Source organism: Streptomyces acidicola, assembly GCF_009377235.1.
Classification (GTDB): domain Bacteria; phylum Actinomycetota; class Actinomycetes; order Streptomycetales; family Streptomycetaceae; genus Streptomyces; species Streptomyces acidicola.
The window spans coordinates 57,672-115,342 of the sequence record NZ_VMNX01000003.1 but is presented as its reverse complement, the minus strand read 5'-3'; the positions used below and the strand labels follow the sequence as shown (position 1 = coordinate 115,342).

Genomic DNA, 57,671 nt, shown 5'->3' with positions numbered 1-57,671 from the left:
CGGGGGCACTACCCCACCGCCGACCGGCAACCGTGACGCGTACAGCGCCATCCAGGCCGAGTCGTACGACGGCCAGACCGGCGTGAGCACCGAGTCCACCTCCGACTCGGGCGGCGGCCAGAACATCGGCGGCCTCGCGAACGGCGACTGGGCCCTCTACCGGGGCGTGAACTTCGGCTCCACGGCGGCCACCCAGTTCAACGCCCGCGTCGCCAGCGGCGCCCCCTCGGGCGTCAGCGGCCTCGTCGAGGTCCGCCTGGACAGCCGTACGAACCCGCCCCTCGGCAGCTTCGCCATCGGCAACACGGGCGGCTGGCAGTCCTGGCGCACGGTCCCGGCGAACATCAGCGGTGTCACCGGGACCCATGACGTCTACCTCACGTTCACAAGCGGTCAGTCCCAGGAGTTCGTGAACGTGAACTGGTTCAACTTCGGCCGCTGAGCGAGAAGTCGGCTGTAGGCGGGGGCGCGCCCCGCGCGGACCCGGCCGGGGTGACTCCCGGCCGGGTCCGTACTTACGTCACCCGGGTCAGCGTCACCGCGGCCTTGAGGTCGGCCCAGAACTCCGGCCGGGCGTCGACCCGATGACCGAGACGGTAGACCGTCCTGGGTGTGGACGTGCAGGTGCGTGAAAGGTTCGGGCACCGTCTGCTCCTGGGTCGGTTCTGGAATCAGATGTGCACGTGCCGTTCGCGCGCAGCGACACGTCGTCGGGATTCGTCGTGGAGATTTCGACGTCGGGATTCGTCGTCGGGATCGTCATCCAAGCCCGGCGCCCGCAGCGGTTTCAAACAACGGGAGCAGACCGCCGTACAACCCATCGTTGTCGAGTGCTAGCGTCCCCCGGGTGAATCTGGAGTCCGTGCGCGCCTTCGTCGCCGTGGCGGAAGAAGGACAGTTCCGGCATGCTGCCGCTCGTCTCGGAGTGACCCAGCAGGCGGTGTCCAAACGCATCGCGGCGCTTGAGTCGTACCTCGGTGTCGCCCTGTTCAGGCGTGTGCCCACGGGTGCCGTCCTCACCGGGCACGGGGAGTCCTTCCTCCCGCACGCGCGTGCCGTCCTGATGGCGGTGCGGCAGGCCGTCGCGTCGGTACGGACCGCCGGGGAACCCCTCAGGGTCGACGTGCTGCGCAGTCATCTCGCGTCGGCCGAGATACTGCGGGACTTCCATCGCACACACCCGGACATCCCGCTGGAGACGGTGACCCTCGCCAAGGCCGACGCGGCTGTCCGCGCGCTCCTGGACGGCGAGATCGACGTGGCGTTCGCGTATCTGCGGAGCCCTGTCGAGGAACGTGACCCGCTGCTGAAGAGCGCTTTCGTGCACTTCGAGGGGCTGGACGTCGTCGTCGGTGCGCGGCACCCGCTCGCTGGGGCCGAACAGCTCGGTCCCGGAGATCTGGGTCCCTTCACCGCCTGGATGCCCGGCATCGTCGGCGGCAGTGAGTGGGGCGAGTTCTACCGCGAGTTCGGCGAGGCGTTCTCCCTGGTCATCGACTCAAGTGGCCCGAACTTCGGCCCGGAGTCACTCCTGGAGACGATCGGCGCATCGAGCTCGCTGATCACCTTCGTAGGACGGAAGACCCGCCTCACCTGGCCGGAGGACGAGACCCTGCGCCGGATCCCCCTCACGTCCCCCACTCCGACGTATCCCTGGTCCCTGGTCTGGCACTCGCACAACCGGCACCCCGGGCTGCGGGACCTGGTGTCGTACATGCGGGCGGGCTTCCGGCCGCCCGGCAGGGCCTCAAAGGTCTGGCTTCCGGAAGGGACGGACTTTCCGGCCCCGCAGGTGTTCTGATCCTCCAGCCCCTCCTGCGCTTGGGCCAAACGGGGTCCCCTCACCGCAGCTCCGCCCGGAACCCCACCGGAGTCACCCCCGCGTGCAGATGGAAGAACTTGGAGAAGTTGGCCGCGTCGGGGAACCCGACCGCGGCGCCGACGCGGCCGATCGGCATGTCCGTGTGGGCCAGCAGACGCTTGGCCTCCAGGACGACCCGCTTGTCGATGAAGCCCTTGGGCGTCTCCCCCGTGGCAGCGCGGACGGCGCGCACCAGCGTGCGGCGGGAGTAGCCGAGCGCGTCGGCGTACGCGCTGACGCTGTGGTTGGCCGCGAAGCCCTTCTCGACGGCGTCCCGGAACCGGGTGAAGGTGGTGTCGGCCCGTCGGCGCTCGGCTTCCGCCGTACCGGCCGCGAGGTGGGCCAGGCGGAGCAGGAACGCGGTGAGGGAGTGCCGCAGCACGGCGGAGTGCAGGCTGAGTGGGAGGGTCTCGGTGTCGGTGTACTCGCGTTCCAGCTGGTCGAGGGAGTGCCGTAGAGCGGCGAGCTGGGCCGCGTCCGGGCGCAGCAGCGGGGGCAGGTCGTAGCGGTAGAGGCCGGTCGCCTCGACGGTGGCACGCGGGAGGAAGCCGGGCTGCATGGTCAGGACCGTCCCGCGGTACCCGGCCGTACGGGAGAAGCGGTGAACCTGGCCGGGACGGATCCACAGCACGTCGCCTTCGGAGACCTCGTACTCGGCGAAGTCGATCATGTGGGTCACGGGGCCGCCGCCGAACAGCATGACCACATGGAAGTCGATGCGGTGCACACGCTCCAGCGGCACGTCCGGGTGCCAGGTGCGGTCCGGGTCCATGCGGCCGACCTGCATGCCGACGCCGGAGAGGCTGCGGTCGACGGGAAAGGGGAACGTCTTGATCCCATCACCGTCACGAGAGGTTCCCTCCGGGGCTCGGGAGGTTCCCTCTGAGGTTCGGGAGGTTCCTTCAGCGTCTCGGGGGGTCGGGGTTCTGTCTGCCATGTCCCTCTCGCGGCGGTTCGGCCCTGCGGTCCGCCCGGCAGTCTGCCCTGCGGTCGTTGTCCCACTTTCACCGAAGGCTGACACAGGCACACCTTCCCCGGTAAAAGTCAGACTTTTAGATTTGAAGGCGAACCGTCAATGGCTTCCCGTTCCGTGAGGACTTCTTGAAGATGAGTGCCCAGACATCCGATCGCTTCGAGTGGACCGACCTCGACCGGCGTGCCGTCGACACCGCCCGTATCCTCGCGGCCGACGCGGTGCAGAAGGTCGGCAACGGCCATCCTGGTACGGCGATGAGTCTCGCCCCGGCCGCGTACACCCTCTTTCAGAAGGTGATGCGACACGACCCCGCCGACCCCGAGTGGACCGGCCGTGACCGCTTCGTCCTCTCCCCCGGTCACACCTCGCTGACCCTCTACACGCAGCTCTTCCTCGCGGGCTACGAACTGGAGTTGGACGACCTGAAGGCGTTCCGCACGCACGGGTCGAGGACACCCGGCCACCCCGAGTACGGGCACACGGCGGGCGTCGAGACCACGACCGGCCCGCTCGGCCAGGGCGTCGCGAACGCGGTGGGCATGGCGATGGCCGCCCGCTACGAGCGTGGCCTGTTCGACCCGGACGCCCCCGAGGGCGAGTCGCCCTTCGACCACACCGTCTGGGCGATCGTGTCCGACGGCGACCTGGAGGAGGGCATCTCCGCCGAGGCCTCGTCGCTCGCCGGCCATCAGAAGCTCGGCAATCTGGTGTTCCTCTACGACGACAACCACATCTCCATCGAGGGCGACACCGCCACCGCGTTCTCCGAGGACGTACTGAAGCGGTACGAGGCGTACGGCTGGCACGTGCAGCGGATCGAGCCCGCCTTCAACGGCGACGTCGACGTCCCGGCGCTGTACGACGCGCTCAGGGCGGCGCAGGCCGAGACCGCGCGCCCCTCGATCATCGCGATGCGCACGATCATCGCCTGGCCCGCCCCGAACGCGCAGAACACCGAGGCCGCGCACGGCTCGGCGCTGGGCGAGGAGGAGGTCGCCGCCACCAAGCGGGTCCTCGGCTTCAACCCGGACGAGACGTTCCAGGTCGCCGACGCGGTGCTGGCCCACACGCGGGAGGCCCTGGACCGGGGCGCCGAGACGCACGCCGCCTGGAGCAAGCAGCTCGACGAGTGGCGCGGCACCAACCCGGAACGCGCCCAGCTGTTCGACCGGGTCGTCGCGGGCCGGCTGCCCGAGGGCTGGGAGCAGGCGCTGCCGGTCTTCGAGGAGGGCGCGTCCGTCGCCACGCGTGCCGCGTCCGGCAAGGTCCTCCGGACGCTCGGCACGGTGATCCCCGAGCTGTGGGGCGGCTCCGCCGACCTCGCGGGCTCCAACAACACCACCATCGACAAGACGAGTTCGTTCCTCCCCGCGGGCAACCCGCTGCCGGAGGCGGACCCTTACGGCCGCACCATCCACTTCGGTATCCGTGAACACTCCATGGCCGCGGAGATGAACGGCATCGCGCTGCACGGCAACACCCGCATCTACGGCGGCACCTTCCTCGTCTTCTCCGACTACATGCGCAACGCCGTACGCCTGTCGGCGCTGATGCAGCTCCCTGTGACGTACGTGTGGACGCACGACTCCATCGGTCTCGGCGAGGACGGCCCCACCCACCAGCCCGTCGAACACCTCGCCTCCCTGCGTGCCATCCCGGGCCTGAACATCGTCCGCCCGGCCGATGCCAACGAGACCGCCATCGCGTGGGCCGAGATCCTCAAGCGGCACGCCACCCGTCCGGCCCCGCACGGTCTCGCGCTGACCCGTCAGGGCGTGCCCACGTATGCCCCCAACCCCGAGGCGGCGAAGGGTGGTTACGTCCTCCTGGAGTCCTCGACCGGGATGCCGGACGTGATCCTCATCGCCACCGGTTCCGAGGTGCAGCTCGCCGTCGCCGCTCGCGAGCGGCTGGAGGCGGAGGGAGTCGGTACGCGGGTGGTGTCGATGCCGTCCGTGGAGTGGTTCGAGGAGCAGCCGCGCGCCTATCGCGCGAGCGTGCTGCCGCCGGAGGTGAAGGCCCGTGTCGCGGTCGAGGCGGGTATCGGGCTGACCTGGTACCGGTACGTCGGTGACGCCGGACGGATCGTGTCGCTGGAGCACTTCGGTGCCTCCGCGGACGCCCGGACCCTGTTCGCCGAGTACGGCTTCACCTCCGAGAACGTCGTCAACGCGGCCCGGGCTGTGCTCAGTTCGACCACTGACCCGGCCGCAGCCCGCAGTTGATGGGAGCGCCTGAAGAAAGATGATCACTGTGACCACCGAAGCGAGTTCTGCGAGGAAGGGAGTTGACGGGGAATGAGTGAGCAGGTTCTCACCCGTAGTGAGGACTTCAGGGACGTTGTCGAGGTCCGTGGGGCCAATCCCCTGCGCGATCCCCGCGACCGCCGGCTCCCCCGTGTCGCGGGCCCCTCGGGCCTGGTCATCTTCGGGGTGACCGGTGACCTGTCCCGCAAGAAGCTGATGCCGGCCGTGTACGACCTGGCCAACCGTGGTCTGCTGCCGCCGGGCTTCTCGCTCGTCGGGTTCGCGCGCCGCGACTGGGAGGACCAGGACTTCGCGCAGGTAGTGCACGACGCGGTGCGCGAGCACGCTCGTACGCAGTTCCGTGAGGAGGTCTGGGCGCAGCTCGCCGAGGGCATGCGGTTCGTGCCGGGCGACTTCGACGACGACGCCGCATTTGAGCAACTGCGCAGCGCAGTCGAGGAGTTGAACGCCTCTCGCGGCACCAGTGGCAACTTCGCGTTCTACCTCTCCGTGCCGCCGAAGTTCTTCCCGAAGGTCGTCCAGCAGCTGAAGAAGCACGGCTTGGCGGACGCGCCGGAGGGGTCCTGGCGGCGCGCGGTCATCGAGAAGCCGTTCGGTCACGACCTGGCCAGTGCCCGCGAGCTGAACGCGATCGTGCACGAGGTGTTCGACCCGGAGCAGGTGTTCCGCATCGACCACTACCTGGGCAAGGAGACCGTCCAGAACATACTGGCGCTGCGCTTCGCCAACCAGATGTACGAGCCGATCTGGAACCGGTCGTTCGTCGACCACGTCCAGATCACGATGGCGGAGGACATCGGCATCGGTGGCCGCGCCGGTTACTACGACGGCATCGGCTCGGCCCGGGACGTCATCCAGAACCACCTGCTCCAGTTGATGGCGCTGACCGCCATGGAGGAGCCCATCGCGTTCGACGCCGAGTCGCTGCTCACCGAGAAGCTCAAGGTCCTCAAGGCAGTACGGCTGCCGGAGGACCTCGGGGCGCACACCGTGCGCGGCCAGTACGCGCCCGGCTGGCAGGGCGGCGAGCAGGTGCCCGGATATCTCCAGGAGGAGGGCATCGCCCCGACGTCGCGGACCGACACATACGCGGCGATCAAGCTGGAGGTCGACAACCGCCGCTGGGCGGGCGTCCCCTTCTATCTGCGCACGGGCAAGCGCCTCGGCCGCAGGGTCACCGAGATCGCGGTGGTCTTCCAGCGGGCGCCCCACTCCCCCTTCGACTCCACCGCCACCGAGGAGCTCGGCGAGAACGCGGTCGTCTTCCGGGTCCAGCCCGACGAGGGCATGACCGTGCGCTTCGGGTCGAAGGTGCCGGGTACCTCGATGGAGATCCGGGACGTGTCGATGGACTTCGCGTACGGCGAGTCGTTCACGGAGTCCAGCCCGGAGGCGTACGAACGTCTGATCCTGGATGTACTGCTGGGCGACGCCAACCTGTTCCCCCGCCACCAGGAGGTGGAGGAGTCCTGGAGGATCCTCGACCCGATCGAGGAGCACTGGGAGCGGCACGGCGGGCCCGCGCAGTACCGCTCGGGCACCTGGGGGCCCGAGGAAGCCGACGAGATGCTCGCACGAGATGGACGGAGCTGGCGCAGGCCATGAAGATCGACCTCACCGACACCACGGCAAGCAAGATCAACAAGGCGCTCGTGCAGGGACGCCGGGCCATCGGCACCCCCGCCGTGGGCATGGTCCTGACGATGGTCATCGTGACCGACGAGGAGAACGCCTACGACTCGCTCAAGGCCGCCGAGGAGGCCTCGCACGAGCATCCCTCGCGCACCCTGGTCGTCATCAAGCGGCTGGCCCGCACCCCTCGCGAGCGCACCAGGTCCCACCTGGACGCCGAGGTCCGCGTGGGCGCGGACGCGGGCACCGGGGAGACGGTCGTGCTGCGGCTGTACGGCGACGTGGCCGACCACGCCGACTCCGTGGTCCTGCCGCTGCTGCTGCCGGACGCACCGGTCGTCGTCTGGTGGCCGGTGAACGCGCCCGAGGTGCCCTCGAAGGACCCGCTCGGCGCCCTGGCCCAGCGCCGGATCACCGATCTGTACGCCGTCGAGAACCCCATCGCCGTGCTGGAGCAGCGGGTCGTCTCGTACGCGCCGGGCGACACCGACCTGGCCTGGACCCGGCTCACCCCGTGGCGTTCGATGCTGGCCGCGGCCCTCGACCAGGCCCGCACGGAGATCACGTCCGCCGCCGTCGAGAGCGAGGCCGAGAACCCGAGCGCCGAGCTGCTGGCGCGCTGGCTTCAGGTGCGGCTGCGGGTGCCCGTCGAGCGTGTGGTCACCGCCGGGCCGGTGGTGACCGGGGTCCGCCTCGGCACCGAGAAGGGCGAGGTCGTCATCGACCGCCCCGAGGGCCCGCTGGCCACGCTCACCCTGCCGGGCCAGCCCGCACGCACCCTCGCCCTGAAGGTGCGCCCCATGTCCGAGCTGATCGCCGAGGAGCTGCGTCGGCTCGACGCGGACGAGATGTACGCGGTCACCCTGCGGGGCGAGCACACGAAGGAGACCGCGACCCATGTGTGACGTCCCCGGTCTCGACCCGTCGACCGCCGCGCCGGCGGCCGCCCACCGCAATCTTCGGAACGTTCAAGGAGAAGTGAACTGACATGGCAGCGATGCAGCTGGGTCTCGTCGGCCTCGGCAAGATGGGCGGCAATATGCGCGAGCGGATCCGCCGCGCGGGCCACACCGTCCTCGGCTACGACCGCAATCCCGACGTCTCCGATGTGAGCAGCCTGCACGAGCTCGTGGAGAGGCTGGACGGTCCGCGGGTGGTGTGGGTGATGGTGCCCGCGGGCGGTCCCACGCAGTCGGTCATCGACGAGCTGGCCGGCCTGCTGTCCCCCGGTGACACGGTCGTCGACGGCGGCAACTCGCGCTGGACGGACGACGAGAAGCACGCGGAGCAACTGGCCGCGCACGGGATCGGTTTCGTGGACGCGGGTGTGTCCGGCGGCGTCTGGGGCCTGGAGAACGGCTACGCGCTGATGGTCGGCGGTGAGAAGGAGCACGTGGAACGGCTCCAGCCGATCTTCGAGGCACTCAAGCCGGAGGGGCCGTACGGGTACGTGCACGCCGGCAAGGTGGGCGCCGGGCACTTCGCGAAGATGGTCCACAACGGGATCGAGTACGCGATGATGCAGGCGTACGCGGAGGGCTGGGAGCTGCTGGAGAAGGTGGACTCCGTGACCTCCGTGCGCGAGGTGTTCCGCTCCTGGCAGGAGGGGACGGTCATCCGCTCCTGGCTCCTCGACCTCGCGGTCGACGCGCTCGACGAGGACGAGCACCTGGAGAAGCTGCGCGGGCATGCGGAGGACTCGGGTGAGGGGCGCTGGACGGTGGAGGCCGCGATCGACAACGCGGTACCCCTGCCGGCGATCACCGCGTCGCTGTTCGCCCGCTTCGCCTCCCGGCAGGGCGACTCTCCCCAGATGAAGCTGATCGCGGCCCTCCGTAACCAGTTCGGCGGCCACGCGGTGGAGTCGTCCCAGTAGTTGGCCATGTAGCCATGTGGCCATGTGGCCATCACATGCGGGATCACCACCCCGGGGTTAGGCTGAAGCGAGGGGTCCGTCACATGGTGTGTGCGGCCCCCGGGTCATGACCGCCGGGAAGCGGAGCGCTTCCCGGCCAGGTCCACATCCATCGCCTGTGGTTGCTGGGACACCAGAACACGGAATGGACCCTCTACATACGTTCCATAACAGCCTTGACGTGCCCTATTGCCACTGTCTGCACGATTGTTCGGAGATGTGTACATGGCGCGAACTGTCGCTGTGGGAACCGGCCGCCGCCGGTAGCGTGTGCTGGCCCCCCGACCCGTTCGCATCCCTACGTACGTAAGGAAACGATCGATGGCCGAGACCGGGCAGCAGGACCAGCGGGTCCAGCGGTACGAACGGTACGAGGGCGGCAGTCCCGAGGCGGAGCGGCTCGTGTTCGAGCGGCTGGCACGGGAGTTGATGGACGTCCAGGTCAGGAACCGGCGCGCCGGGGGCGGCGGGATCGCCCGCGCCTTCCACGCCAAGGCGCCGGTGGGCGTGGAGAACGCCCGGCTGCGCTTCCACGACGATCTGCCCGCGGAACTGCGGGTGGGCTTCGCGCAGCCCGGCGCCGAGTACGCGGCCACCGTGCGGTTGTCCAACGCCAGTGGTATCCGGCAGGGCGACGGTTCGCCCGATCTGCGGGGGGCCGCCGTACGCGTGAGGGGACCGGAGGGCGAGAGTCACGACCTGCTCGCGACCAGCCATCCCGTCTCGCACGCCCGGAACGCGCGCGAGTTCGTGGCCTTCGCCAAGGCCATGGCGGGCGCCAGGAACCCGCTGCAGAAGGCGTTCGGGCTGTTCGTGAAGCTGCCGCTGGCCGTGGGGCTCGGGACGGCCAACCGGATGCGGAAGAACGTCCAGGCCGCCACCCGGCGGACCGTCGACTCGCTCGCCACCGAGACGTACTGGAGTCGGGGCGCCATCCTGTGGGGCGATGCCGGGCCCGTGCGCTATCTGCTGCGTCCGGCGGCGGGCAGCCCGCCCGCGGCCACCACCGACCGCAAGGATCCGCAGTTCCTGCAAGGGGAGTTCACCCGGCGGCTCGCGAAGACGGACGTCGTGTTCGACCTGTGCGTGCAGCGGTACGTGGACGAGCGGCACACACCGGTGGAGGACGCCTCCGTCGAGTGGAAGGACACCGTCGCGCCCGCGCTGCCGATCGCCCGGCTCACCCTCCCCCGCCAGGACCTGACCAGTGCCGAGGCCCGTGCCGCCACCCAGCGGATCGAGGAGCTCGCCTTCAACCCCTGGTACACGACCGATGAGTTCCGCCCACTGGGCAATATCAACCGGGCCCGGAAGGCCGCGTACCGGGCGAGTAGCGCGCACCGGCTCGGGTTGCGCTTCGTCACGGAGGAACCGCTGCGGAACCGGCTGCTCGCCCGTCCCGTGGGCACCGCGTTCGCGCTGCTGAACCGGTATGTGCCCTGGCACCGGCTGCCGGTCCGGCTGAGCCTGCTGAACCTGGTGTTCCTGCGGAAGGTGCTGCGGCGGCTCAATCTCATCGACACCGAGGTGCGCGAGGCTCCGCCGAAGGCCCAGCCCGTACCGGAGCCCATCCCGGAGCGGCTGCGCACGGAGCGGTCGTACGACGGGACGTACAACGATCTGTCCGACCCGAGGATGGGCGCGGTCGGTTCCGCCTTCGGGCGCAATCTGAAGCCGGACTACCAGCCGGACACGTTCGACGTGCCGAACCCGGTGACGGTCAGCCGTCAGCTCCTGTACCGGGAGAGCTTCGTGCCGGCGACCTCGCTCAATGTGATCGCCGCCGCCTGGATCCAGTTCCAGGTGCACGACTGGGTCAACCACCGCCGTTACAAGCTCGATGACCGCAGCGTGCAGGTGCCGCTGCCGCCCGGCTCCGAGCCCTGGTACAACACGCCCGGCGGGCCTGCCGAGAACGTCATGCGGATCGCCGAGAACGAGGGGCTTCAGCAGCCGGGCGACCGCCCGCCGATCCTGTTCGGCAACTACGCCTCGCAGTGGTGGGACGGCTCCGAGGTGTACGGCGCGGACGAGCGGACCGCGCGGTTCCTGCGTGAGCCGGACGGCGGCGCCAGGCTCCGTCTGGAGGACGGACACCTGCCGGGCGGGACGAACGGCATACCGCTCACCGGCTTCAACGAGAGCTGGTGGATGGGCCTCAGCGCGATGCACACGCTGTTCGCACGCGAGCACAACGCGGTGTGCGACGCGCTGCGCGCCGAGTACCCGTCGATGAGCGAGGAGCACATCTACCACACGGCGCGGCTGGTGGTCTCGGCACTGATCGCCAAGATCCACACCGTGGAGTGGACGCCGGCGATCCTCGCCACCGAGGCCATCGACATCGCCCTGAAGACCAACTGGCAGGGGCCGCCGAAGAGCTGGCTCAACCAGCTGGGTCTGTGGCTGTTCGAGGCGCACTCGCTGACCGGTATCCCCAAGACGCTGCCGGACCACCACGCGGCGCCGTACTCGCTGACCGAGGACTTCACGACCGTCTACCGCATGCACCCGCTGATCCCGGACGACTTCGAGCTGCGCGAGCACAGCTTCGGGCAGCGTCTGGAGACCGTGGGCTTCCTGGACATCCACGGCGGCGCGGCCGAGACGCAGATCCGCAAGACAGGGCTGGCGAACGCGCTGTACTCGTTCGGCATCGCCCACCCCGGCGCGATCACGCTGCACAACTTCCCCCGCTCGCTCCAGCGGTTCGAGCGCGACGGCGAGATCATCGACCTGTCGGTCGTCGACCTGGTACGGACCCGGCGGCGCGGGGTGCCCCGCTACAACGACTTCCGGGCGGGCCTGCACAAGCCGCGGCTGCGTTCCTTCGAGGAGGTCTCGCAGAACCCGGAGACCGTGGCACGGCTGAAGGACGTCTACCGCTCGGTGGACGAGATCGACACCGTGGTCGGCCTGTTCGCGGAGAACCCGCCGACGGGCTTCGGGTTCAGCGACACCGCGTTCCGCATCTTCATCCTGATGGCCAGCCGCCGGCTGCAGAGCGACCGGTTCCTGACGGTCGACTACCGGCCCGAGATCTACACCCCGCTGGGCATCGACTGGGTGGAGCAGGGCGGCATGAACTCGGTGATCCTGCGCCACTGCCCGGAACTGGCGGGCCTGCTGCCGCGCGGGGCGAGCGCGTTCGCGCCGTGGCGTACGGTCCGGCCGGCGAGCAACGGAGACCCGAGTGACAAGAACTGACGAGGTCTGAGAGAGAACTGACGGGGCCTGAGAGACAAGAGGCAACGCAGGAGTCAGTCAACGCAAGAATCAACGGGGGATTCACATGTCAGTGATTGACGATCGACCAGAGAACATGAGCGCGGCCCAGGGCCACCCTGGGCTCGAGGACCTGTTCCGGCGCCCCTTGCTGGAGACGGTCTGGCGGCGCCGCACCCACCGGGTCAGCCGGGGCGCGTCGGTGACCGCCGGAACGATGAGCTACTCCTCCCCGCACACCGCGCAGCCCCTGTCGGAGCTGGAGGAGGCGGTACTCATCGCGATCACCGGGTGCACGGGGCTGACCATGCCGGACCGGCCGTTCGACGACCCGCGGGACGGCAAGCCCATCATGGCCAAACCCAACCTGACCATGGCGGGCCGCACCGCGGGCAGCCCGGACAACGCCCAGGGCACCCACTTCTTCATGATCAACGACTCGGGGACGTACTACCTGCGCAAGCTGCCGCCCGCGCCGCGGGAGCCGTTCGACGCGGACACACTGATCGCGCGAGCCCGCGAGTCGAAGGTGAAGGTCCTCGACCACCGCCTCGACGTGGCCGAGGGACAGCGCGACTTCCCGGCATACCTCGACTCGAACCGGTTCCTGTCCAACCTGCCCGGGACGACGCTGTTCTTCCCGGTCGTCGACCTGTCGCACCAGTACGTCAACGCCTTGATGTACCTGCTCACCCAGCCGGACGGGGCCCGGCCGACCCTGGTCGACGACCGCAACTTCTACCGCCCGGCCGGGGTGAAGAAGTGGATCGAGAACGGCTTCCTCAACAAGGACCTGAAGCTGCCGCTCGGCGCGCTCGGCCCCCTGCGCACACAGATCGAGGCGGACCTGCTGCTGCAGAACCTGATGCTGACGGCGGAGGGCATGGGTCTCGGCGCCTGGATCCACGCCTCGCTCCATCCGCAGATCGCGCTGGGCGACCCGAAGTTCTCCCGTCGCTACGGCAGGATGCTCGGCTTCACGTTCGTCACCCCGCGCTGGCGCCTCGCCGACCTGTGGCGCTGGCACATCCCGCTGCCCAGGTACCGCGACGTCCGCTCCCACCCGGTCGGTCTGCGCTCCCCCGAGGGCGAACCGCTGATCGCGGCCGCGTGCCCACCGGCGTACCGGTCGATGTCGGACGCCGTGGACGCGGTCATCCGCGAGAAGTTCGGGCCGGGCGGCACGTACACCGACAAGGACGTCTTCGCCCGGATCTACAAGGAGGACTACGGGCAGCGGTACCTCGCCGAGGCCAGCGAGTACGAGGAGCGGGTGATCGAGTGTGCGCGGGACATCTGTGAGTACGTCCTGCGCACGCACGGCCGCTTCCCGGCACACACGGACGCGATCCACGTGCCGGGCGTCTGGCTCCAGGCACATCACGTCGAGACCGAGTACTACGAGCGCTACTTCGTGAACGGACTGACCGACGCCCACCGCAGGCACCGGGAGGCGTGGGACCGGTCGTAGCGGCGGCTAGCCGGCCGGCGGCACGTCGCAGTCGACGAGGTAGGGGCCGGGCTCGGCGAGGGCCCGGCCCAGGATGGCGGTGAACTCCTCAGCGGTGGTGGCCTGTTCGGCGGGGACGCCCATGGCGCGGGCGAGACCGACGAAGTCGAGGTCGGGCCGGGACAGTTCGAGGAGGTCGGCGACCCATTCCCCGTCGGGGTCGGCGCCGGCGGACATCAGCTCCCGGCTGAGGGCCGAGTAGGCGCGGTTGTCGAAGACGACGACGGTGACGTCGAGTTCCTCGCGGGCCATCGTCCACAGCGCCTGGGGGCTGTACATCGCGCTGCCGTCCGCCTCCAGGGCCAGCACGCGCCGGTCGGGGGCGGCCAGTGCGGCGCCCACGGCCGCGGGCAGCCCCTGGCCGATGGCGCCGCCGGTCAGGGGCAGCCAGTCGTGCGGCGGTGCGCCCGCGGTGGCGTCCGGCAGCCACAGGCCCGAGGTGTTCGACTCGTCGACGACGATCGCTCCCTCGGGCAGCAGCGCGCCGATCGCCGCGGCGGCCGACTCGGCGGTGAGCTCACCGGTGGGCCGCTCGGGACGGAGAGGCTTCTGCCGAAAGGGACTCGGCGGGTCGAAGGCACCCGCCAGTTCTTCCAGCGCTGCCGTCACATCCTCCGTCCCCTCGGCCAGCGACCGCACCTCGCAACCGTGCGGCTCCGGGCGGCCGTGCTGCTCCGGATGCGTGAAGAAGGCCACTGGAGTCGTGGTGCCCGCGAGCAACAGGTATCGTATTTCCGCGAGTTGGGCGGAGGCGTCGGCGGTCCCGTGTGCGAGCCGCTCGACCGGGGGCAGTCCGGCGCCGCGCTCCAGCCGGGCGGGGAAGGACTCGCAGAGCAGCCGGGCGCCCGTCGCAGCGGCGATACGGGCGGCGGCGTGCAGTCCGGGGCCGTGGGTGGCGGCGCCGCCGAGGAGGAGGACGGCTGGTTCCCCGGACCTCAGCACCTCGGCGGCGGCCGCCACGGCCGCCGAGGACACGGCACCCGGCCGGGGCCGAGTTCCCGGCCGGGCGCCCGGCACCTCGACCCGGACCGTCCCGGAGCTCTTGTCCGCCTCCGACGACGACACGTCCGCGGGCACGACAAGGGTCGCCACCGAGCCGGGCGGTCCGTATGCCGCCGCGACCGCCTCCGCGACGTCCCCCGCCAGATCGGTGGCCTGATACGTGCGCCGGGTCCAGCCGGAGACCGTGCGGGCCAGGGACATGAGGTCGGACTCCGGGGACGCGTCGAGGCGTTGGTGCCGCGGCGCGTGGTCGCCGACGATGTTCACGACAGGGGTGCCGACGCGGCGGGCGTTGTCCAGGTTGGCCAGTCCGTTCGCCAGGCCCGGGCCCAGGTGCAGAAGAGTGCAGGCCGGTTTCCCCGCGATGCGTGCGTAGCCGTCGGCGGCGCCCGTGGCGACCCCCTCGAAGAGGCACAGGACGGGCCGCATCCGGGGCACGTCGTCCAGGGCGGCCACGATGTGCGTCGCGGAGGTGCCGGGGTGGGCGAAACACATGTCGACGCCCGCGTCCACTAGGCCTTCGATGAGGATCTGCGCTCCGTTCGGCATGACGGTCCGCCTCCGCGTCGGGTGCGTTCGGCTGAGGGTCCAGGCCCTGTCGTCAAACTCCCTCCCCCACTGCCTTAAGGGCGTGGGAGGTGCCCCCAGCCCTCCGGGCGGACGACGGGAGTTTGACGACAGGGCCTGGGGCGGGCTGCGCGGGTTGCCAGTCTCATGGCGTTGCGGTCGGGGTGTCTGCCGGGAATTCGGACAGCCACGGCGAGTTGACAGCCCAGAGGGGTCACGTCAGAGTCCCGGCGTGAGCGAGATCAACGATCTGACGCCGGCCGAGGCGCGGGTGTGGCGGGCGTTTCCCCGGGGCGAGGCCGTGGACTTCCGTACGGCTGGGGACGAGGACGCCTCGCCCGGCGGCGAGTGGGGGCCGGAGCGGACCGTACGGGCGAGCGTGGTGCGGGCGCTGCTGCTGAAGGCTCCGCGGCAGGAAGGGGAGGTCGCCGCGCTCAAGGTCGCCGGTGCCCGGATCACCGGCGTCCTGGACCTGCGGTACGCGACGGTCGACAGCGTCGTACGCCTGAGCCAGTGCCGCTTCGACGACGCTCCCGACCTGTCCGGCGCCCATCTGAGTTACCTCAACCTGTCCGGCTCCGTGCTTCCCGGCCTGGCTTCGGCGCGTGTCAGGGTGGACGGCAGTCTGCGGCTGACGCGCTGCCGGCTGCGCGGACCGGTCCGCCTCGGCGGGGCACAGATCTCGGGGACGCTGTTCCTGGAGGGGGCGGAGCTCACCGCGCCGGACGGGCCGCAGCCCGTACTGCAGCTCAAGCAGGCGACCATCGAGGACGAGATATGTGCGCCCAGGCTGCGCACGCACGGCGAGATACGGCTCGACGGCGCCGCCGTCGCCGGATCGGTCGACCTCAACGGGGCACGGCTGTACCACCCCGGCCACGCCGTCCTCGACGCACAAACCCTTGTCGTGGAGGGCAATGTCCTCATGCGGCGCGTGGAAGCGGCCGGCTGGATCGGCCTGGGCGGCGCCCGTGTCGCGGGCCGCCTCGACCTGTCGCACATCCGTCTGTCGAACCCCGGTGACGCGGCGCTGCGGGCGAGCGGCTCCACGTTCGGGGAACTCTGGCTGCGGGGAAGCGCGTCGCTGGACGGCAGACTCAATCTGCGCCGCACCCAGATCGACGTCCTGTTCCTGGAACCGGAGGCGGTGCCGGACGTGGTCCTCCTCAACAGCCTCGGCTACACCACGCTCATCCCCCACGAGCCCGCCGAGCGCCGCCTGCCGATGCTGGAGCGGGACCGCGAGGGGTATGTCCCGCACGCCTACGAGCAGTTGACCGCCGCCTACCGCCGCATCGGCGACGACCACGCGGCCCGCCTCGTGCAACTCGCCAAGCAGCGCCGCCACCGCTCCACGCTTGCCTGGTACGGCCGTCTGTGGGGCCACGTCCAGGACGCGACCGTCGGCTATGGTTTCCGCCCGCTGCGCGCCTGCGTCTGGTTGCTGTCGCTGCTCGCCGTCGGCTCGGCCGCGTACGGGCTGCACCACCCGCCCCCGCTCAAGCCGTCCGAGGCCCCGCAGTTCGACCCGGTGTTCTACACGCTCGACCTGCTGCTGCCGGTGATCTCCTTCGGCCAGGAGGGCGCGTTCGCCCCGCAGGGCTGGTATCAGACGCTGTCCTACGTCCTCATCATCACGGGCTGGATTCTGGCCACGACGGTCCTCGCCGGTGTGACCAGGTCCGTCAGCCGTAGTTGAGTCACCGCACGGCGTGCTGCGCGGCCAGCCGGACGGGCGCGTTGCGGGCACCGTAGCCGCGGTAGCCGCCGTCGCGCTGGACGAGTTCGAAGAAGACGCGGCCGACGGTGTCGGTGTAGCAGTGCCGGAACTCGCCGTGTGCGTCCCGGTCGTAGAGGATGCCCAGCTCGCGGTACGTCTCCAGCTCCCCGTCGGCGAACTCGTACTGGGCGGCCAGGTCGTCGTGGTAGTTCGCGGGCACCGTCAGCAGTCGGCCGCCGGCGGCGCGGAACGCGCGGGCCGTCGCGACCACGTCGTCGGTGGCGAGCGCGATGTGCTGGGCGCGGGCGCCGTCGTCGGTGGGAGCGGCGCCGACGCCGAGGGCGATACGGACGCTGCCGTCGGGGTTGCTGACCGCGCGACTGCGGTGCAGTCCGTAGGGGTCGGCGACGTCGACGCACTCCTGGGCGTGCAGCCCGAGCACGCCGCGATGGAAGAGGACCGCCTCGTCGAACTCGTGCCAGGGCTGGGTGAGGGCCAGGTGGTCGATACGGGTGACTCCGTGGGGGGTCGCGTCGTGGTGCGGGACGTCCACGAAGTCGGCGCGCCAGTCGGGGAGTTCCGGTTGATTCGCGATGCCGGTGGCGACCTCGGCGACCGCCCTGTTCGTCCTGTTCATGCCGTTCGTGGCGACTGTGGCGACTGTGGCGACTGTGGCGACTGTGGCGACGAAGAAGAGTTCCGTGCCGTCGGGGGCCGCCACCGCGTCGAGGGGCGCGTCCTCGGGAGCGCGGCGGCGCGGCAGCACGGGGGCGAGGAGGGCCTCGGCGCGGCGGGCCGCTCCGGCGGGGTCCGGGGATTCCAGGCCGACGGCGGCGAGAAAGGTGCCGTGGCGGCGGGCGGCCGGGCCCAAGTTGACCAGGATGCGGGCCTCGCCCTGCTGCCACAGGTCCACGGGCTTGCTGCGGTGGCGGGCCGTCCGGGCGAAGCCGAGGGCGCCGAGGAGCGCGGAGGCGGGTTCCGCGTCGACGGTGACGAGTTCGACGAAGGCCGCGCCCGTGGGGACGACGGGTGCGGGCAGCGGGGCCAGGCCGGCCGCCTCCTGGAGCACGAGGAGGGAGCGGTGCGCGTCGATGGCGGTGGGACCCGCCTCGGCCTGCCGGAACACGTCGTTGAAGATCTCCAGGGACAGCGGGCCCTGGTATCCGGCCGCGATGACGTGCCGGAGCAGGCCGGTGACGTCGAGGCCGCCCTGCCCGGGGAAGCAGCGGTAGTGGCGGCTCCACTGCAGGACGTCCATCGCCATGAGCGGGGCGTCGGCGAGTTGCAGGAAGAAGATCTTCTCGCCGGGGATGTCGGCGATGCCCTCGAGGTCCTTCGGGTCGGAGCCGCGGGCGAGGATGTGGAAGCTGTCCAGGCAGGTGCCGAGCGCCGGATGGCCGGCCGCCTCGACGATGCGCCAGGCGTGGTCGTACGTGTTCACGTGCCGCCCCCACGCCAGCGCCTCGTACGCGACGCGGATGCCGAAGCCCTGGGCGAGGTCGGCCAGTTGGCACAGCTGGGCAGCGGCGAGCGCGTCGTCGTCCCGGGCGAGCGGGGAGACGCTGGAGCAGACGAGGACGGTGTCGGCGCCGAGGCGGCCCATCAGCTCGAACTTGTGGTGGGCACGCCGCAGGTTGCGGGCGAACTCCTCCGGCGGCACGGCCTCGATGTCGCGCATGGGCTGGTAGAGGTCGATGCTCAGGCCCAGGTCGGCGCAGCGGGCGCGGATCTCCTCGGGGGTGAGGGGGCTGGCGAGCAGGTCGTTCTCGAAGATCTCGACGCCGTCGAAACCCGCCCGGGAGGCGGCCGTGAGTTTCTCGGTGAGGGATCCGCTGAGCGAGACGGTGGCGATGGAGGTACGCATGGACAGTGCTCCTTCAGGACCTGGGTTCCGGCAGCACGCCCGGGGGCGCAGGGCTGTGACACTGTGCGGCTCCGCCGCGAGGGGGTTCCCCTCAGTTACGGACACTCGCAACGTCGGCCAACTCCGCGATGTCCGCCAGCATCCGGGTGGCGTCCGGCTCCCGGCCGGTGAAGAGACGGAACGCGTCCGCGGCCTGGAACACAGCCATCCCGCCCCCGTCCAGAACGGGACAGCCAACCGCTCGGGCGGTGCGCAGCAGCTCCGTCTCCAACGGCCGGTAGACCACCTCGGCGATCCACAGCCCCGGCCGCAGCAGCCCGGCCGGAAACGGCAGACCGGGGTGGGCGGCCATCCCGGTGGGTGTCGCGTGTACGACGCCGTCGGCGTCGGCCAGCAGCCGGGGCAGGGCGTCGAGGGCCGCGGTGGCCGCGCGGCCGGGGCCGAAGTGCCGGTTCAGTGAGGCGGCGAGGTCGGCGGACCGGTCGGGCATCGCGTCCACCACGGTGATGTGCCCGGCGCCGAGGGTGAGCATGGCGTGGGCGACGGCCGCGCCCGCGCCTCCGGCGCCCAGCTGCACCACGCGCTCCAGCGGGACGTCGGGCAGGCCGCGGGCGAAGGAGGCCGCGAATCCGGTGACGTCCGTGTTGTGGCCGATGGAGCGGCCGTCCTGGAAGACGACGGTGTTGACCGCGCCGAGCGCCTCGGCCCCCGGGGAGAGCGCGTCCAGGTGCTCGATGACGAGCTGCTTGCACGGGTGCGTGATGTTCAGCCCGTCGAAGCCCAGGTCGCGGGCGGCCCGCACGAGGTCACCCACCGCCTCGGGTCCGGCATGGAGGGTGTCGATGTCGATCAGGCGGTACACATAGCGCAGGCCCTGCCGGTCGGCCTCACGCTCGTGCAGCGCGGGGCTGAGCGAGGGCCCGATGCCCGACCCGATGAGACCGACGAGATACGAGTCCTGGGGCACGGCTGGGCCTCCTGCGAGCGGAGCTAATGAACGAACTGGTTCGTTAGTCATATCAGCCCACCGACATCCTGGGAAGGGGCACGTCACCGCCCCGGAACGACCGGCGGACCGGTGGCCCGGTGGGCCGATGAGTCCCGCGGAGACCTGAGCGGGGCCGGAATGACCGCAGAGACCTGAGCGGGGCCGGAGGCCCGGACGGGCTTGAGCTACCCGCACCCCCTGCGCGATGACCATCTGCTTCTACAATCGCGGGCACCGGAAGCCCTTCATCGCGGACACTGGATCTCGACCGGGGGGCCGACCCCGGGTCGTCGCGGGACGCCCCCCGGGCGCCCCGAACGCCCTGGGCCGACCGGGAACCGGCCCGCCCCCCGCCCGAAGGAACCCGAGGAATCCGAGGAACCCGATGACCACTGTCGACGAGCCGGCCCGTTCCGGCGGGCGGCTGCGCGACGCGGCCCGCACGAGGGCCGAGATCCTCGACGTGGCGACCGCGGAGTTCGCCCGCGCCGGGTACGCCGGGGCGCGCGTCGACGAGATCGCGGCCCGCACCCGCACCACGAAGCGGATGATCTACTACTACTTCGGCGGCAAGGAACAGCTGTTCACGGCCGTTCTGGAGCGCGCGTACTCGGTGATCCGGCAGGCCGAGCAGGAGCTGAACGTCGAGCACCTGGACCCGGTCGCGGCCATCCGCCGGCTGGCCGAGCTGACCTTCGACCACCACGAGGCGCACCCCGACTTCATCCGCCTGGTGAGCATCGAGAACATCCACGAGGCCGAACACATCGCCGCCTCCGAGGAGTTGGGACGCATCGGCTCCCCCGCGCTGGAGGTCATCCGCCGCATCCTGGAGTCGGGCCGGGAGTCGGGCCTGTTCACCGCGGACGTGGACGCGGTGGACCTGCACGCGATGATCAGCTCGTTCTGCTTCTTCCGCGTCGCCAACCGGCACACGTTCGGTGCCCTCTTCGGCCGCGACCTGATCGCCGCCGACCAGCGCGAGCACTACCGGACCATGCTGGGCGACATGGTCATCGCCTATCTGACAGCGGACCGCGCGGCGGACTGAGGCGCTCCACGACAGACTGAGCCGGTCCATGACGGACCGAGCCGCTCCACGACGGGCCGGGCCGCTCCACGACGAGCCGGGCCGCTCCACGACGGGCCGGGCCCTCTGCGCGACCCGGCCCGCGAAGTTCCTTCGGCGCGACCTCTTGACACCCCGGAAACCTGAGCGCAACATCACTGCCCAACCGCTACTAACTATCCAGTGGGTTAATTAGCCGGGGCAGCAAGCAGCACCCGGCGCGGCCGACCCTTCACCCCCAGGGATCCGGCACTTCTCCCCTCCGCTCGCTCCGCCTACGGTGGAGCCCCCTCGAAGGAGCACGCCGTGTCGTCTGTCCCCGCCGCACCCCACGACGCGCCGCCCGGCCAGCCCAAGAAAGCCGCTACGGCCGCGTGGATCGGCAGCGCACTGGAGTACTACGACTTCTTCATCTACGGCAGCGCCGCCGCCCTGATCTTCCCCGAGGTCTTCTTCGACGAGTCCGACCCGGCCACGGCGACCCTGCTGTCGCTGGCCACGTTCGGTGTCGCGTACGCGGCACGCCCGATCGGCGCGCTCTTCCTGGGGCACTTCGGTGACCGGCTCGGCCGCAAGAAGATCATGGTCTTCACGCTGATCCTGATGGGGCTGTCGACGTTCCTCATCGGCTGTCTGCCGACGCGGGACCAGATCGGCACGCTCGCGCCCGTCCTCCTCGTGATCTGCCGTGTCCTCCAGGGCATCTCGGCGGCGGGTGAGCAGGCCAGCGCCAACTCGATGACCCTGGAACACGCACCGCCGAACCGCCGGGGCTTCTTCACCAGCTTCACCCTCAGCGGCACACAGGGCGGGCAGCTGCTCGCCACCCTTATCTTCATCCCGGTCGCCGCGCTCCCCGAGGACCAGCTGCTGTCCTGGGGCTGGCGGATCCCGTTCTGGCTGAGCATCGCGGTCGCCGTCGTCGGCTACGTCATCCGGCGCACCCTGGAGGAGACCCCGGCCTTCACCCAGCAGGTCGAGTCGGAGGGCATCGCCAAGCTGCCGCTCGCCGAGCTGCTGCGCTCGCACTGGGCGGACGTGCTGCGGGTCATCGCGGGCGCGCTGGTCGCCTCGGTCTCCACGATCTTCACGGTGTGGGCGCTGGCGTACGGCACGAGCGACGCGGTGGGGCTGTCCCGCTCGTCGATGCTGTGGGTGGGCGCGCTCGCCAACCTCGTCGCGCTCGGCGCGATCCCGGCGTGGGCCGTCCTGTCGGACCGCATCGGCCGCCGCCCGGTGTTCCTGGTCGGCGCGGCCGGCAGCGCGATCCTGATGTTCGTCTACCTGTGGGCGATCTCCACCGGCTCGTACCCGCTGGTCCTGCTGCTCGGCATCCTCACCTTCGGCGTGGTGTACTCGGCCGCGAACGGCATCTGGCCCTCCTTCTACGGTGAGATGTTCTCCACCCGCGTCCGCCTCTCCGGCATGGCCATCGGCACGCAGATCGGTTTCGCGGTCGCCGGGTTCGCCGTGACGTTCGCCGCGCAGATCGCCGGCCCGAACGGTGACGACTGGTTCGCCGTGGCCCTCTTCACCGCCGCCCTGTGCGTCCCACCGGTCCTCGCCGCCGTCACCGCCCGCGAGACCCACAAGGTCCCGACGGAACTCCTCGGCGAGCGCACGCCGCGCGAGAACGCGGGCCGGGAGAAGGTCGCGGCCTGAGGGCCCGTCACGCGTGGAAGTCCTCGGAAACGAGTGGAAGTCCTCGGACACCCTCGGACACCGAAGAGTGTCCGAGGACTTCCGCGCCCCTGCCCCGAGGCGGCTGTTCGGGACGCAACCGCCAGGGGCTGAGGAGGACTTGGGTACGGTCCAATGCGCCCAGGTGAACAATCGCACCCCTGGGTTGAACATTCATTGACCAGGGCTTTGCACAGGGCACGCCGGTCCCGACCATGGGGAGTCGCCACCCCCGTCCCCCTACCGGAGGACCATCGTGCCCCGTTGGAGATCCGCCCTGGCAACGCTGTCGGCCGCGTTCGTGGGCGCCGCCACACTGCTCCTCGCCCCGCCCGCCCACGCCGCCCCCAGTGACACCGACCTCGCCTACCGCTGGGCGCCCCTGCACTACCAGGACACCTCGTCGGCGTACTACACCGCCGACTACCTGACGTCGGTGAACTACGACGGCGACTGGAACACCCTCAACAACTGGGAGAACCTCGACGCCAACGCCGCACGGCTGACCGGCACCGCGTACTACTCGGTGGCCGAGACCCAGACGCACTGGTACATCACCTACGGCTTCTTCCACCCCCGGGACTGGAAGGACTACCCGCTGAACCTCTTCTCGCACGAGAACGACATGGAGGGCCAGCTGGAAGTCATCCGCAAGGACGGCAGTCAGTACGGCACCCTCCAGGCCGTGGTGACGCTCGCGCACGACAACTTCTACTCGTACACCCCGCCCGGCAGCCCCTTCACCGACGGCCGCGAGAACATCGACGGCACCCTGGTCATGCAGAACTACGACGGTGCGGCGCACCCGACGAGCTTCCAGGAAGCGCGCGGTCACGGTGCCTACGCCTGGAACGGTGCCGAGTTCCCCGGCGGCGACGGCATCGTCTACAAGCCGAGCCGCGGTGCGGGCTCCGTCCCGACCGGTGGCAACGACCGCGACGCGCGATACGGACTCACCGACCTCACCGCCGCCGACAGCCTGTGGGGCCGCCGCAACAACACGGAGACGTACGCCAAGTGGGGCGCGTTCCGCGGCGACAACGGCAAGGACAACGCGGCGCACGCTCCCTGGGCCTGGGACGACACGAACGACGGCAGCGACCTCCAGGCGGGCGCGATAGCGACCGATCCCGCGTACCTGGTCTCCCGGTACTTCGGCAACACGGGCGATCTGAGCCTGACCTATCTGCGCAACCCTTACCGCGCCTGAGAGTTCGGAGAACGCCCGTCCCGGGTGGCCGGTCCGACGGCCGCCCGGGACACGGGCGGACGGCAGCTCCTGCTCCGACGCCGTCCGGACACCCGCCCGTCCGGCCGCCTAACGCCTGGGCACCCCGTACGCCCGCTCCACCCGCAGCCGCAGGACGAGCCGACGGTCCCGGACCATGGCCGCTCGGTAGTCGTCCCAGTCGGGGTGCTCACCGCGGACGTCGCGGTAGAGCCGGATCAGCTCCTCGACCGTTTCGTCGTACGGGTCCTCGGCGACCGGGGTCAGGTCGGCCGCGCCTTCGACGACCGTGTACGCCCATCTGTCGTCGCTGGTCACGTGGTACGACACCCGTGGGTCCCGGCGCATGTTGCGGGTCTTGGCGCGGGAGTCCGTGATCGAGACGCGCACCGTCCGCTCGTCGGGGTAGTACGCGTGGTTGACATTCGAGAGCTGGGGGCGGCCGTCGGCCTTGAGGGTCACCAGCACTCCGCCGTCGCACTCGGAGAGCAGCCCGAGCAGTGCGTTCTGCGCGTCCCGCGCGGCGTCGGGCACGCCGTCGGCTTCCTTCGCGTCCTGGTTCATGTCCTGATCAACGGTCGGTGGCCGACGAGGATTCCACGTAGACAGTGTCTACTTCCTCCTGGTAGACAGTGTCTATGACCGAACAGGACGGCGGGCTGCGAACCCGTCTGATCGACGTCGGCGTCGACCTGGTGACCACGGAGGGCGTGCAGGCGCTGTCCCTCAGGGAGATCGCCCGTCGTGCGGGCGTCTCGCACGGGGCGCCCCGCCGCTACTTCCCCACCCACCTGGAGCTGCTCTCCGCCATCGCGCGCCGCGGTTTCGAGGAGCTGGCCGCGAGGGGCGTGGCAGCGATCGGCGACGGCACGGCGAGCCCCCGTGAGCAGCTCGCCGCGCTGGGGCGCGTGTACCTGGAGTTCGCGCTCACCCGCCGGGGCATGCACGAGCTGATGTTCCGTCACGACCTGCTGGAGAGCAACGCGCTGGGCCTCAGGGAGACGAGTCTGCCGCTCTTCGCGCTGCTGACGGACCTGGTCGGCCGCGCCCGCCCCGACGCCGACGCCCGCCTCCTCGCGGGCTCGCTCCTCGCGAACCTGTACGGCATCGCCCAGCTGTGGATCTGGGGCAGCCTCCAGCTCACCACGGGCACCGACGACTTCGCACCCCTCCTGCGCACCGCCCTGGACGCACACCTGGGGCCGGAGGAATGAGGGCACCGAGAGCAACGGGCCTGACGACGGCGACGGTGGAGGCCGTGGCACCGCCCCGCCGTCTCACCCTCGCGAGCAGCGTCCTCGGTGCGGTGATCGTCGCGCTCGACGGAACGGTGCTCACCATCGCGCAGCCCACCCTCCAGCGTGAACTGCACGCCTCCTTTGCCCAGGTGCAGTGGACGAGCACCGGCTACCTCATCGCGGTGGCGAGCCTGCTGGTCTTCGCGGGGCGCCTCGGGGACCGGTACGGCCACCACCGGATGTTCGCCGTCGGGATGCTGGGCTTCGGGGCGGCGTCGGCGGGCATCGGGTGGGCGTCCGGTGTGGGCTGGGTGATCGCTCTGCGGGTGGCCCAGGGCGTCTTCGGGGCACTGTTGCAACCCGCCACTCTCGGCATGCTGCGCGCCGCGTACCCGCCCGACCGGCTGGGCATGCCGCTCGCGCTGCGCACCAGTGCCATAGGGGTGGCGGCCGCGGCCGGTCCTCTGGTCGGCGGGGTGCTGGTCACCCATCTGGGCTGGCGCTCGGTGTTCTTCCTCAACGTCCTGCCGGCGCTCGTGCTGGGTCTCCTGGCGCTGACCGTGCGAGCCCCGGCGCGGCGGCGGACCGGTGCAGTTGGCCTCGATCTGCCCGGTGCCTGTCTGCTCGCGGTGGCCCTCGGCTGGCTGGTGCACACGCTGGTCGGCGCACCGGACGGGGACTCCACAACGGGGACCGTGCTCGGGCTGCTCGCCGCGGCGGGCGCGGCCGTCGCCTTCGTACGCCGGGAGCGGCGCACCGCCGATCCACTGCTGCCGCCCGGCGTGCTGGGCTCGGCGGCCGTCGGAGCGGCGCTCGGTGTCCTCGTGGCCGCGTCGGCGGCGATGCTCGGAACGATGTTCGTCAGCAGCTACGCCCTCCAGGACGTCCTCGGCATGGACCCCCTGCGGACGAGCCTGACCGCGCTGCCGGGAGCGGTCGCAATGGTGCCGGCCGCACCGCTCTCGGCCGTGCTGCTGCGCCGGTGGGGTGCCCGCCCGACGGCCCTCGGGGGCATGGGGCTCCTCACCCTCGGTGTGGTGGCTCTGTCCCGGATCGACGAGGGCACGTCGACGGTGGGCATCGGAGGCGGCTTCCTGCTGGTGGGGGCCGGTTTCGGGGCGGTGATGGTGACGGCGACCGCGGTCGTCGTACGGGACGTCCCGGTGGAGTCGGTCGGGGTGGCGGGCGGGCTCCAGCAGACCGCGCTGAACATCGGCCCGACGCTCGGGGTCGCGGTGGCCACGGCGGTGATCGGTGTGTCAGGCGGGGTGGCGCCCGGCCCCGCACTCACGGCGCTGGCGTGCGGAGCGGCGCTCGGCGGCGTGCTCTGCTTCAGGCTGCCCGGACCGGGAACCCCGAACACGGTTGACTCACCGTCCGTAAGGGAGCATGAGAAGGAAGGACGTTCGTGAGCCATGGCCCGGAGCGGACCGTCGAGCCGGAGCGGAGAGCGTGGCCCGGGTCGCGTGAGTGCCCGGGCCGCACCGGAGGTGAATCATGGGACGACTGCGACAAGAGGTGGAGCCGGGCTCGGTCGGCCTCGACCCGAAGTCCCTGGCCCGGCTGGACGAGCACTTCGCCCACCTGGTGGACGACGGCCGACTGCCCGGCTATCTGGTCTCCGTCGCCCGGCACGGCCGCGTCGCCCACCTCACGACGTACGGCCATCGGGACCGCGCGGCCGGGCTCCCCGTCGAGACCGACACCATCTGGCGCATCTACTCGATGACCAAGCCGGTCACGTCGGTGGCCGCGCTGATACTCGTGGAGGAGGGCCGCCTCGCCCTCGACGACCCGGTGTCCCGGTACATACCGGCCTTCGCCGAGCCCCGGGTGTACGAGTCGGGCTCCGGCAGCGAGACCGTGACCCGCCCGGCGGAGCAGCCGGTCCTGGTCCGCCATCTCATGACCCACACCTCGGGCCTGACGTTCGGCTTCTACCACTCCCACCCCGTCGACGCGCTCTACCGGGACGCGGGGCTGGAGAACTCCGTCCCCTCGGGCGCCGACCTGGCCCGTACGTGCGACGTGTACGCGAGCCTGCCGCTGCAGTTCGAGCCGGGCACGCAGTGGAACTACTCGGTCGCCTCGAACGTCCTCGGCCGCGTCATCGAGGTGGTCTCGGGTCTGCCCCTCGACGAGTTCTTCGCCGAGCGGCTCTTCGGCCCCCTGGGCATGACGGACGCGGGTTTCTGCGTCACACCCGAACAGGCGCCGCGGCTGGCGGAGTTGTACGGCGAGACCGACGACGGCGGCATCACCCCGATACCCGGCCTCCCGCTGCACGGCCGCCCGCGCTTCCTGTCCGGCAGCGGGGGCATGGCCGCCACGGCCCACGACCACCACCGCTTCATGGAGTTCCTGCGCCGCCGCGGCGAACTCGACGGCACCCGCCTGCTCTCCCCGGAATCCATCGGCACGATGACCGCCAACCACCTCCCGGACAACGCCGACCTGCGGTCCTTCGGCAGCGCACCCCACCGGCTGCCCAGTAACGCGGGCGTCGGTTTCGGCCTTGGCGTGTCGGTCGTCATCGACCCCGAGGCCACCGAAACCCCTTCCTCCCGGGGCACGTTCGGCTGGAGCGGTGTGGCCACCACGACGTTCTGGGTCGACCCGACGAGGGACCTGACGGTCCAGTTCATGACCCAGGTGCGGCCGACCTCCTCCAACACGGTCTTCCCCGAGCTGCGGCGGCTGGTGCACGAAGCGGTGGTGGGCTGAGCCCCGCGCGACCGCCCGGTGACGGGTGGGACACGGTGCCATCGGGCAATACGCTGGGCCCGCACGGATCGGCGGCGCGGAAAGGGAGCCATTGACATCCTCCTCCTCTCAAGAGAGGGGGATTCCAACCCAGGTGGGTTGAGGTTCACGAGCGCTCGAACGGCCGGTGGCCGTTGTCACTCCTCCGGCACAGGCTTGACGCCTGGGGCGGGGAATCCCGCCCTGTCCTGCCGCGACGTTGGTTGCTGCGTTCTCGTCCGCATTGCAGGTGAAGCCGCAGGATACGCACGCGAAGTCGGCTTGGCTCTTGCGCGACTTCTTCTCGATCCATCCGCAGGCGCTGCATCGCAGGGAGGTGTACGGAGCGGGTACGTCTTCGACCCGCCCGGGAGCCTTGTGTTCGGTGCGTCGGTGGAGCAGGCCCCAGCCCTGGGCGAGGATGCCCCGGTTCGGCCCGGCCTTCTGCCGCACGTTCTTGCCTGGCTGCTCGGCTGTTCCCTTCGCCGAGCGGGTCATGCTCTTGATGTCCAGCTTCTCGAACCGGATCAGGTCGTAACTGCGGGCGAGCATCGTGCTGGTCTTCTCGCACCAGTCCTTGCGCCGGTTCGCCTCCCGCGCCTTGAGCCGGGAGACTTTCGCCTGCTCGGCGGTCTTCTCCGGGCTGCCTCTCTTCGCGCGCGCTGCCCGCCGCTGGTGCTTGCGGATCTGTGCGTGTTCCTTGACGGTCAACTGCGGGCAGTTCAGTTTCCGCCCGTCCGACAGGGCCGCCGTGATGGTCACGCCGCGGTCGATGCCGATGACCTCGCTCGTGCCGGGTGCGGCGATCGGCTCGGGGATCACGGCGAACGCGATGTGCCACTGGCCGTTGCGAAAGGTGATGCGGTACGTCTTCGCGCTGGGCAGGCAGGCCCGGCTGAGGCGGAAGCGCACCCAGCCGCAGCCGGGCACCTTGACCTGCGCCCACCGGCGATTGAGCTTCTGCACTACCACCAAGCGGCCCATGACCTGTTTGCCGGTCCTGGACTTCAGCTTCGGCGTACCGTCCAACTCGTACTCGGGCAGGCGGTCGGTTCCGATGACGCGGAAGCCTTCGTGCTGGTACTTCTTCCGCCAGGTCGGCTCACCGAACCCGGAGGTGAAGCGAGCGCTCTTGGCCTTTGCGAAGTCCTTGAGTGCTTGCTGCTGCACGTCCGCGTTACCAGCAGCAAGCCATGCGTTCTCACGCCGGGCCTCAGTAAGCTGCCGACACTGCTCCGCGAAACCCGGGGCCGACTTGCGGCCGGGCTCCCAGTGCGAGTGCTGCTCAACGGCCAGGTTCCACATGTACCGAGCGTGCGCGCAGTGCAGGAACATCTGCTGCTCCTGCTGCGGCGTCGGATACATGCGGAAACGTGGCATGCTGTCACCGTGGCGGCACAATGCGTGATCAAGTGCACGTTTCATGTCCCCGACGATCTACACACCAGGCTGACCGCTCAGTCGGCTGCTGACCGGCGGTCACTCAACTCGGAGTTGCTGCACCTGCTTGAGGTCGCCCTCACCACCGTGGGAGCAGACGCCGAATTGCCCGGAGGCGATACGGCTGCCTCTGCCCAGTAAGAGAGGTGGATCTACGACCGACTCGGCGTCACCCCATCGCCGCGCCCTCCCGCTCCAGAACCAGCCCTCGAGCGTGCTCTCGAAGCATCGCGCTACCCGGACCACGTACGACGTGACGGGCAGCCCGCTCCCCGACGGCACCGTCGAGGTGCTGCGCCGCCCGGTGGTCACGGGGCTCGGCCCGCGGGAGGCACGCGGCTTCTACGCCGTCACCGACCGCGAGACCCACGTGCTGCATCCCAAGAGCGCGGAGGTCATGGCGCGCACGGTCGTCGACGCCGAGCTGCCGCCGGCCGAGTGGGTGCGCCGCACGGCCGAGCGGCTCCCCCACCTGAACGTCGTGGTGGCGCCGCTGGCCGACGACCGCTGTCTGGTCCGGCTGCGCGGCGGCACCCTGCTGGAGGCGCACGCCCGCCGCCCGTGGGGCACCCCGCGCCCCCGCCTCGACGCCCTCCTCCTCGGCTCGGCCCTCAACCTCTGGTGGCTCGCGGAACCGTCGCGGGACCCGGCCGCGGACGCCGTGGCCTCCGGGATGCGGGTCCGCACCGGTGAGCGGGTACTGGAAGTGGCGTTCACGGCCGGGGAGGACTGCGGGGAGGACTGACCTCCGCGACGCTCACCGGCCCTCTCGGAACGTGAACTCGACCCCGTCCCCCGCCAGTTCCTCCAGCCACTCCTCCGACCGCTCCGCCGTCCGAGCCGCCCGGCTGAGCCCCGGCGGGAGGGTGCCGTCGAGGATGTGCCGTACGCCGAGGGCGAGGGGGCGGGAGACGCAGCGGGCCATGGCGCTCTCCTCGGTGGTGCCGACGGCGTCGAGCAGGTAGCGGCCCGACCAGCTCTCGCCCGGCCCGCCCGTCACGTCGAGCGACACCGCGAGGACGACACGGTCGTGATCGGCCTCGGTGGTGGGGTACGTCGCCGCCAGCTGTCGTGCCAGCGCGGCGATGCGCTCGTCGTCGCCGCGTTCGAGTTCCGCGAAGACCGGCGCCCAGGCGGTCAGCCAGCCGTCGAGGCGGAGGGTGCCGCGGACGAAGGTGCGGGGCTTCCAGGCGGCGGGCAGGGCGTACTGGTCGACGAAGGGGACGCTGTCGCGGTTGGGGTAGGCCTCGAAGGTCTCGCCGTCGATCACATGGGGGCGGGTCGCCTCCCAAGGGCGGACCACCGTCGTCTCCGCGCCGTCCTCGATGTAGCGGGCCGGTGCGCGCAGGGCGCCCAGGACCCCCGCGGGGGCCCAGCTGAAGCGGTACTTGAAGTCGTTCGGTACCGCCGGGATGCCGCCGCAGTACGAGGTGAGGGTGTACGTGGCGGCCGTGCCCGCGCCGACCGCCCGCTCGGCGCGCCCGATCAGGCCCTGGGCGAAGAGGTGGTCGATGCCGGGGTCCAGGCCGGCCTCGGTGAGCACGGTCAGCCCCCTGGCATCGGCTTCCGGCACCTGGTCGAGGACCGCGTCCGAGACATAGCTGGAGCAGGCGAAGTGGGCCCGCCGGTCGATGGCGGTGGCCAGCAGCGGCGCATGGTCCGGGGCCGGGAGCATCGAGACGACCACGTCTCCGGGGGCGAGTTCGGCCGCGAGCGCCGGGAGCGTGTACGCGCGGGGTTCGGCACGACCCGTCAGGCCCCGGGCCGCCAGCGCGTCAGCGGCGCGTTCCTCGGTACGGTGCCAGAGCCGTACGCGATCGGCGACGTCGCACAGGGCGGCGAGTCCGCTGCCCGTGGACAGGCCCGCACCGATCCAGTGGACCGTGCCGCTCGCGGGAACGGCCCCCTCCGCGGCCTCCTTCACCGTCCCGGTCGCGCCCTCAGTCATCGTCGAACTCCCCTCCTCCGATACCGGATTCGCGCAACGCCTCATGGAAGCGGGCCAGGCAGCGCCCCCACGGTCCGGTGACACCGAAGTCCAGCAGCTGCGGCAGCAGCGAGCCCGAGAAGTCGGTGCTGGCCTCTCGCGGCAGCAGGGACGGCAGGTTGTCGATGGCGATGAGGTCGAGCGGGGGCCGCTCGCGCAGGCGCCGTACGGGATGTTCCCAGTCCGTGGTCGTGTCGTAGATCGGCAGCACGTTCATGGGTGAGCCGACGTCGACGGTGACGTCCGAGAGGGTCCGAAGCCTGCGGTCGGGGTCGTCGAGGTCCTTGTCCGTCAGGAAGGGCGGCACCGGCCGGGTCGTCAGCACGGTGTTGACCATCAGCTCGTGGTCCAGGAGGGCCCGACGGTCCAGGGCGCGGGTCTCGGCCAGGTCCCAGCAGGTGGGGGCGATCCCGGCCTCGCCGAGCGCGACGCGCGCCCCGCGGCCGCTGCGGCCCAGGGCACCGACCACCAGCGCGCTCACCTCTCCCCCGGACGTGCGGAGCTGCTCCTCGAGCTCCTGCTTGGCCGTGGGCCGCAGGGGGGTGTCGAGCACGCCCCGGTGGTGGAGTACGGCGAGGGCCGCGCCGATGTACCCGGCCCAGTAGCCGAACGCGGCGAGCCGGCGGCCCTCGTCGTCGACCAGGTACTCCAGGTCCAGCAGCGCCCCGCCCCCGGCGACGAACCGGTGCAGCAGCGCCTCCGCGCCGGGCTGCCCCTTGTAGGCGTGCCCGAAGTAGATGTGGCGGTGTGTCAACTCTGCTGGCTCGTCCGGGAGTTCCTTGAGTCCGACGATCACCGCGTCCCGGGGTGCGGTGCCCCAGGAGCCCGCCGCCGTGACACGGCACCCGGCCGCCTCGTACTCCTCCGTCGGGAAGATCCGCTGCGGCGACTCCTCCACCGTCAGCGTGATGCCGTTCTCGACGAGCCGGGCGGCGTCCGCTGGGACGATCGGCGTGCGGCGTTCGGTGGAGCGGGACTCGTGGCGGAGCCACAGGTGGAGCTGGGTCATACCAGGTTGACCTCCGGGCGCGCGGCGTCGGCGGCGAACCGGTCGACGCTCAGGGGGCTGATGTCGACGAAGGGTACGCGGCCCAGGTACAGGTCGCGGACCACCTCGCCGACGGCCGGGCCCTGGAGGAAGCCGTGGCCGGAGAAACCGGTGGCGTACAGGAAGCGGGAGCACGAACCCGCCTCGCCGATCAGCGCGTTGTGGTCGGGGCTGATCTCGTACAGGCCGGCCCAGCCGCCTGTCCGGCGCAGGTCGAGCAGGGCCGGGGCGCGCCGTTCCATGGCCTCGTACAGGCGGGGGATCCAGCGGTCGTGCGTGTCGGTGGCGAAGCCGGGGGTCTCGTCGGGGTCGGACATGCCGACGAGGAGGCCGGGGCCCTCGGTGTGGAAGTAGAAGCTGCTCGCGAAGTCGATCGTCATGGGGAGGTCCGGCGGGAGGTCCGGGACCGGTTCGGTGACGGCGATCTGACGGCGCAGCGGCTCCACCGGGAGGTCCACGCCCGCCATGGCGCCGACGGCCCGGGACCAGGGGCCGGCCGCGCAGACTACGGTGTCGGTGGCGATCCGGCCCCGGCCGGTGGTCACCGCCGTGATGCTGTCCCCTCAGGTCTCGATGCCGGTGACCTCGCAGTGCCGCAGCACTCGCGCGCCGTGGCGGCGGGCGCCGGCCGCGTAGCCGTGGACCACGGCCTCGGGCGTGCAGTGCCCGTCGTCGGGCGAGAACGCGGCGGCCAGCAGACCGTCGGTGGTGATCAGCGGGCAGAGCCGCTGTGCCTCGGCGGGGTCGAGCAGGCGGCTGGGCACACCGAGCGAGTTCTGCAGCCGGACACCCGCCTCGAAGGCGGCGACCTCCGCCTCGGTCGACAGCAGGAAGAGGTAGCCGACGCGGTGCAGTCCGATGTCGTGGCCCGGTTCCTCGCCGAAACGGGCGAACGCCTCCAGGCTGCGGGCGCCGAGCTGGATGTTGAGCTCGTCGGAGAACTGGGCGCGGACGCCGCCCGCGGCTCGTGCCGTCGAGCCGGAGGCCAGTTCGTCGCGCTCGACGAGCACGACGTCGGGCACGCCGGCGCGGGCTAGGTGGTAGGCGATGCTCGTGCCGATGACTCCACCGCCGATGACGACGACGCGTGCGCTGTCCATCACGCGTTGGGTCTTCCACGGCCGGGGCGGGTTCATGCGGCGCAAGCGGGCCGAGGCCGCGCCCCTTTGGGGGCGCGGGGCAGCGACATCATGCGGCTCCGCCGCGCGGGCGCGAGCAACCACACACAAACCCGCAGACAGCAGCCGGCCTCAAGAAGAACGGACCGCCGCTGCCTCAAGGTGGGGCAGATAGTGGTCCAACCGCTCCCGCTTCGTGCGCAGGTAGGCGATGTTGTCCTCGCACGGAGTGATCAGCAGCGGCACCTGCTCGGCGACCTTGATGCCGTGCCGCAGCAGTGCCTCGCGCTTGCGCGGGTTGTTCGACATCAGCCGCACCGAGCGGACCCCGAGGTCGTGCAGCATCTCCGCCGCGACCCGGTAGTCGCGGGCGTCCACGGGCAGCCCGAGCGCGATGTTCGCCTCCACCGTGTCCAGGCCCTCCGACTGGAGCTTCATCGCCTGCAGCTTGGCGAGCAGGCCGATGCCCCGGCCCTCGTGCCCGCGCAGATAGACGAGGATGCCCCGGCCCTCGGCCACGATGGACCGCAGCGCGCTGTCGAGTTGGTCGCCGCACTCGCAGTGCTGGGACCCGAACGCGTCGCCGGTCAGGCATTCCGAATGCAGGCGGGTGAGAATTCCCTCACCGTCGGTGGCGTCGATGTCGCCGTACACGAGCGCGACTTGTTCCTCACCGCGGTCCTGGTCGAGGTAGCCGACGGCCTCGAAGTCGCCGTACACGGTGGGCAGGGGCGCATTCACCACGCGTACGGCACCGGAGGCCTGGGCATTAGCGCCGAGCACGTCAGCAGTTTCTGTCATGATCTGGTTCCTATCTGGTAAGCCCTGGCGTCATGCGAAAATGCCGGAGCATCAGCGGAGACGAAAGGCCGGGAAAACATGAGCAGTTCGGGAACGCAGCAGACTCCGAAGGGGCCGCTGCCGACGGTATCGGCTCTGGTGCCGGCGGACACCACCGAGGACGTACGGGCCCGGGGAGCGGGCGTGGCCCGGCAGGCCGCCGTGCTCCCGGTCGGCAGTCTCGAACAGCACGGTCCGTATCTGCCGCTCGCCACGGACACACTGGTCGCCTGCGCGGTGGCCCGGGAGATCGCCGCGGCGTACCCGGTGCACCTGCTGCCGCCCGTGACCATCTCCTGCTCGCACGAGCACGCGGCCTGGCCGGGCACGGTGAGCATCTCCGCCGTGACCCTGCACGCCGTGGTACGGGACATCGCTGCCTCCCTGCGCCGGTCGGGTGTCGAGGCGCTGGTCGTGGTCAACGGGCACGGCGGGAATTACGTCCTGGGAAATGTGGTGCAGGAATCCACCGCCGAGGGACATCGCATGGCGCTCTTCCCGGCACTGGAGGACTGGGACGCCGCTCGGGAGCGGGCGGGTGTCGAGACCTCGTTGCTCAGTGATATGCATGCGGGAGAAATAGAGACCTCCATACTTCTGCATTGCCATCCCGAATTGGTCCGGGCCGGTTACGAGTCCGCCGATCTGCTTGCCGACGACCGCCGTCATCTCCTCTCCCTCGGTATGTCGGCCTACACCGAGTCCGGTGTCATCGGCCGTCCTTCGATGGGGTCCGCCGAGAAGGGAAAGGAGCTTCTGGCGGGGCTGGTAGAGGCCTTCGGGGCGTACTTCTGCGTGGTCACCTCTGACAGGGTCACCTCTGACGGGGTTTCCGCCGGCTCAGCCGGCCCGGCCGGCGCTCCCGGCAGGGATTCCGTCGCGTCCTCCTGACGCGCTCCCTTCGCCCGCAGGCCCATGTACCAGCGTGCGACGAGCACGAGAACGCCGGGCAGGGCAGCCGCGAAACTGAGCACGCCGTACACCACGGCCACGGTCAGCCCCTGGGAGGCGCCCAGGCCCGCCGCCGCGAACGACCAGGCGGTGACACCCTCCCGGGGGCCCCAGCCGCCGACGTTCAGCGGCAGGGCCATGGCGAGCAGCGCCAGCACCGCGAGCGGCACCAGTTCGGCCACGGACGCGGCGGATCCCGCGACCCGGGCGGCGAGCAGGAACATCACGACGTACCCGGCCAGCGTCGCGACCGACGAGATCACGACGGCGGGCCAGTTGCGGCGGCCGAGCAGGGCTCCGCGTGCCTCGACGAGCAGGGTGCGCGGCGCACGCCCGCGGCGCGCGGACCCGGTGGTGCGGCCCATGCGGACCGCGGCCCAGATCGCGAGCCCGCCGAGCGCGGCAAGGCCCAGCAGGGCGGCGAACCGGCGGGTCTCCTGAAGTACCGGGGAGGGCTGGGTCAGCAGGACCGTTACACCGACCACGACCAGCGCGATCTGCCCCGCGGCGCGCTCCAGTACGACCGCGCGGACGCCGCGCCCCATGTCGCCGGAGCTCTGCCCGTGGCGCACGGCGCGGTGGACGTCGCCGAGGACACCGCCGGGCAGGGCCGCGTTGAGGAACAGCGCGCGGTAGTAGTCCGCGACGGCCGGGCCCAGCGGCAGCCGGACGCCCAGCCCGCGCGCCACCACGCACCAGCGCCAGGCGCTGAGCACCGTGGTGACCGCGCCGATGGCGAGCGCTGCCAGCAGGGTCGGGGGGTCGACGCGCCGCAGCCCGTCGAGGAAGACGCCGGTGCCGAGCCGCCAGACCAGCACGGCGAGGATGGCGGTGCCGGCGAGGGTGCCGAAGTGGGTGCGCAGGGCGCGGAACAGCTTGGCCGCGGCACGAGGCTTGGCGGTCGGTTCCTGCTGTGGCGTCGGGTCGGCCTGTGTGGTGTGCGGCTCCGTGCCGGGCGAGGTCTCGTGCGGGCCGGTGTCGGTCGCCGATGTCCGCGGGCTCCTGTCCGGTGCCGTGTTCGCCGTTGTGTTCGCCGTTGTGTTCGCCGTTGTGTTCGCCGCCGTGTGCGGGTTCGTGGTGGACGAGCAGGTGCGCACGGTCACGTCGGGCAGGGGCACGTCCGGGTTCCGACACGTCCTCAAGCCGCGAGGGGAGACGCGCTCGGCGCCGCTCCGTCGATGTGCCTCGACCGCCTCCTCCACCGGTGCGCTCATGACGCCCCGCCCGTCGGCCGGGGCAGGGCCAGTACGTCGCTGTGGTGGACCACCACCCGCAGGTCACCGGCCGCGCACTGCTCCAGCCTCCGCTCCAGGTACGCCTCGGCGCGCTCCGCGAGCTCGGGGCGCTGCTCGCATGCGGCGCCGACCCAGCCGCGCAGCCACTCCTGCGCCAACTCGGCGTGTTCGGGACCGAGTTGCCAGGGGCTCGGGTGCACCCGCACGGTCGCGCCCCGCTCGGAGAAGGCCTCGCAGGCCACGGTGACCGCGTCGGGACCGAGCAGATCGCCCCGGCGCTGGTGGGCGTTGAAAGCCTCCGCCATCTCGGCGTCCAGGGGGTCCGAGGGGGTGAGCTCGACCCGGCCGGCGACGGACAGCGTCAGCAGGGCCGGGCATCCGGCGCCCACACAGGCCTCCGCGAGCGCGGCGATCTCGTCCCGGGTGAGGACGTCGAGCAGCGCGGAGGCCGTGACGAGCGAGGCGCCCTCCAGGTCGGCCGCCGTCAGGCGCCCTAGATCGCCGCGCAGTGTGGTGACCGTGACGGGGCTGCCGTCGCCCGCCGCGCGGGGCGCCCGCGCCGTGGCCAGACGCAGCAGGTCCGCGTCGTGGTCGTGCAGCACCCACTGTTGGGCGCCGTCGAGGAGGGGGGCGAGCCAGCGGCCCATCGAGCCGGTGCCGCAGCCGAGGTCGTGGACGACCAGGCCCTTGGCGCGGTCCGGCAGGTTGGCGAGCCGGATGCGCAGCGGGTCGAGGAGGTCGGCGGCCCGGGCGTTGGCGTCGGCGGGCTCACGCAACTCAAGCCACTGGGGCGCGTAACCGTGCTCCTCGGGCGGCGCGCTCGGGGCGGCGGCCGTGCCCTCGCCGCGCCCGGCCAGGCTCAGGCGCGTGCCTGTGGACGCCGGCTCGGCTCCCGTGGTCGCAGTGGACGCCGACTCGGCTCCCGTGGTCGCCGCGGGTGTCGTCGTACTCATCTCACGCCGCCTTCCGTGGTTCGTGGCGCAGCCGTCCCAGCACTCCGGCCAGGCTGCGCGCCGTCCTGGCCCAGCCGCCCAGCGCGGCCCGGCGGCCACGGGCGGCGGCCTTGAGGCGGCGCCGTACGTCGGCCTCGCCGAACCAGCCGCGCAGTTCGGCCGCGATGGCCGCGGGGTTCTCCGGCGGTACGAGGATGCCGGGCACTCCTCCGTCGGGGGCGCGGCCCACGGCCTCGGGCAGTCCGCCGACATCGGTGGCCAGCACGGGGATGCCGCGGGCGAGGGCCTCGGTGACGGCCATGCCGTACGTCTCCGCGTAGGAGGTGAGGACCATGAGGTCGGCGGAGGCGTAGCTGGCGTCGAGTTCGGCGCCGGCCTGCGGGCCCGCCAGGTGCAGTCGGCCCTCCAGGCCGAACTCCTTGACGAGGGCTCGGATGTGGTCGACATAATCGGGGTCCTGTTCGAGCCCGCCCACCAGGACACAGCTCCACGGCAGGTCGGTGACGGTCGCGAGGGCCTCCACCAGCCGGTGCTGTCCCTTGCGCGGAGTCACGGCCGCGACGCACAGCAGCCGGGAGACGCCGTCGGTGCCGGAGGCGACGGGAGCGATGTCGGCTCCGGGCGCGGCGACGTGGACGCGCTCGGGGGCGAGCCCGTGGTGGGACACGAGCCGTCGTACGGCCCAGTCGCTGGTGGCGATCACGGCGGGCACGGCCCGCAGGGTGGCCCGCTCCAGTGCGTCGAGTTCCGCCGCGTCCTCGGGCTTCAGACCGGTCTCGTCGGCCAGCGGAAGGTGTACGAGCACGGCCAGGCACAGCCGTTCGGCCTCGGGGGCCACGATCTCGGGGACGCCGCAGGCGACAAGTCCGTCGAGGAGGACGACGGTGCCGTCGGGCAGGTCCGCCAGCGTGCGGGCGAGTTCGGCGCGGGCGTCCGCGCCGGGCCGGGGCCAGTTGCCGTCGAGCATGTGCTTGTGGACCTGCCAGCCGAAGCCGGGCAGGTCGAGGCAGATCCGGCGGTCATAGGCGTTGCCGCCGCTCGGCCGGGACGGGTCGTCGACACCGCCCGGCATGACGAAGTGCACGGAGCGCAGGGACATGGGGAGGATCGCGGCGTTCTTCAGGACCGTGTTCTGGACGGGCACGTAGTCGAGCCTCGTCTGACCGTCCCGGGATGCCCGGGTTGCCCTGGCTGTGTCGACGGTCGCCTTGTCGAGGGTCATGTCGGTCACAGGGCACGCTCGTAACTCGCCCAGGCGATGTGCGACTCGTGGAGTGTGACGGTGATGCCGGCGACGCCCTTGGCGCCCTCGCCCAGCGCCCCCTTGTGGATGCGCTCGGCGAGGCGGTCGGCGATGACCTTGGCGAGGAACTCCGTCGAGGTGTTGGTGTTCGCGAAGTCGGGCTCGTTGTCGAGGTTTCGGTAGTTCAACTCGCTCACCACGGCCCCGAGTTCCTGGGTGGCCAGCCCGATGTCGACGACGATGTTGTCGTCGTCCAGCTCGGCGCGGCGGAAGGTGGCGTCCACGAGGAACGTGGCCCCGTGCAGGCGCTGCGCGGGTCCGAAGACCTCTCCGCGGAAGCTGTGGGCGATCATGATGTGATCGCGGACAGTGATGCTGAACAACGGACGACCCTCCAGTGCGGTGCGTCTGCCCCCGGCCGGGGCATGCCGTGTAGTACGGCTGGTCCCTACCCGTTGTTCAGACCTCTTTTGCTGTTTCTTTGGAGGTCAGGCTTCCGTTCGGCCTGTTCAGGGAACAGACGGGCGTGTGACCTGTTCGGTGTCGTAGAGCACGCGGTGGCACAGTCCGGGCAGTTCACCGGAAGTGAGCCCGGGCATCACGTCGGGCAGTTCCTCGAAGCCGCACTCCCCCGTGACGAGGGCGTCGAAGGCGGGGTCGGCGAGGAGTTCGAGGGCGAGCGCGAGCCGGTCGGCGTACGTACGGCCGGCGCGCCGCGCCGCGGAGACGGCGCCCACCTGGCTGCTGCGCACGACGAGCCGCCGTGAGTGGAAGGCCTCGCCGAGCGGCAGCGAGACGCGCCGGTCGCCGTACCAGCTGAGCTCGATCACCGTGCCCTCGTCGCGCAGGAGTTCCAGCGACCGGGTGAGCCCCTGCTCCGTGGCGCTGGCGTGCACGACGAGGTCGCACTCCCCGGGCGCGTCGGCGGGCAGTGCGAAGTCGACACCGAGCGCGCGGGCGATGCCGGCGCGGGCGGGATCGGCGTCGACGAGTTGCACGCGCACACCCGGGTACTTGGCCAGCAGGGCGGCGACGGAACACCCGACCATGCCACCGCCGACCACGGCTATCCGGTCGCCGATCAGTGGCGCCGCGTCCCACAGGGCGTTGACCGCGGTCTCGACGGTCCCGGCGAGGACGGCCCGTGTGGCGGGCACGTTCTCCGGTACGACGGTCACGGCGCTCGCGGGCACGACGTACCGGGTCTGGTGCGGATACAGACAGAAGACGGTCCGGCCCACCAGCTCCTCCGGCCCCTCCTCCACTCGTCCGACGCTGAGGTAGCCGTACTTCACGGGCCCGGGGAACTCGCCCTCCTGGAAAGGCGCGCGCATCGCGGTGTACTGGCTCTCGGGCACGCCACCTCGGAAGACGAGCGTCTCGGTGCCCCGGCTCACCCCGGAACACAGAGTCCTTACGAGAACCTCTCCCTCACCGGTCTCCGGCAGCGTGGTCTCCCGGATCTCCCCCTGCCCGGGCGAGCGGAGCCAGAAGGAACGGACTGTGCGTTTCATGTGGGTCTCTCTGAACAGTCGGGCGCTTCTCCACGTACGCAGCGGTGGGAGTCGCGCACACGGTACGCGGCGATGATCGACTCTGTCACACGTTCGGAAGGTATGCGGTGGCCCTGAACAACACGTACGATGCACGGCCGTTGTTCCAGGAGACGGCGGTGGGCGCGGGTGCGCAACTCCTGCTCCTTGCGTTCCTGGGCACGGCGATCGGGATGGGCCCGGCGGGCTGGCTGACGGGTCTGGCGTTCGCGCTCGCCACCTGGGCGGTCCTGAACCGCGCCCTGCGCCGCACCCGGCCCCGCTCCTTCGGCCCCGCCAACCGTGTCACGCTCGGCCGGGCGACACTCGTCGGCGGCATCACCGCTCTGGTCGCGGACTCCTTCCAGAGCTCGCCGCCGGTCTCCCTCTTCGTCGGTCTCACGGCGGTGGCGCTGATTCTGGACGGCGTGGACGGCAAGGTCGCCCGCCGCACGGGCACGTCGACCGCGCTGGGTGCGCGCTTCGACATGGAGGTCGACGCGTTCCTGATCCTGGTGCTGAGCGTGTACGTGTCGATGGCGCTCGGCCCGTGGGTGCTGCTGATCGGTCTGATGCGGTACGGGTTCGTGGCGGCGGCGCGGGTGATGCCGTGGCTGAACGGTTCCCTGCCGCACAGCATGGCGCGCAAGACGGTGGCGGCGGTCCAGGGGGTCGTCCTGCTGGCGGCCGCGTCCGGGTGGCTGCCGTACGGGGTGACGTTCGCTCTGGTGGCCGCGGCCCTCGGTTCGCTGCTGTGGTCCTTCGGACGGGACGTCGCCTGGCTGTTCCGGACGCGGGAGGAGCGCACCGGTTCGCGCGCCGTGCTGACACGGACGGTCCGTACGAGCGAGTCCACGCGACCCGCCACCACCACCACCGCCGCCACCACCACCGACGACGGCATGGCGAAGACCGAACTCGCCCTTGACGACCGCATCGAGGCCCGGATCGCCGTCCACGAGACGACGGACAGGGAGAGCCGCGCCGGCACCACGACGCACACCGACGTCGTGGGACCCGCCGTCGTGGGACCCGCCGTCGTCCCCTTCCCCCTACGGGAGGCCGAACTCGCCGTCCGGTGACTCAGGCCTGGGCTTGGTACCACAGGCTGCCGGCCAGGCCCAGCCCGGCGAGGGCGATGCCGATCCGCAACGGGGTCTCGGGCAGCCGCCGTACGACCATGGGGCCCACCCAACTGCCCAGCAGCGCACCGAGCCCGAGGACCACGGCGGCGATCCAGTCCACCGGCGCCACGACGGCGTACGCGACGGCCGCGGTGAGGTTCGCCGCCCCGGTCGCGATGTTCTTCACCGCGTTGGTCACGGGGAGCGGTTCGGCGGCAGACAGCGACAGCACCGCCAGCATCAGCACCCCGGCGGCCGCGCCGAAGTAGCCGCCGTACAGCCCCACGAGCAACACCGCGCAGGTCAGCGGGAGGGTGGGTCGAGCCGATCCGGTCTCCGACGCTCGTGACGCCACCAGCCTCCGCAGGGGATCGCGCACGAGGATCAGCACCGAGCCGAGGGCGATGAGCCACGGCACGACCGCCTCGAACGCCGAGGACGGGGTGCCGAGCAGCAGTGCGGCACCGACGGCGCCGCCGAGCGCGGCGATGATCCCCAGCCGCAGGAGCCGTTCCCCCTGCCCACGCAACTCGGCCCGCGAACCGGCCGCGGTACCCACGGTGTTGGAGAACAGCGCCACCGTGTTGGTCACGTTGGCGGCGACGGGCGCAAGCCCGGCCGCGAGCAGCGCGGGGTAGCTGAACAAGGAGGCCAGCCCCGCGACCGACCCCGCGAGCCCGGCCGCGACCCCGGCCAGCACCAGCATCGCCGCGGAGTCCCACGCCATCAGCCCTCGCCGCCCTCCGGCCGTTCGGTCGACGGCTCCGGGTCATCTTCAAGGCCTGACGTCTCCCATGCAAAACGATGTTCACATATATAAAAGATGGGTCGCGTCAGGAGCACGAAGCCGAGAAGAATGAGCTGATTCACCCCGCAGGGCCACAGGGGCGGTTGGCTCGCACCAGAACTCCTCAGCCGAGCATCACCCTTTCGCCGGATCGCCTTGGATGGGACGCTTTCGTGCCGTTGTCGAAAAAGCCGAGACTACGGGGATGGACAACAAGCATGACGTTCCGTCACGATTCTTGAACGCAGCGCATCTGACGCCCGTCATGTATGACAGCCCCGGAGCGGGAGACTGCCTGGGGCACTTCTCATTCGGGGGTGGGGACGTGTCTGAGGACGAGTACGGCTGGTTGCGCACAGCCGTGTCCGAGTTCGGAGAGCAGTGTCGACAGAAGCTGTCCGGAGGAGGCGGTCAGGAGTCCGCGATCCGCGGCCCACTGGAGGCGCTGCTCCGCACCGTCGGTGAGCATCACCAGCACCACGAGGTGACCTGGCACGACGAGTTCCGCATCCCCGATCTGGGAGTGCGCCCCGACTACGCGGTGCGCGCGAAGGGTGAACTCACCGGTTATATCGAGTTGAAGAAACCCGGTCTCCCAGTGGATCCGGAAACCTTCAGCAAGGCCAACCGGGAGCAGTGGCAGAAGCTGCGGGACCTGCCCAACCTTCTCTATTCCAACGGCACCGAGTGGCGGCTCTTCCGCCACGGCGAGCAACTCGGCGAGGCGGTGCTCTTCCGAGGAGCACTCAAGGACGCCGGTGACCGGCTCACGCCCGTAGACGCGGCCGCGTTCGACGCTCTGCTGAGGCAGTTCCTGCGCTGGGCACCCCCGCGGATCACCCAAGTGTCCCGCCTGGTCCAGCACATCGCGCCGCTGTGCCGTCTGCTGCGCTCAACCGTGTTAGAGCAACTGGCGTTCGAAGCAAGGTCCTCGGCGGCCGACGACGACGCACGCGCCCACCCCTTCACCGGACTCAAGAACGACTGGCGGCGATTACTCTTCCCGTCCGCCGACGCTGCGACGTTCGCCGACGGCTACGCCCAGACTGTGACCTTCGCCCTGTTGCTGGCTCGCACCGAGGACATCCCTCTCACCCCCAACGCCTTCCACGAGATCGGCCGTCGGCTGGACGCCGACCACGCCCTCATGGGCAAGTCTCTGCAACTGCTCACCGACAACGTCAACGAACGCTTCACCGTCACACTGGACCTCCTGACCCGCACCATCGCGGAGGTGGACTGGCCCACGATCCGGTCGGGCAACCGTGACGCGTACCTCCATCTCTACGAGCACTTCCTCACGGTCTACGACCCGGCACTGCGGCAGCAGAGCGGTTCGTACTACACGCCTCACGAGATCGTGGAGGAGATGGTCCGCCTCACCGAGGACGTCCTACGGACCCGGCTCGGCCAGGAGGAGGGGTTCGGCGGTGAGAAGGTAAAGATCATCGACCCGGCCATGGGCACGGGCACCTTTCTCCACACCGTCATGGAGCGGGTGGCCGAGCAGGCCATGCACCGACATGGACCGGCGATGGCCCGCGACGCGATCTCCCGCCTCGCCTCCCGCCTGTTCGGTTTCGAACTGCAGATGGGCCCTTTCGCAGTCGCCGAGCTGCGCGCGTCCGACCTCCTCAAGAAGTACCGCGCGGCGCTGCCCCGAGAGGGACTCAACCTCTTCGTGACGGACACGTTGGACAACCCGTTCGTGGAGGAGGAGTACCTGGTCTCCACTTACGGGGCTCTCTCCGACTCCCGCAGACGCGCCAACCGCATCAAGGCCCGGACCCCGGTCACCGCCGTGATCGCGAACCCTCCTTACGACGACAAGGCGGAAGGCCGCGGCGGCTGGGTGGAGAAACGCACCGACGGCCGAGAATCGCCACTGCTCGACGACTTCCGTTACCCGGACAACGGCCGCTACGAGCACATGCTCAAGAACATGCACGTGTATTTCTGGCGCTGGGCGACCTGGAAGGTCTTCGACGCCCATCCGGAGGACCGGCACGGAGTCGTCTGCCTCATCACCCCGTCCGGGTGGGCCACCGGACCCGGAGGGCGCGGCATGCGTGACTACCTGCGCCGCACATGCGACGAGGGCTGGATCATCAACCTCTCGCCCGAGGGCCAGCGCTCGCCCGTCCCCTGCCGCGTTTTCCCGGAAGTGGCCCAGCCTCTCGCCATCCACATCTTCGTACGGAGAGCAGACGCGGTACGTGGGCCGCGGCACCGGGCCCGCGTCCACTACCGAGAGGTCACCGGGCGACGCGCGGACAAGTTCCGTCAGATCAGGGACATCCGCCTGGACGACGCTGGCTGGCGCGACGCGCACGACGAGAGCCCTCGCCCGTTCACCCCGTCCACACGCTCAGGTTGGGAGGACTTCCCTGAGCTCACGGACCTGTTCCCCTGGGGCAGCCCAGGCTCGAAGGCAAACCGTTCGTGGGTCAGTGCGCCCTCCCCCGAGACCCTGCGCCGCAGATGGGCCCGGATGGTCCGCGAGACCGACCCTGCGGAGAAGGCGAAACAGTTCAAGGAGACCCGCGATCGGACACTGACCGCACGGAGGGAAGGGCTGCCGGGACTCGGCGGTCCGGCCCGTCCACTCGCGCAGGAGACAGACACCACGCCGGAACTCATACGCATCGCTCTGCGCAGCTTCGACCGGCAGTACCTGATCGGGGACAACCGCGTGCTCGACTACCCCAGGCCCGACCTGTGGGCATCGCTGCAGCCAGGACAGATCTTCCTCAATCAGCAGACATCGCACGCCATCGATTCCGGTGCCGCGCTGGTGGCGACCCATCTGCTGCCCGACACGCACTATTTCAACGGCCGCGGCGGCAGAACCATGCCACTGCTCCACCCCGATGGCTCCCCCAACACCGCCACCGGCCTGTTGCCGTACCTCGCCCGGGACCTGGGTCTGAAGCAGGTCACCGCGCAGGACCTGGCGGCGTACGCGGTCGCCATCGCCGGGCACGGAGGCTTCACCGAGCGCTTCAAGGAGGAACTGCTGACCCCCGGCGTACGACTTCCGCTCACGCGGGAGCGTGAGTTGTGGGAGACGGGGGTCCGACTGGGCCATGATGTGCTGTGGGCCTCGACATATGGCGAAGGCTTCGTCAACCCGGCTGAAGGGCGCCCAGCGAGGAACGTGCTGTTCCCGTACGGCGACAAGCGGCAGGTGCAGTACCTGACCCACATCGGCGACGGACTACCGGACCACATCCGCCACGACGCCGAGGCGCAGACCCTGTACGTGGGCGAAGGCGCCTTCGCACCCGTTCCGGAGGCGGTGTGGATGTACGACGTCGGGGGCATGCGTGTGGTCAACAAGTGGTTCGGCTATCGCAAGGCGTCCCCCACCAGTAAGAGAACCAGCCCGCTGGACGACATCCACGTGGACAGCTGGCCCCACGAGTGGACCACCGAGCTCATCGAGTTGCTCTCTGTCCTGCGCCGTCTCACCGACCTCTCCTCTGCGCAAGGCGACTTGCTCACCCGAGTTCTGGACGCCGGCACGGTGACGATCGCGGACCTGGCCGCGACCCAGGTCCTGCCTGTCATGCCAGGGGCTCGAAAGGTCCGGCGTCGTGGACAGGGCACGTTGTTCACGGATGACCTCGGCGATGCGTGAGAGCCACGGCTGTCCGGCGCGTGGGAGACGCGTGACTGAGAAGCGCTCCGCCGTCAATCACCGCCACCCACCTCCGCAAGCGCCTCGCCGAGTGACAGGCTCCCCTGCGCCAGTTGCCGCACAGCCCGCGCGAGCCGAGGGCTCACGTCGTCCGCGGCTTCGGCGACCTGTACCACTGCGGCCAACCGCTGCTCGGCTTCCTCGTGAGCCAGTCGGTAATGAACCGCAGCGCCAAGGGGCGTCAGCGCCAGAGCGCGCCTCTCCCGGACGACGAGCCCCAGAAGGAGCAGCTCCGAAGCGTCCGCGCGAACATCGTCCGGGTCCAACCCCCGTGCGAGACACTCCCGTTGGGCGGCCTCTGCGGTGGCGGGGTCCGGGACAGGCGCAACGATCGCTTCGGCCAGGAGCCGGTACTGAGAACTGCTGAGTTCGAAGTGCGGCAGCGGCATGGCGTCATGCCTAGCACATCGCACCCCGGCCGAGGCCGACATGTACTGGAGCGCAGGTCACGGTCGCCTTTCGACGAGTCACCGCGACCCAAGGCGCGGTTCGGCGTGATCCTGCCCAGGACGATCGCCATGGGGACGAACTCACAGCAGCTTTTCTCGGACTCGCCGCGGCTTCTGCCTTTCGACATGCCCCGCTTGCCCGCGACCTGGCGACGAAGGCGAGCCGTGTCGCTGGGACGAGACCAGCGCCCAGTTCCGGGCAAGTTGGACGCGTACCTCTTCCATCTGTAGGGCGTCTCGGCCGAGGACACCGACTACATCCTGAATGCCTTCCCCTTGGAGTCGGGCAGCGCGAAGAACAACGAGATCGCCAAGTACGGCAAATACGGCACCAAGCGCCTGATCCTGACCGAATACGACTGTACGGCCACCACCGACCTGAGCCCGGAGAAGCTGCTTATGGACGACGAGACCTGCACCTCCCCCTTACGCCGCCCCCGGGCCAGGGGCCCCGGCACTCCATCTGACATTCCGCTCCCGGCCAGTACGAGGGCCGGAGGAGCCCACCCCGTGCCTGTGCCCGCATCCGAGGCGTTAAGCGCCACGTGAACCCATACAACACTCTGATCCCTTCCCGCCCTTGGTGGAAGACCACCCCAGCCGCGCTCGGCATCCTCACTCTGGTTGCCCTGCTCGGCGCCTTCAGCTTCGCCCTCGGCTTCCTTGTGATGATCGCCGCCATGGTGGCGGTATGGGTGCTGCCGCCCTGGCGCTGGTTCGCCAGGCTCGGCGCGACGTTCGGAGCCTTCCTGCTCCTGACCGTCGGTTCGGGCCTGGGCGGACAGCTCGACAGCGGCGGGACGGGCAAAGCCGCCGCCAAGCCACAGGACAAGGGCGCCGCAAGTGCCCATGCCATCGCCTCGCCCCCAACCTCTTCCAAGCCCCCGAAGGCCGCTGACTACACCGGCAAACCGCTGGACGAGGCAGAGAAGTTGGCACGCTCCGCTGGATACACCAGCAGCGGCCATGACGCGGCCGAGGAGAACCGCGCAATCATCATGCGGTCCGGGTGGACGGTGTGTTTTCAGAAAGCCGACACGACCGGGAAGACCATCGACTTCGCGGCAGTCAAAACCGCAGAGCCATGCCCTGAGAAGGACGGTGGCCCGCTCCCGTGGCCGATGATGCCGGACGTCGTCGGCGCCACCTACAACACGGCCGTCCAGGATCTGAAGCAGGCCGGAATCGGCCTCGACCGCGTCACACTCGACGACGTCTACCTCGACACCGACACTCCGACCGCCGAGGAAGCCGCAGAGGACGGCGACGAGTGGCGGGTGTGCTTCCAGTCCCCGAACGAGGGAACCAAGGTCACCTCCACCACCGCGGTCGGCCTCGACCTGGGCAACTGGACCGACGCCGACCTCGTCCAGCGCTGCCCGTCGGCGAAAGACACGACCTACAAGATCCCGGCCAACGGCCCCGATGACGACAGCAACGAGAGCTCCACAGGGAGCGGCGGTTCGACCGGCAGTGGCTCCTCGTCCTCCTCCGGCGGTTCCACCGGCGGCGGGAGCGCCGGCACCGTACATCCCGGCTCGTTCTGCTCCCCGCCCGGAGCGACCGGCGTCACCGAAGCAGGAACCCTCATGGTATGCGGCCCTGGAACCGACGGCCGTAACCGCTGGCGTCGCGCCTGACCCCGCCCACCCCGCCACGGGGTGCCGGCGAAATCGACGTGGGCGCGATGACTCTCTGCAAAGTCTTCTGAGCGTGCGGGCGGCCGCGACCACGCCGCCACCCACGTCCAGACCGCTCAGGCCTCCGCCACGAACCGCGCACCGGGAGGACTCGGGGGGAAATCCACCCATGGTGACCTCCGGCACCGGTGCCCGTCCATCGGCCCTCGGTCATGTGCCGTGTGGCGAGGAACGTCACCGGGTACTCGGGCCGTCGATGCCACCTCCGACCGAGCGGTCGGCGACCGGAGCCAGCCGCCGAGAAAGGAGCCGCACGTGAGTGGGAACGACCGACTCCGGACCTACCGGAGCAAGCGTGATTTCACCCGGACCGAGGAGCCCTCCCCGGGCACGCACGAGGGCTCCGCGCGCGACGCGCCCCGTTTCGTCGTGCAGATCCACGACGCACGCCGGATGCACTTCGACTTCCGGCTCCAGGTCGACGACGTACTGAGGTCCTGGTCCGTACCGAAGGGCCCGTCCACCGACCCGCAGGACAAACGGCTGGCCGTCCCGACCGAGGACCACCCGCTGGAGTACGAGGAGTTCGAGGGCGTGATCCCCAGGGGCGAGTACGGCGGCGGCACCGTCATCGTCTGGGACCACGGCACGTACGAGCCCCTGAGCCACGACCGCCGAGGTCGGACCGTCCCCTTCGGAGAGGCGTTGGAGCACGGACACGCGACGTTCCGGCTGAACGGTTCGAAGCTGCGCGGCGAGTTCGCGCTGACGCGGTTCCGTGACCGCACGGACGACGGTGAGGAGGCGTGGCTCCTGGTGAAGGCACGCGAGGGGCGCGGCGGCGCGGCCGGCCGGGGGACCCCGGACCCCCGCCGTGCCCGCTCCGTCCGCACCGGCCGCACCCTCGCCCAGGTGGCGGCCGACAGCGGCCAGGAGTGAGCCCCGATGACGACGGGCCTGCTCGCCACACTCCCCGATGCCGGGCGGCGTCCGTTGCGCCCGGCCCGCCCCGGAGTCGAGCTGGCCTCCCAGCCGATGCTCGCCACACTGAACGACCGACGCGAGTTCTCCGGCGACTGGATCTTCGAACGGAAACTGGACGGGATCCGCGCGCTGGCCGTACGCGAAGGAGACCGCGTCGGCCTGTACTCCCGCTCGGGCAACCGCATCAACGCCACCTACCCGGAGGTCGTCGACGCGCTCGCCGCCCAGGAGTGCGAGGACTTCACGATCGACGGGGAGATCGTCGCGTTCTGGCACGGCCGCACGGACTTCTCCCGCCTCCAGCAGCGGATGGGCCTCACCCGGCGCCGTGACGTCGAGGCCAGCCCGGTCGCCGTGACGTACTACGTCTTCGACCTGCTCCGCCTGGACGGCGCCGACACCAGACAGCTACCGCTGCGTCTCCGCAAGTCCCTGCTGCGCCGCGCCCTCACCTACCGGGCTCCCTTGCGTATGACGACGCACCGCAACGAGGGCGGTGCCGAACTGCTCGCCACCGTGTGTGCCCGCGGCTGGGAGGGCCTGATCGCCAAACGCGCGGGCAGCCGCTACCAACCGCGCCGCTCCCCGGACTGGCTGAAGCTGAAGTGCTCCCTGAGCCAGGAGTTCGTCATCGGCGGCTTCACGGCGCCGGCCGGCAGCCGCGTCGGGTTCGGCGCCCTGCTGCTGGGCCATTACGAGGACGGTCCGGGCGGGCGGCTGCGTTACGCGGGCAAGGTCGGCACGGGCCTCGACGACCGCACCCTCATGGAGCTGCACCGCCGCTTGGAAGGCATGCGCAGGCCGACGTCGCCTTTCGTCGACCGGGTCCGCGAGCCGCGTGCCCGATGGGTCGAGCCGGAGTTGGTCGCGCAGGTCGCGTTCACCGAGTGGACCCGGGACGGGATGCTGCGCCATCCACGGTTCCTGGGGTTGCGCGACGACAAGGCGGCGACCGAGGTGGTCCGGGAGCGGCCGTAGGGCGGCGGGGGCGCGTGTCCTTCGCTTCGGACGGCCGGCTCGTCGTGACCTTCGACGGCAGTACGGTAACGCCCTGACCCACGCCGACGCGGGCCGTGTGATCGGACACATCGGGGGGCTCATCAGAGGGGGCTCATCGGTCGGGGTCACGGGCCGGGACCGCGGCCAGCAGAGCCGTGTCGTCGTCGACCCGGTCGGGGGTGGCCAGCAGGCCGAGGGCCTGGCCGATGATCACGTCCGGGGTGAGTCCGGGGCGCGAGGACACCGGGGCGGGCGCCGGGTCGCAGCAGACACGGCGCAGGGCGTCCAGGCGGTCGTCGAGGTCGGTGGTGTGGTGTTCGACCAGGCCGTCCGTGAACAGCAGGAGACCGGTGCCGGGGAGGAGACGGGTCACGTGGTCGGTGGCGTTGCCGCAGGCCACGCCGAGCGGCATGCCCGGATCGAGGTCCAGGTAGCCGGTGCGGTCCCCGGCCACGAGGAGCGGAGGCAGGTGACCGGCGGACGCGTAACGCAGTCGGTGGGAACCGGGCTCGTACACGGCGTACAGGCAGGTGGCGAAGCGGTCGCTGTCGAGGGCGCGGCAGTGGGCGTCGAGGCGGGCCAGCACCTCGCTGGGGGTGGCGCCCTCCAGCGCGTAGGTATGCAGTGCCGACCGCAGGCTGCCCATCACGATGGCGGCGTCGACGTCGTGGCCCATGACGTCCCCGATGGCCAGCCCGACCGCGCCGCCCGGCAGTTGGAGGGCGTCGTACCAGTCGCCGCCCACCTCGGCTCCGAGGGCGCTGGCCCGGTAGTAGGAGGCGGTGGCCACGCCGGGCACCTCGGGCAACGCCTGCGGCAGCAGGGCGCGTTGCAGAGCGACGGCGAGACGGCGCTCGTTCTGGTAGCGCGTGGCGTTGTCGTAGGCGACGGCGATCCGGCTGGTCACCGAGTGCAGGTAGGTGCGTTCGTCCTCGGAGCAGGGGCGGTGCCGCCGGACCACGGCCAGGGCGCCCAGCGTCCGGCCGCGTGAGGTCAGCGGCAGGGCGAGGATCCGGCCATCCGCGGCCTCCTGCGGTGCGCGGGCGCCACGCATGATCCGGGCCACCATCTCGGCAGGCCGGTCGTCAGCCGGGGCGGTGGCCGACGAGGTGTACACGACGGTGTCCGTCGACCCGTCGGCGTCCGGTCCCAGAGCCTCGATACGCACCTCGTCGGCGACCTGGGGAACGAGCAGTTCACCGGCCGTCTCCAGGACCTGCCGGGGTTCGAGGCTGGCCGACAGCCGCAGCCCGGCCTCGGCGAGCGCGGCCAGCGCGGTGGCGTGCTCACGGGTGTCGGTCAGGATCCGGTCCCGCAACCGCGACAGCTCCAGGTTGGCCCGTACGCGGGCGAGCAGCTGGCGGGACGAGAACGGTTTGGCCAGATAGTCGTCTGCGCCCGCCTCGATGCCCTGGACGACGGCCTCCTCGCCGGCCCGGGCGGTGAGCATCACGATCGGCAGGTGGGAGGTGTGGGGGCCGCCCCGCAGCGCGCGAACCAGTTCGAAGCCGTCCATGCCGGGCATCATCGCGTCGGTCAGCACGAGGTCGTACGCGCTCTCGGCCACGGCCGCCAGGGCCGCCCGGCCGTCGGGCACGAGCCGGACGTCGTACTCGGTGTGCAGGAGGTCGTACAGGTAGTCCCGCATGTCGCGGTTGTCGTCCGCGATGAGCAGCCGGGGGCGGGGCTCCCGTCCGGTGGGCGCGCCGGTGCCCGGCTCCTGTTCGGTGCGCGGCGACGGTCCTCCGTCGGTGGCCCAGCCGTACGCCTCCTGCACATAGGCGGTGGCCTGCCGGGAGGGTCCGGGCGCCGCTCCCGTGCGGGCCCGGTCCGCCGCCGACGGCCGGGGCAGGTGCGCTGTGCCGAAGGGAATCTCCACCGTGAACGTGGTGCCCTGGCCCGGGCGGCTGTTGACGCCGATGGTGCCACTGTGCTGCTGCACCAGATCCTTGACGAGTGCCAGGCCGATACCGCTGCCCTCGTGGGAGCGGGCCTGCGTCCCGTGCACCTGGTGGAAGCGCTCGAAGAGCCGTGGCAGTTCCTCCTCCGAGACGCCGATGCCCGTGTCCGCCACCGTCAGCCGTACCCGGTCTCCGGCGGCCGCCGTGGCGACGCGGACTCCGCCGGACGGGGTGAATTTCAGCGCGTTGCTGAGCAGGTTGAAGATGATCTTCTCGTACATCTCCCGGTCCACGTGGACCGGTTGTGGCAGTGGCGGGCAGTCGACGTCCAGCCCCAGGCCCGCGGCCTCGAAAACAGAACGGAACATGCCGGCCATCTCGGCGGTGACGGCCGACAGGTCGACCGGTTCGAAGTCGCCCTCCAGGGCCCCGGCCTCGGCGCGCGTGACATCGAGCAGCGTGTTGACCAGCTTCAGCAGCCGCAGTGCGTTGCGTTCGGCCATCTCCAGACGTCTGCGCGTCTCCGGCCGGTCCTCCTGCGCCAGTGTGTCCTGGACGGGGCCGAGGAAGAGGGTGAGCGGTGTGCGTAGTTCATGGCTGACGCTTGAGAAGAACGCGGTCTTGACCTGGTCCAGCTCCATCAGGGCCTCGGCGCGTTGGCGCTGCTCCTCGTGCGCGAGTGTGGCCGCCAGCGCGGCGGTGACGGTCCGCCCGAGGATGTCGAGGAAGTCGCGGTAGCCGCCGGCCAGCGGGAGCAGGGGGTTGATCCCGGCGACGAGCACGCCGTTCAGCCGGCCCGCGTTGTTCAGCGGGAGGGCGAGCGCCTCGGTGGGTACCACGTCGGAGGGCGTGCCGGGGCCGGTGTCACGGGCCGGGGCCGGCCCGCACAGGAACGGCTCGGCCGGCACGACGACCGCTACGCCCCGGGCGAGTTCCGCGGTGACGTCCGCCGGCAGTACGGCCCCGGCGGGCGGGGGGCTGCAGGTGGACGCGGCGAGAGCGGGTTCGTCCTTCTCGGAGGGCAGGTAGAGGTACGCGAACGGCAGGTCGTCGGGGTGAGCGGCCAGCACCTCGGCGATCTCGCGCACGACCTCCGCCGGACCGGACAGGTCGCCGGTGTGCACCCCGACCTCGGCCAGCAACCGCAGCCGCCGCTCGCTGAGCACCCGACCGGTGGTCTCCGACACGGAGCACAGCACCCCGCCGACGGAGCCGTCGTCCAGGAACACAGGCTGGAAGGAGATGTCGAAGTAGGTCTGCTCCAGGAAACCGCGGCGGATGAGACAGAACGACCGGTCGCGGACGACCATGGCCCGCTGCCGGTCGACGACGGAATGGAACATGGGGCCGGTGTAGTCGTCCCAGTTCTCGGGGAACAGCTGCCCGGCCGGTGCCCCGAGTGCCTTCGGGTGTTTGGAGCCGATGATCCCGGCGTAGCCGTCGTTGTAGAGCAGGACGTACCGGGGTCCCCAGAACAGTGCCATCGGCTGCTCGGAGGTCAGTACGACACGAAGGGTCTCCACGAGCCGGTGCGGCCACGTCCGTGTGGGTCCGAGAGCGGTCTGGGCCCAGTCCGTTCCGGCCAGCACTGCCCCGGACGACCCGCCCTGGGCGAAGGCCCGGGTCGCCTCGTCGTGTTCCCGGTACCCGTCGTAGCGTTCGTACCCGTCGTCGGGTCCGTGCATCTCGGACCCCGTTTCCGCTGGTGGCGTCATTGGATGGCCGCACGTGGGTGAGTGGGTTGTCTTCCCTGCGGTTTCCTCCGTCCGCCGCTCGTGGGTTCGGTCTTGGGTTCGGTCTTGGGTTCGTCGGCCGCCCTGTGCGGCCCTGGTCTCAGGGGGCGGGCACCTCCATGTCGCCGCCCGTCGACAACCGCTCATCGACATGGGGCCGTGCCTTGACCATGCGCCTCACCCCGTCAAGGAGACGTGGCTGACGTGCTCAATTATGACGTAACTGCCGCATATCCGTTATCGAGTAATAGAAGGGAAGGAGGAGGCGAAAGACGGCAGGCGGAGCGGCGGACGGCAGATTGAGCCACCCCGAGACGCGCAGTCGCTACTCGGGCAGGGGACGGTCGTCGACGACGTGCTTCATGACGAGGGTGGAGGTCAGTCGCTGAACGCCCGGCAGGGTGGCCAGTTGCTGGTCGTACAGCTGCTGGTAGGCGGCCAGGTCGGTGGTGGCGACACGCAGGAGGTAGTCGGGGTCGCCGAACAGTCGCTGGGCCTGGATGACGTGCGGGACGGCGGCCACGGACTCCTCGAACGCGGCGACGGTGGCGCGGTCCTCCCAGCGCAGGGTGGCGAAGACCAGGGCTTCGAAATGGAGGCCGACAGCTGCGGGGTCGACGACGGCGCGGTAGCCACGGATCGCCCCGTCCCGTTCGAGGTCGCGCAGGCGTCGATGGCAGGGCGAGACGCTCAGTTGCACCCGGCCGGCGAGCTCGGTGACCGTCAGGCGGCCGTCCAGCTGCAGCTCGGTAAGAATCTTCCGGTCGATGGCATCCATGGGAAAGATTCTCCCCCACAAGGCGGCACGGCGAAGAAAAGACAGAAACACTTTTGGGCTGATCCTGCCTAGTCTTCCCTCTCGGAGCAGGGAACGTGAGAGGGAACGATCCATGGACACGACGACGGTGGCGGCCTTCCTGGCAGTGGATCTCCTGTTGGTGTTCACGCCGGGCGCCGACTGGGCCTACGCGATCTCGGCGGGGCTGCGGGAGCGGTCGGTCGTCCCGGCGGTCGTCGGGCTGATAGCCGGATACGCGGGCTACACGCTGCTCGCCGTGGCCGGCCTGGTGGTGATCGTGGCGAGTTCGACGACCCTGCTCACTTTGCTGACCGTTGCCGGGGCCGCCTACCTGATGTGGCTCGGGCTGCACGTGCTGTCGCGGCCGGCGGTCCCGGGCGAATCAGCGGAGCCCATGGCTTCCGCACCGGGGCAGATCATGCTCAAAGGAGCCGGGATCAGTGGCCTGAACCCCAAGGCGCTGCTGCTGTACTTCTCACTGTTCCCGCAGTTCATCGACCCCTCGGCGGGCTGGCCCACGGCCGCGCAGACCCTGCTGCTCGGCACGCTCCACATGACGGCCTGCGCCCTCGTCTACCTCGCCGTCGGCATGCTCGCCCGCACCGTACTGAAGACCCGGCCCTCGGCGGCCAGGGCGGTCACCCGCGCCTCCGGTGCCATGATGATCGTCATCGGCGGTTTCCTGCTGGTGGAACGCCTGGCCGGCTGAGGCCCCGCCTCCTCACTTCCTCGCTCACTGCGGCCAAGATGCACTGCCGAGGGTGGCCGCTTGAGAATGGTCTTGTTGAGCATCGCGGGCAGCCACGAGTCACACGATCGACCCATCCACCCATCGACTCGTCGACCCATCGACCCATCGACCCATCGACCCGGTAGGGAAGGCGGTGGCGCCCGATGACGTACGTCGCTGTGAGTGCGCTCAGCCATCCTGGACTGATCCGCGACCGGAACGAGGACAGCCTCGTCGTCGGGCCGTGGACCCTGTGCGCCACCGCGACCGAGAACCCGCAGACGCTGGTGTTCCCCCTCGGTACGCCGCTCGTCGTCGCCGTGGCCGACGGGCTCGGCGGTCAGCCCGGCGGCGAGGTGGCCAGTGCCCTGGTCGTCCGCCGGCTCGCGTCGACCGGGCCTGTCCTGACCAATGAGGAGGACGTCCGCGAAGCACTGCACGCCTGCAACCGCGAGGTCTACGCGGCCGCCGACGACGGCGACGTCGACGGGCTGGCCACCATGGGCACGACCGTCGCGGGCGCCGTCATACTGCCCGAGTCGCTGCTGGCGTTCAACGTGGGCGACAGCCGGGTCTTCGCCGCACCCCGGGACGGCCTGCTCCAGGTCAGCGTGGACGACAACCCTCCGCTCGAACCAGGTCAGCGCACCACCTCCATCGTGACCCAGTGCCTCGGCGGCACCTCGAAGTACCGCGCTGTCACCCCGCATGTGACGGCCGCTCCCCTGGCTCCCGGCGACCGATACCTGATCTGCACCGACGGCCTGACCGACCCGCTGCCGAACGACGTCATCGACGAACTGCTGCGGGAGTACGACGACGGCCGGGCCGCCTTCGAACTGTGGAAGGCCGCCATCGCGGCCGGCGGACCCGACAACATCACGCTCGCCCTGGCACGCGTCGCGGACCAATGACCGCTCCTCACGGCTCAGGGCCCGTTTCCTGAGGCCTCAGGCCTCAGGCCTCAGGGAAGCCGTACTGTCCATGCAGGCGAACGAAACGCGCGGGCGTGAGTACCCGCGCGCGCTCCAGCCCCGTCGCGGTGCGCAGGAAGGACACGACCTTTTCCCGGCCGCCCGGCCCGATGGGCTGTACGAGACGGCCGCCGCGTCGCAGTTGCCCGGCCAGCGGCGCGGGAACCTCCGGGAACGCGGCGGACACGATGACGGCGTCGTACGGAGCACGGTCCGGCACGCCGCCGCTGCCGTCCCCGATGCGCAACTCGACGTTCCGGATGCCCTGCCGGGCAAGGTTGCGCCCTGCCTGCCGGGCGATTTCCGGCCACATCTCGATGGTCACGACATCGGCGGCCAACCGGGCGAGCAGCGCGGTCTGGAAGCCGAGGCCGGTACCGATCTCAAGGACGTGCTCGTCCCCGCTCAGGTCAAGCCCCTCGATCATCGTGGCTGAGAGCGAGGGCTGCGTGGTCACCTGCGCGTGCCCGATCGGAATGGGCACGTCCTGGTAGGCGTGCGCTTCATGGCCGGCGGGGACGAATGCCGCTCGGGGCGTCGCTCGTACGGCCTGGAGCAAGCGCTCGTCGCTGACGCCGACCGCTCGAACGGCTCGCAGGAGATCCTCGGGCTGATGGACGGCTTCGGTCATGTCCGCTGCTTTCCGTGCGATGCCCGGAGCGACGGCGCGCCGCCCACGCCCTGGCCACCGACCCACCGCTGCCCGTCAGCCGGGGCAGCTTCATGATCGAGCGCCGGCCTCCGTCCTGGCCTCACCGGCGCGCCCTGCGGGAGAGGCCAGGGGTGGGGTGGGCATGCCCGCGTCTTCGCGGAGACCGGACAGCCACTCCTGCATCGCCTCCTGGACGGTGTACCGGGGCGTCCACTCCAGTTCCCGCTGCGCCCTCGACGTGTCCATGATCGGGAAGTGCAGGACGGCGTCGAAAAGGGACGGGGGCGTACGCAGCAGACGCGTCCGCCAGGCGGCGGAAACCGCTGCCCGGACGGGCCAGCCCGGCATCGGGAAGGTCCGGGCACCGAACATCTCGGCCAGCATGGCCGCGTCCACCACGGGTTCAGCAGCCAGGTTGAACGCTCCGCGCACCGTGCGCACGGTGGCCTCCCGGAAGGCCTCGGCCGCGTCGTCGGTGTGCAGAACCTGGTACCGCATGCCGGGGATGGCCGGGATCGCAGGCATGCGCTCCGGACGGGTGAGGCGCTTGGGCACCAGCGGGCCGCGGAACAAACGGTGCTGCTCGCATGCGGCTTCCCGCTTGACCATGAAGCCGGGCCGCATCCGCACCACCCGGATCTCGGGGTGCTGGGGTTCGAAGGCGTCCAGGACGCGCTCGACGTAGGCCTTCTCCCGGCAGAGCGTCGCATCCGGCCAGCCGTCGGTGGGCCACGATTCGTCCACGGCCCGGTCCTTGGGCCCGGGTGAGTAGGCCCCGACGAAGGACGCGTGGATCAGCGCGGGGACACCCGCTGCAGCCGCGGCGTCGAAGACCCGGGAGCTGCCCTGCACGTTCGTGCGCCAGGTCGTCGTCGGGTGGTGCGTGGGCTGGAACAGCCACGCCAGATGGACGACGGCGGCGGCGCCGGCGAAGTGACCGGCCAGGTCGGTGCTGTCGTCTGCGATGTCGACACTCGCCCACTCGGTCTTCGCCGGTGACCACTGCGGAAGGCGGCGGGCCAGCCCCAGGATCGAGTCGATCCGCTGATCCACGCCCAGCGTCTGGACAACGCTGGTGCCGACATTTCCGGTGGCCCCGACAACCACCACCCGCATGCCAGGAGTTGCCATGGATCTCGCCTGCCCTTCCGGCGCTGGAGGGCGATTCGAGTACCCGCCGACACGGCCGTGAAACGACAGCGACAACGACAGCGCCGGCGCCGGGCGCGACCACTCGACGACGTGGGCCGGACGCCTGCGCGCACGCCCGGTCCCCTGCGGGGATCGCACGTAGGACCCCCTACATGGAACGGGGTCTACACGGAACGGCGTCGCGGATCGGTGGCCTCGATGCCCGGCTGTCGTTGG

General features: G+C 70.6%; 44 protein-coding genes and 3 pseudogenes (2 of these 47 cut by a window edge). 25 read left to right on the top strand and 22 right to left on the bottom strand.

Going from position 1 to position 57,671, the window contains the following annotated elements:
• A protein-coding gene (locus FPZ41_RS02635) for a glycoside hydrolase family 16 protein (RefSeq protein ID WP_152858599.1) crosses the window boundary here: on the top strand, positions 1–442 show its 3' portion. The gene continues 947 nt to the left of window position 1, outside the view; 442 of the gene's 1,389 nt are visible here — the last part of the coding sequence; its start codon lies beyond the left edge, outside the window; it ends in the stop codon at positions 440–442.
• A 405-nt stretch (positions 443–847) separates the two neighbouring features.
• A complete protein-coding gene (locus tag FPZ41_RS02630) occupies positions 848–1,801 on the top strand; it encodes a LysR family transcriptional regulator (RefSeq protein WP_322619746.1) in 954 nt (317 codons plus the stop codon).
• Positions 1,802–1,841: 40 nt separating this feature from the next.
• On the opposite strand, the gene FPZ41_RS02625 is transcribed toward FPZ41_RS02630, so the two are convergent.
• Entirely contained in the window at positions 1,842–2,882 is a 1,041-nt protein-coding gene (locus FPZ41_RS02625) for a helix-turn-helix domain-containing protein (protein WP_407698741.1), read from the bottom strand.
• A gap of 86 nt (positions 2,883–2,968) precedes the next feature.
• Between FPZ41_RS02625 and tkt the strand changes: the two genes are divergently transcribed.
• The 6 genes from tkt (at position 2,969) to FPZ41_RS02595 (ending at position 13,347) form a co-directional block, all read left to right on the top strand.
• Positions 2,969–5,062: a transketolase gene (tkt, locus tag FPZ41_RS02620; RefSeq protein ID WP_152858590.1), complete on the top strand. Its 2,094-nt coding sequence runs from the start codon at positions 2,969–2,971 to the stop codon at positions 5,060–5,062.
• A 72-nt stretch (positions 5,063–5,134) separates the two neighbouring features.
• Positions 5,135–6,709 carry a glucose-6-phosphate dehydrogenase gene (zwf, locus tag FPZ41_RS02615; protein ID WP_228022371.1) on the top strand — a complete coding sequence of 525 codons (1,575 nt, stop codon included), beginning with the start codon at positions 5,135–5,137 and terminating at the stop codon, positions 6,707–6,709.
• Positions 6,706–7,641 (top strand): glucose-6-phosphate dehydrogenase assembly protein OpcA, encoded by a 936-nt coding sequence (gene opcA, locus FPZ41_RS02610; protein ID WP_152858587.1) that lies wholly within the window; start codon positions 6,706–6,708, stop codon positions 7,639–7,641. The genes zwf and opcA overlap by 4 nt, the downstream gene beginning before the upstream one ends.
• A gap of 92 nt (positions 7,642–7,733) precedes the next feature.
• Complete coding sequence (gene gnd / locus FPZ41_RS02605; protein ID WP_152858668.1) at positions 7,734–8,612, top strand: phosphogluconate dehydrogenase (NAD(+)-dependent, decarboxylating); 879 nt, start codon at positions 7,734–7,736, stop codon at positions 8,610–8,612.
• A 360-nt stretch (positions 8,613–8,972) separates the two neighbouring features.
• Positions 8,973–11,858, top strand: coding sequence for a peroxidase family protein (locus FPZ41_RS02600; protein ID WP_152858584.1), 2,886 nt, complete (start codon positions 8,973–8,975; stop codon positions 11,856–11,858).
• 115 nt (positions 11,859–11,973) lie between these two features.
• Positions 11,974–13,347: a hypothetical protein gene (locus FPZ41_RS02595; protein ID WP_152858582.1), complete on the top strand. Its 1,374-nt coding sequence runs from the start codon at positions 11,974–11,976 to the stop codon at positions 13,345–13,347.
• A 6-nt stretch (positions 13,348–13,353) separates the two neighbouring features.
• On the opposite strand, the gene FPZ41_RS02590 is transcribed toward FPZ41_RS02595, so the two are convergent.
• Complete coding sequence (locus FPZ41_RS02590; protein ID WP_152858578.1) at positions 13,354–14,937, bottom strand: acetolactate synthase large subunit; 1,584 nt, start codon at positions 14,935–14,937, stop codon at positions 13,354–13,356.
• 250 nt (positions 14,938–15,187) lie between these two features.
• Between FPZ41_RS02590 and FPZ41_RS02585 the strand changes: the two genes are divergently transcribed.
• The gene (locus FPZ41_RS02585; protein ID WP_322619745.1) at positions 15,188–16,654 is read left to right on the top strand and encodes a translocation/assembly module TamB domain-containing protein; all 1,467 of its coding nucleotides are present in this window, start codon (positions 15,188–15,190) and stop codon (positions 16,652–16,654) included.
• A gap of 1 nt (position 16,655) precedes the next feature.
• On the opposite strand, the gene FPZ41_RS02580 is transcribed toward FPZ41_RS02585, so the two are convergent.
• Positions 16,656–18,539, bottom strand: a complete 1,884-nt coding sequence (locus FPZ41_RS02580; protein WP_152858576.1) for a bifunctional sugar phosphate isomerase/epimerase/4-hydroxyphenylpyruvate dioxygenase family protein — start codon at positions 18,537–18,539, stop codon at positions 16,656–16,658.
• Positions 18,540–18,630: 91 nt separating this feature from the next.
• Positions 18,631–19,506: a shikimate dehydrogenase gene (locus FPZ41_RS02575; protein ID WP_322619744.1), complete on the bottom strand. Its 876-nt coding sequence runs from the start codon at positions 19,504–19,506 to the stop codon at positions 18,631–18,633.
• 406 nt (positions 19,507–19,912) lie between these two features.
• Between FPZ41_RS02575 and FPZ41_RS02570 the strand changes: the two genes are divergently transcribed.
• From FPZ41_RS02570 to FPZ41_RS02560, 3 genes are all read left to right on the top strand, one after another.
• The gene (locus FPZ41_RS02570; RefSeq protein WP_152858570.1) at positions 19,913–20,578 is read left to right on the top strand and encodes a TetR/AcrR family transcriptional regulator; all 666 of its coding nucleotides are present in this window, start codon (positions 19,913–19,915) and stop codon (positions 20,576–20,578) included.
• 324 nt (positions 20,579–20,902) lie between these two features.
• Complete coding sequence (locus FPZ41_RS02565; protein WP_322619743.1) at positions 20,903–22,258, top strand: MFS transporter; 1,356 nt, start codon at positions 20,903–20,905, stop codon at positions 22,256–22,258.
• Between the two features lie 274 nt (positions 22,259–22,532).
• Complete coding sequence (locus tag FPZ41_RS02560; RefSeq protein WP_228022370.1) at positions 22,533–23,486, top strand: hypothetical protein; 954 nt, start codon at positions 22,533–22,535, stop codon at positions 23,484–23,486.
• A gap of 108 nt (positions 23,487–23,594) precedes the next feature.
• Here the strand turns inward: FPZ41_RS02560 and FPZ41_RS02555 are convergent, their stop codons facing one another.
• Positions 23,595–24,068, bottom strand: coding sequence for a TIGR03618 family F420-dependent PPOX class oxidoreductase (locus FPZ41_RS02555; protein WP_152858567.1), 474 nt, complete (start codon positions 24,066–24,068; stop codon positions 23,595–23,597).
• A gap of 74 nt (positions 24,069–24,142) precedes the next feature.
• On the opposite strand from FPZ41_RS02555, the gene FPZ41_RS02550 reads away from it, so the two are divergent.
• The 3 genes from FPZ41_RS02550 (at position 24,143) to FPZ41_RS02540 (ending at position 27,466) form a co-directional block, all read left to right on the top strand.
• Entirely contained in the window at positions 24,143–24,718 is a 576-nt protein-coding gene (locus FPZ41_RS02550; RefSeq protein WP_152858564.1) for a TetR/AcrR family transcriptional regulator, read from the top strand.
• Positions 24,715–26,154 (top strand): MFS transporter, encoded by a 1,440-nt coding sequence (locus FPZ41_RS02545; protein WP_152858561.1) that lies wholly within the window; start codon positions 24,715–24,717, stop codon positions 26,152–26,154. The genes FPZ41_RS02550 and FPZ41_RS02545 overlap by 4 nt, the downstream gene beginning before the upstream one ends.
• An 85-nt stretch (positions 26,155–26,239) precedes the next feature.
• A complete protein-coding gene (locus FPZ41_RS02540; protein ID WP_152858558.1) occupies positions 26,240–27,466 on the top strand; it encodes a serine hydrolase domain-containing protein in 1,227 nt (408 codons plus the stop codon).
• A 108-nt stretch (positions 27,467–27,574) separates the two neighbouring features.
• Here the strand turns inward: FPZ41_RS02540 and FPZ41_RS02535 are convergent, their stop codons facing one another.
• Positions 27,575–28,864 (bottom strand): RNA-guided endonuclease InsQ/TnpB family protein, encoded by a 1,290-nt coding sequence (locus FPZ41_RS02535; protein WP_152858555.1) that lies wholly within the window; start codon positions 28,862–28,864, stop codon positions 27,575–27,577.
• A 274-nt stretch (positions 28,865–29,138) separates the two neighbouring features.
• Here FPZ41_RS02535 and FPZ41_RS02525 point away from each other — a divergent pair, with 274 nt between their 5' ends.
• Positions 29,139–29,669, top strand: a complete 531-nt coding sequence (locus FPZ41_RS02525; protein WP_152858550.1) for a hypothetical protein — start codon at positions 29,139–29,141, stop codon at positions 29,667–29,669.
• A 12-nt stretch (positions 29,670–29,681) separates the two neighbouring features.
• On the opposite strand, the gene FPZ41_RS02520 is transcribed toward FPZ41_RS02525, so the two are convergent.
• The 4 genes and pseudogenes from FPZ41_RS02520 to ribA form a co-directional block, all read right to left on the bottom strand.
• Positions 29,682–30,872 (bottom strand): saccharopine dehydrogenase family protein, encoded by a 1,191-nt coding sequence (locus tag FPZ41_RS02520; protein WP_152858548.1) that lies wholly within the window; start codon positions 30,870–30,872, stop codon positions 29,682–29,684.
• Positions 30,865–31,920 (bottom strand): saccharopine dehydrogenase, encoded by a 1,056-nt coding sequence (locus FPZ41_RS02515; protein ID WP_152858546.1) that lies wholly within the window; start codon positions 31,918–31,920, stop codon positions 30,865–30,867. Before FPZ41_RS02515 ends, FPZ41_RS02520 begins: the two co-directional genes overlap by 8 nt.
• A pseudogene (locus FPZ41_RS02510) lies at positions 31,917–33,059 on the bottom strand (NAD(P)/FAD-dependent oxidoreductase). The gene FPZ41_RS02515 and the pseudogene FPZ41_RS02510 overlap by 4 nt, the downstream one beginning before the upstream one ends.
• A 150-nt stretch (positions 33,060–33,209) precedes the next feature.
• Positions 33,210–33,878, bottom strand: a complete 669-nt coding sequence (gene ribA, locus FPZ41_RS02505) for a GTP cyclohydrolase II (protein ID WP_152858544.1) — start codon at positions 33,876–33,878, stop codon at positions 33,210–33,212.
• A 78-nt stretch (positions 33,879–33,956) separates the two neighbouring features.
• Here ribA and FPZ41_RS02500 point away from each other — a divergent pair, with 78 nt between their 5' ends.
• A complete protein-coding gene (locus tag FPZ41_RS02500) occupies positions 33,957–34,808 on the top strand; it encodes a creatininase family protein (RefSeq protein WP_152858542.1) in 852 nt (283 codons plus the stop codon).
• 119 nt (positions 34,809–34,927) lie between these two features.
• On the opposite strand, the pseudogene FPZ41_RS47815 reads toward FPZ41_RS02500, so the two are convergent.
• The 5 genes and pseudogenes from FPZ41_RS47815 to FPZ41_RS02475 all read right to left on the bottom strand — a co-directional run.
• Positions 34,928–36,082: pseudogene (locus FPZ41_RS47815) on the bottom strand (lysylphosphatidylglycerol synthase transmembrane domain-containing protein); the annotation flags it as partial.
• On the bottom strand, positions 36,079–37,056 hold the full coding sequence (locus FPZ41_RS02490) for a class I SAM-dependent methyltransferase (protein WP_152858538.1): 978 nt from the start codon (positions 37,054–37,056) through the stop codon (positions 36,079–36,081). The pseudogene FPZ41_RS47815 and the gene FPZ41_RS02490, both read right to left, overlap by 4 nt.
• Before the next feature lies 1 nt (position 37,057).
• Positions 37,058–38,287 (bottom strand): glycosyltransferase family 4 protein, encoded by a 1,230-nt coding sequence (locus FPZ41_RS02485; RefSeq protein WP_322619742.1) that lies wholly within the window; start codon positions 38,285–38,287, stop codon positions 37,058–37,060.
• Complete coding sequence (locus tag FPZ41_RS02480) at positions 38,284–38,682, bottom strand: 6-pyruvoyl trahydropterin synthase family protein (RefSeq protein ID WP_152858536.1); 399 nt, start codon at positions 38,680–38,682, stop codon at positions 38,284–38,286. Before FPZ41_RS02480 ends, FPZ41_RS02485 begins: the two co-directional genes overlap by 4 nt.
• Before the next feature lie 126 nt (positions 38,683–38,808).
• Positions 38,809–39,813: a zinc-dependent alcohol dehydrogenase gene (locus tag FPZ41_RS02475; RefSeq protein WP_152858533.1), complete on the bottom strand. Its 1,005-nt coding sequence runs from the start codon at positions 39,811–39,813 to the stop codon at positions 38,809–38,811.
• A 107-nt stretch (positions 39,814–39,920) separates the two neighbouring features.
• Here FPZ41_RS02475 and FPZ41_RS02470 point away from each other — a divergent pair.
• Positions 39,921–40,625: pseudogene (locus tag FPZ41_RS02470) on the top strand (CDP-alcohol phosphatidyltransferase family protein); the annotation flags it as partial.
• Positions 40,626–40,914: 289 nt separating this feature from the next.
• Here FPZ41_RS02470 and FPZ41_RS02465 read toward each other — a convergent pair.
• Entirely contained in the window at positions 40,915–41,682 is a 768-nt protein-coding gene (locus FPZ41_RS02465; RefSeq protein ID WP_152858530.1) for a sulfite exporter TauE/SafE family protein, read from the bottom strand.
• 385 nt (positions 41,683–42,067) lie between these two features.
• On the opposite strand from FPZ41_RS02465, the gene FPZ41_RS02460 reads away from it, so the two are divergent.
• On the top strand, positions 42,068–45,382 hold the full coding sequence (locus tag FPZ41_RS02460) for a type ISP restriction/modification enzyme (RefSeq protein ID WP_322619741.1): 3,315 nt from the start codon (positions 42,068–42,070) through the stop codon (positions 45,380–45,382).
• A gap of 53 nt (positions 45,383–45,435) precedes the next feature.
• Here FPZ41_RS02460 and FPZ41_RS02455 read toward each other — a convergent pair whose 3' ends face one another.
• Positions 45,436–45,831 carry a hypothetical protein gene (locus FPZ41_RS02455; RefSeq protein WP_152858527.1) on the bottom strand — a complete coding sequence of 132 codons (396 nt, stop codon included), beginning with the start codon at positions 45,829–45,831 and terminating at the stop codon, positions 45,436–45,438.
• 336 nt (positions 45,832–46,167) lie between these two features.
• Between FPZ41_RS02455 and FPZ41_RS02450 the strand changes: the two genes are divergently transcribed.
• The 4 genes from FPZ41_RS02450 (at position 46,168) to ligD (ending at position 49,493) form a co-directional block, all read left to right on the top strand.
• Positions 46,168–46,440: a hypothetical protein gene (locus tag FPZ41_RS02450; RefSeq protein ID WP_152858524.1), complete on the top strand. Its 273-nt coding sequence runs from the start codon at positions 46,168–46,170 to the stop codon at positions 46,438–46,440.
• The gene (locus FPZ41_RS02445) at positions 46,437–47,531 is read left to right on the top strand and encodes a PASTA domain-containing protein (RefSeq protein ID WP_322619740.1); all 1,095 of its coding nucleotides are present in this window, start codon (positions 46,437–46,439) and stop codon (positions 47,529–47,531) included. Before FPZ41_RS02450 ends, FPZ41_RS02445 begins: the two co-directional genes overlap by 4 nt.
• Positions 47,532–47,846: 315 nt before the next feature.
• Entirely contained in the window at positions 47,847–48,470 is a 624-nt protein-coding gene (locus tag FPZ41_RS02440) for a DNA polymerase ligase N-terminal domain-containing protein (protein WP_322619739.1), read from the top strand.
• Positions 48,471–48,476: 6 nt separating this feature from the next.
• A complete protein-coding gene (ligD, locus tag FPZ41_RS02435; protein WP_152858521.1) occupies positions 48,477–49,493 on the top strand; it encodes a non-homologous end-joining DNA ligase in 1,017 nt (338 codons plus the stop codon).
• 133 nt (positions 49,494–49,626) lie between these two features.
• Here ligD and FPZ41_RS02430 read toward each other — a convergent pair whose 3' ends face one another.
• Complete coding sequence (locus FPZ41_RS02430; RefSeq protein WP_152858518.1) at positions 49,627–53,100, bottom strand: SpoIIE family protein phosphatase; 3,474 nt, start codon at positions 53,098–53,100, stop codon at positions 49,627–49,629.
• A 373-nt stretch (positions 53,101–53,473) separates the two neighbouring features.
• A complete protein-coding gene (locus FPZ41_RS02425; RefSeq protein ID WP_152858515.1) occupies positions 53,474–53,926 on the bottom strand; it encodes an Lrp/AsnC family transcriptional regulator in 453 nt (150 codons plus the stop codon).
• A 112-nt stretch (positions 53,927–54,038) separates the two neighbouring features.
• On the opposite strand from FPZ41_RS02425, the gene FPZ41_RS02420 reads away from it, so the two are divergent.
• The gene (locus FPZ41_RS02420) at positions 54,039–54,656 is read left to right on the top strand and encodes a LysE family translocator (RefSeq protein ID WP_152858513.1); all 618 of its coding nucleotides are present in this window, start codon (positions 54,039–54,041) and stop codon (positions 54,654–54,656) included.
• Between the two features lie 185 nt (positions 54,657–54,841).
• Positions 54,842–55,591, top strand: a complete 750-nt coding sequence (locus FPZ41_RS02415; RefSeq protein WP_152858510.1) for a PP2C family protein-serine/threonine phosphatase — start codon at positions 54,842–54,844, stop codon at positions 55,589–55,591.
• 43 nt (positions 55,592–55,634) lie between these two features.
• Here FPZ41_RS02415 and FPZ41_RS02410 read toward each other — a convergent pair whose 3' ends face one another.
• The 3 genes from FPZ41_RS02410 to FPZ41_RS02400 all read right to left on the bottom strand — a co-directional run.
• Complete coding sequence (locus tag FPZ41_RS02410) at positions 55,635–56,282, bottom strand: protein-L-isoaspartate(D-aspartate) O-methyltransferase (protein ID WP_152858507.1); 648 nt, start codon at positions 56,280–56,282, stop codon at positions 55,635–55,637.
• 90 nt (positions 56,283–56,372) lie between these two features.
• Positions 56,373–57,434 carry an NAD-dependent epimerase/dehydratase family protein gene (locus FPZ41_RS02405; RefSeq protein ID WP_228022369.1) on the bottom strand — a complete coding sequence of 354 codons (1,062 nt, stop codon included), beginning with the start codon at positions 57,432–57,434 and terminating at the stop codon, positions 56,373–56,375.
• Between the two features lie 185 nt (positions 57,435–57,619).
• On the bottom strand, positions 57,620–57,671 hold the final stretch of the coding sequence (locus FPZ41_RS02400) for a CBS domain-containing protein (RefSeq protein ID WP_152858503.1). 662 nt of this gene lie beyond the right edge of the window; 52 of the gene's 714 nt are visible here — the last part of the coding sequence; its start codon lies beyond the right edge, outside the window; its stop codon occupies positions 57,620–57,622.

Bases quoted from the DNA above. Each gene is read 5' to 3' on its own strand.
- tkt (WP_152858590.1), top strand. From the start codon at position 2,969: ATGAGTGCCCAGACATCCGATCGCTTCGAGTGGACCGACCTCGACCGG.
- zwf (WP_228022371.1), top strand. From the start codon at position 5,135: ATGAGTGAGCAGGTTCTCACCCGTAGTGAGGACTTCAGGGACGTTGTC.
- opcA (WP_152858587.1), top strand. From the start codon at position 6,706: ATGAAGATCGACCTCACCGACACCACGGCAAGCAAGATCAACAAGGCG.
- gnd (WP_152858668.1), top strand. From the start codon at position 7,734: ATGCAGCTGGGTCTCGTCGGCCTCGGCAAGATGGGCGGCAATATGCGC.
- FPZ41_RS02600 (WP_152858584.1), top strand. From the start codon at position 8,973: ATGGCCGAGACCGGGCAGCAGGACCAGCGGGTCCAGCGGTACGAACGG.
- FPZ41_RS02595 (WP_152858582.1), top strand. From the start codon at position 11,974: ATGAGCGCGGCCCAGGGCCACCCTGGGCTCGAGGACCTGTTCCGGCGC.
- FPZ41_RS02590 (WP_152858578.1), bottom strand. From the start codon at position 14,937: ATGCCGAACGGAGCGCAGATCCTCATCGAAGGCCTAGTGGACGCGGGC.
- FPZ41_RS02580 (WP_152858576.1), bottom strand. From the start codon at position 18,539: ATGCGTACCTCCATCGCCACCGTCTCGCTCAGCGGATCCCTCACCGAG.
- FPZ41_RS02570 (WP_152858570.1), top strand. From the start codon at position 19,913: ATGACCACTGTCGACGAGCCGGCCCGTTCCGGCGGGCGGCTGCGCGAC.
- FPZ41_RS02555 (WP_152858567.1), bottom strand. From the start codon at position 24,068: ATGAACCAGGACGCGAAGGAAGCCGACGGCGTGCCCGACGCCGCGCGG.
- FPZ41_RS02550 (WP_152858564.1), top strand. From the start codon at position 24,143: ATGACCGAACAGGACGGCGGGCTGCGAACCCGTCTGATCGACGTCGGC.
- FPZ41_RS02545 (WP_152858561.1), top strand. From the start codon at position 24,715: ATGAGGGCACCGAGAGCAACGGGCCTGACGACGGCGACGGTGGAGGCC.
- FPZ41_RS02540 (WP_152858558.1), top strand. From the start codon at position 26,240: ATGGGACGACTGCGACAAGAGGTGGAGCCGGGCTCGGTCGGCCTCGAC.
- FPZ41_RS02535 (WP_152858555.1), bottom strand. From the start codon at position 28,864: ATGCCACGTTTCCGCATGTATCCGACGCCGCAGCAGGAGCAGCAGATG.
- FPZ41_RS02520 (WP_152858548.1), bottom strand. From the start codon at position 30,872: ATGACTGAGGGCGCGACCGGGACGGTGAAGGAGGCCGCGGAGGGGGCC.
- FPZ41_RS02515 (WP_152858546.1), bottom strand. From the start codon at position 31,920: ATGACCCAGCTCCACCTGTGGCTCCGCCACGAGTCCCGCTCCACCGAA.
- ribA (WP_152858544.1), bottom strand. From the start codon at position 33,878: ATGACAGAAACTGCTGACGTGCTCGGCGCTAATGCCCAGGCCTCCGGT.
- FPZ41_RS02500 (WP_152858542.1), top strand. From the start codon at position 33,957: ATGAGCAGTTCGGGAACGCAGCAGACTCCGAAGGGGCCGCTGCCGACG.
- FPZ41_RS02490 (WP_152858538.1), bottom strand. From the start codon at position 37,056: ATGAGTACGACGACACCCGCGGCGACCACGGGAGCCGAGTCGGCGTCC.
- FPZ41_RS02475 (WP_152858533.1), bottom strand. From the start codon at position 39,813: ATGAAACGCACAGTCCGTTCCTTCTGGCTCCGCTCGCCCGGGCAGGGG.
- FPZ41_RS02465 (WP_152858530.1), bottom strand. From the start codon at position 41,682: ATGGCGTGGGACTCCGCGGCGATGCTGGTGCTGGCCGGGGTCGCGGCC.
- FPZ41_RS02455 (WP_152858527.1), bottom strand. From the start codon at position 45,831: ATGCCGCTGCCGCACTTCGAACTCAGCAGTTCTCAGTACCGGCTCCTG.
- ligD (WP_152858521.1), top strand. From the start codon at position 48,477: ATGACGACGGGCCTGCTCGCCACACTCCCCGATGCCGGGCGGCGTCCG.
- FPZ41_RS02430 (WP_152858518.1), bottom strand. From the start codon at position 53,100: ATGCACGGACCCGACGACGGGTACGAACGCTACGACGGGTACCGGGAA.
- FPZ41_RS02425 (WP_152858515.1), bottom strand. From the start codon at position 53,926: ATGGATGCCATCGACCGGAAGATTCTTACCGAGCTGCAGCTGGACGGC.
- FPZ41_RS02420 (WP_152858513.1), top strand. From the start codon at position 54,039: ATGGACACGACGACGGTGGCGGCCTTCCTGGCAGTGGATCTCCTGTTG.
- FPZ41_RS02415 (WP_152858510.1), top strand. From the start codon at position 54,842: ATGACGTACGTCGCTGTGAGTGCGCTCAGCCATCCTGGACTGATCCGC.
- FPZ41_RS02410 (WP_152858507.1), bottom strand. From the start codon at position 56,282: ATGACCGAAGCCGTCCATCAGCCCGAGGATCTCCTGCGAGCCGTTCGA.
- FPZ41_RS02405 (WP_228022369.1), bottom strand. From the start codon at position 57,434: ATGGCAACTCCTGGCATGCGGGTGGTGGTTGTCGGGGCCACCGGAAAT.